Genomic DNA, 57,671 nt, shown 5'->3' on the forward strand with positions numbered 1-57,671 from the left:
CCTGTCTGAAAAGTTACGCCTCGCGGCGCTGAACGTAAGTAATCGCCAGCGCAACCGCCAGCACCAGGCCTTTAATAATGTCCATCGCGTAGTAAGGTACGGACAGCATCACCAGGCCATTTTGTAAGACACCCAGGATCACTGCACCCAGCAGCGTACCCAGGGCGTTAGGTTTTCCGGCCCCTGCCAGTGACAGACCGATCCAGGCCGCTGCCACGGCATCCATCAGATAGCCGCCGCCGGCGTTAACCTGCGACGAACCAATTCGTGACGCCAGCAGAATACCGCCCAGCCCCGCCAGCAGGGCGGAGATCACGTAAGCGATGACGCGATAGCGCGTGGTGCGGATACCCGACAGCCTTGCGGCCTCCGGGTTGCCGCCAATGGCATACATGCGGCGACCGTGTTTCGTCAGCGACAGCAGCAGCTGGGCCACCACCGTTACCGCGATCATCACAATGACAATAATGGGCACCTGGCCGAGCAGTGAGAACACCGCCGGGATGGTCCCTTCCGCCATATCACCGCTGGGCAGGACCATATTTTCAGTAATCGAACCGCCAAAGCTGTAGGTCATCGCCACGCCCTGCACCACAAACAGGCTGGCCAGAGTCGCCAGCATGTCAGGAATTTTCAGTACCACGATCATAAAGGCGTTAAACAGACCAACCAGGGTACACAGCAGCAGCGTCAGGGCGATAGCCTGCGTCGGGCCGAAGCCGTACCAGACGAACAGCGAAATCACCAGCGAGTTCGCCAGCGAGGCGGTCGAGCCGACGGACAGATCAAATCCGCCGATGGTCAGCGAGACCGATACGCCAATGGCGATAACCGTCACAATGGCGATCGATCGCAGAATATTGATAATATTGGTCGGTTCAAGGAAGCTATCCGACGCCAGGCCAAAACCGGCGATCAGCGCCACTACCGTCAGCAACATTCCCCACTTATAGAGAAAATCAAACAGCTGGTGTCGGACGGACGGTGCCGCCTTCAGGGAAATTTCTTTGCTGCTCACGCAGGCGTTCCTCCGGTGGAATAAAGTAAAAGTGTCTCTTCGTCGACGTCATTTGCGGCCATTTCCGCCACAATGCGCCCGTCCCACAGGACGCAGATACGGTCACACAGGCCGACCAGTTCAGAAAATTCGCCGGAGGCGTAAATCACCCCTTTTCCCTGGCGGGCCAGTCCGTCGATCAGTTCGAACAGATCGGTTTTGGCCTTGATATCCACGCCTTTGGTCGGTTCATCAAAAATCAGGACATCGGCGTTGTTGCGCAGCCACTTACCAATCGCCACCTTCTGCTGATTGCCGCCCGACAGGCGGCGCAGCGTCTGGCGGGGACCGGTGGTACGGATGCCCAGCCTGCCGATCACCTCTTCGGCCCAGCGCCATGCCTGACGATGGCCAAACAGGCTCCAGCGTGAAAAGCTGTTGTCTGCCGTCACGCTGAGGTTCATCACCACGGACTCGTCAATAAAGATGCCCTCTTTACGGCGCTCCTCCGGGATCAGCGCCATGCGGTTATCGACCGCCGCATGGGGCGAGGACGGTTTCCACGGTTTACCGTGCAGTTCGCCCTGCTGTACCCGGCTTTTACTGGCACCAAACAGCGCTTTGCACAGTTCGGTTTTTCCCGCACCGGCCAGCCCGGCAATCCCCAGGATCTCGCCTTTGCGCAGCGTCAGGGTGATATCTTTCAGCAGATGCTCGTCATGCAGTCCGGCGATATGCAGCAGCGTGTCATCACTGAACGTCGGGCGTGACGGCGGGTAGATATCATCAAGCTGATGGCCGAGCATCTTCTCAACAATCTGCTCACCGCTCAGCCCCTGCATCGGCCCGCTTTCAATCAGCGCCCCGTCGCGCAGCACCGTCAGCCGGTCACAATTTGCTTTCAGCTCATTAATACGGTGCGAGATAAACACCACGCCGATGCCCTGGCTTTGCAGCTGGCGCACCACGGCGAACAGTTTTTCACTTTCGTGCTGGTCCAGCGGTGCGGTGGGTTCATCAAGGATCAGAAAACGGCAGTGGTGCGACAGCGCGCGCGCCAGCAGGATCTGCTGCTTTTCCGCCAGCGTACACTGGCCGACTTGACGCCTGACGTCTATCTGCACATCCAGCTGCGCCAGCAGGGCTCTTGCCTGACGGCGCATCTCGCCCCAGCGGAAGAGCTGTCCGCCTTCAGCCAGGCGATCCAGCATGATGTTCTCTGCCACCGTCAGGCCAGCAACCAGCGCCACATCGACTTCCTGCTGTACCAGGTGAATACCGAGCTGTTTGGCATCACGCGGCGAACGGATACTGACCGGCTGACCGTCAAGCAGGATGTCACCGCTGTAATGATCGTAAGCGCCCGACAGAACCGCCATCAGCGTGGATTTCCCGGCACCGTTAGCCCCGGTCAGCGCATGAACAGAATGTCCTTCCAGCGTGAGGTTAACGGATTTAAGCGCCGCAAAACCGCCAAAAGCGATGGAGATCTGGCGCATTTCAAGGCGATGTATCGCGGTCATGGGCGTGTTTTCTCTGGCTCAGTCAATAAACAGGTACACCGCATTTTTTAATGGATTATCACGGCAGGCAACGAACGAAAGAGTATAAGCTAACACAAAATAATATTAGCCATCCAGATGTCCAGATACTACAGGGGGAAGCGCTGACCTCGCGCTGATAACCAGTGGAAAAGCGTGGAATAATTGCCAGATACAACGTGGTTATGCTGCCTGCCGCGAAGCATCAGTGGCGGACAGGCATAAAAAAACCGGCGCACAGAGCGCCGGTTTTTACATCCGGAGGCGGACCCGCTTTACGGGTCCGCCCGTCAGGTCAACAACCCCTGAGGATTACTTAGCCGCTTTAAAGTTCTCTGCAGCCACATCCCAGTTAACCACGTCCCAGAACGCCTTGATGTAGTCAGGGCGTTTGTTCTGATACTTCAGGTAGTAGGCGTGTTCCCACACATCCAGACCGATGATCGGGGTGCCGGATGCGCCAGAAATCGCTTCGCCCATCAGCGGGCTGTCCTGGTTTGCCGTGGAGACAACCGCCAGCTTGTCGCCTTTCTTAACCAGCCACGCCCAGCCAGAACCGAAACGGGTAGTTGCCGCTTTTTCGAATTCTGCTTTGAACGCGTCAACGCTGCCGAAATCTTTCTCGATGGCTGCTTTCAGGTCGCCGCCCAGAGAGGTGCCGGTTTTCAGACCTTTCCAGAAGAAGCTGTGGTTAGCGTGGCCGCCCGCGTTGTTACGCACAGGACCTTTCTTGTCAGCGGGCAGCTGATCCAGTTTAGCGATCAGCTCTTCAACAGGCAGGTTGGCAAACTCAGTGCCTTCCAGCGCAGCGTTCGCGTTGTTCACATAAGCCTGGTGGTGCTTGCTGTGGTGAATTTCCATGGTCTGCTTGTCAAAATGCGGTTCCAGTGCGTCATACGCATAAGGCAGGGATGGCAGTGAATAACTCATGTTCATCGTCTCCATTCAGATTATGGGCGGCGCTCGCTGTTCAGCACCGCGTAAGCAGTGGGATCATTATAGTTAAATAAATGATCGGGAAAAGGGATATCAATGCCCCGACGTTCGTAAGGGTATCTTTGCAGGCAGGCGCGACCGCGTGGTTATAGCTAATCGCAACGCGGTTACAACCAAATGATCTAAGGGATTATTTCGCAAAACTTCTCGCCGGGGCCGATCGTCTTTACCGATCGGCCCTGCGGGTCTGCCGTGCCCGGCCCGCGATGTCAGCGCCCCAGCGCCGCCAGTGATTTGTCCAGCGCGCCCACCAGCCAGTCGATATCGCTCTCCTGGAACGCCAGCGGCGGGCGCAGCTTCAGCACGTTGCCGTACGGACCGGCCACGGAGGTCAGTACGTGGTTTTCACGCAGCATTTCGGTGACATCCAGCGCCAGCGCCTTGTCCGGGGTTTTGCTGGCCTTGTCTTTTACCAGCTCAAAGCCGATGAACAGACCGGCACCGCGCACATCGCCCACGCACTCATATTTCTCTTTCAGCGTGGAGAGCTCCGCCAGCAACTTCGCCCCCACCACGCGGCTGTGCTCCTGCAACCCCTCTTCCTTAATCACATTCAGCACCGCCTGTGCGGCGGCCATCGCCACCGGATTGCCGCCAAAGGTGTTGAAGTAAGGAATGTCATCGCTGAACGCCGCCAGTACGTGGCTTTTTGCCAGCAGGCCGGAAACCGGAATGCCGTTGCCCATCGGTTTGCCGGTGGTTACCACATCCGGCACCAGGTCATGACGAGCAAAGCCCCAGAATGCCTCGCCGGTGCGGGCAAAACCGGGCTGCACTTCATCGGCAATAAAGATGCCGCCGTTGTTGTGCACCACGTCGATCGCCTGTTTAAGAAACCCTTTTGGCCCCGGCAGCACGCCGTCGGAGGAGAAGATCGAGTCCGCCAGGAAACCGGCAAATTTAATGCCGTGCGCGGCCATGTCATCAATCTGCTTCTGAATTTCAGCGGCAAACCAGGCGCCGAGATCCGGGGCCTCCACGCGGTAGCGATCCGGCGGCAGTACCAGGCGGGTGGTCGCGGCGAGCGGCTGTCCGCTGCCCAGCGCCGGCGAAACGCCGGACGTCAGATCGCTGGTGCCGTGGTACGACTCCTGAGTCACGATAATCCCGGTGCCGCCGCTGTAAGCGCGCGCCACACGGATTGCGAGGTCATTGGCTTCGGAACCGGTACACATATACATGGCGCGGTCGATCTCCGCCGGGGCGGTCGCTAACAGCTGTTCGGAGTAGTCGAGGATGGCTTCATGCAGGTAGCGGGTGTGGGTGTTCAGCTGCTGCATCTGCTGATACACCGCATCAATCACCGCCGGATGACAGTGGCCAATGCTGGCGACGTTATTGTACACATCGAGATACTTATCCCCGGCGGCATCCCACAGGTACTGACCTTTACCGCGCACCAGATGAACCGGCTTGCGGTAGAACAGGCGGTAAGACTCACCCAGCACCTGGCTGCGCTTGTCGGTCAGTTTACGCACATCCGCACTCAGACCGTCGGCATGCTCTGCGCGGAAACTGTTGGTATCCATGATGGTTGAACGTGTGGCCATGATCACTCCCGTTGCAAAATTGAGGTTTGCCTGGCGGCAGGCAGTCAGCGCTTTCTGATTATCATCATGGCAACTTTTGCGGTAAATGCAACTAAATACACAAGTACAATAAAATACACATGCAGAGAGGTCGATTGTCGGTTAGGCTATGCCACAGAGAGAATGTCAGGGAATCAGAATCATGCTGCAGGAAACACGCTTACACCGCATTCGTGCGCTACTCAGCACGCTGGGCCAGGTCAGTACCGAACGGATAATCAAAGAGTTGGGCATTTCACGCGAAACCGCGCGCCGCGACATTATCGAGCTGGAAGCTCAGGGCCTGGCGCGCCGCGTGCACGGCGGCCTGGTGGCGCTGGACGCCACCCCGGAGCCGCCGCTGACGGTGCGCAGTTCCGTGATGGCCAGAGAGAAACGGGCGATTGCCCGTGCGGCCGCTCAGCTGCTGCAACCCGGTCAGACGGTGTTTCTCGATGCGGGCAGCACCACCACCATGCTGGCAGAGGAGCTGCGCTCGATGTCGGGCCTGACGATCATCACCAACAGCCTCAACGCCGCGTTAAAGCTGTGTGCCGCAGAAGAACACGACGCGCTGAATAATCAGGTGATCCTGCTGGGCGGCAGCATGCTGGCCGGAGCAAAGGAGACGCGCGGCGAACTGACCGTTGGCGAGATCTACCGCTACCGTGCCGACGTCGCGCTGTTATCCCCGGTGGCGCTGGACGCAAAGCAGGGTGCCAGCAGCTTTCACACGCACGAAGCGGCGATCGCCCGCGCCATGACCGAACAGGCCGGACGGCTGATTTTACTCGCCGACCACACCAAGCTCGGCCTCACCAGCCGCATGAGCTATGCCAGCATCCGTCAGATCGCCACGCTGGTGACGGACAGCGGCGCGCAGCCGCTTCCGGCCTTTAATGCGCTGAAAGCGCTGCTGCCCCAGGTGCTGCTGGCTTAAAACAGCCGTTCAGGATGCGTATACACCGTCGCCCGGCCCGGTTTGCTGAAGCCCACCAGCGTCACATTGCTGCGCTGTGCGACGTCCACCGCCAGCTGCGTGGCGGCAGAGACGGCAAACAGGATTTCTACGCCGCACATCGCCGACTTCTGCACCATCTCATAGCTGGCCCGGCTGGAAACCAGCACCGCCCCGCCTGCCGCTGACCAGCTGGCCTGGCTGCGCTGCCCCAGCAGTTTATCCAGCGCCACATGGCGCCCCACATCCTCGCATCCGGCAGTCAGCTGGCCATCCGGCGTCATCCACGCGGCAACGTGGGTACAGCCTGTCAGCTGGCCGACGGGCTGAAAATCTTTTAGCTGGCGCAGCGCGCTGTCCAGCCGGGACAGCTCAAAACGCCGGGTAAAAGGCAGCGGCTGGATCGGCTTGCCAATTTCGCTGAGCTGCTCCACGCCACACACGCCGCAGCCGGTTCGCCCGGCCATCGCCCGGCGCTGCGCTTTCAGCGCCATAAAACGACGGCTGGACAGTTCGACCTGCACTTCAATGCCGTGGCAGCCCGGCACAATATCAATGCCGTAGATATCCGCCGGGGTGGCAATAATGCCTTCTGACAGTGAGAAACCGATGGCGAAAGCATCCAGATCTTTCGGCGTCGCCATCATCACCACGTGCGAGATGCCGTTATACACCAGCGCTACCGCCACTTCTTCCGCCAGCCAGTCGGCCTGTGCCTGCCCCAGGGCATCACGTTGCCACACCTGCACCTGCCCGGCCCCTATCACTTTTTGCTGGTTTATTTCGTTTTTGTGCTGTTCGTCGTTCACTGATTGCTTCCCACCCATCAACCACATAGTTGTTGTGGTATTATTGTAACCCTGCGCTTAAAAATTACCGCGCCAGTTGTGAGCATCTCATATTAGAGCCGTAAAAGTAGTTGAATCAGGTCAAAACAGGAATGACGCTATGAATGTCAGCAGAAGACGATTTTTCAAGATATGTGCGGGGGGCATGGCGGGCACCACCGCTGCCGCCCTGGGCTTTATGCCCGCCACCGCACTCGCTGAAACCCGCCAGTATAAGCTGCTGCGCGCCCGCGAAACGCGGAATACCTGTACCTACTGTTCCGTAGGCTGCGGGCTGTTGATGTACAGCATGGGCGACGGGGCGAAAAATGCCAGAGAGAACATTTTTCACATTGAAGGGGACCCGGACCATCCGGTAAGCCGCGGCGCACTCTGTCCGAAAGGGGCAGGCCTGCTTGACTTCATTCATAGTGAAAACCGCCTGAAAACGCCGTCTTATCGTGCCGCCGGTTCCGATAAGTGGCAGCCTATCAGCTGGGATGACGCCCTGACCCGCATCGCCAGGCTGATGAAGGCCGACCGTGATGCCAACTTCATTGCCAGAAACAAAGACGGGGTGACCGTTAACCGCTGGCTGAGCACCGGGATGCTGTGTGCCTCGGCTGCCAGCAATGAAACCGGCTATCTCACCCAGAAAATGACCCGTTCGCTCGGCATGCTTGCCGTCGACAACCAGGCGCGCGTCTGACACGGACCTACGGTAGCAAGTCTTGCTCCAACGTTCGGTCGCGGTGCGATGACCAATCACTGGGTCGACATCCGCAATGCGAATCTGATTGTGGTTATGGGTGGCAACGCCGCTGAAGCGCATCCGGTAGGATTCCGCTGGGCGATGGAAGCCAAAATCCATAACAACGCCAGACTGATTGTCATCGATCCGCGCTTTACGCGTACGGCCTCGGTGGCTGACTTCTATACGCCGATCCGCTCCGGCACCGACATTACCTTCCTGTCGGGCGTTATCCGCTATCTGCTGGAAAACGATAAAATCCAGCACCAGTACGTCTCGGCCTACACTAACGCCAGCCTGATCGTGCGTGAGGATTTCGGCTTCGACGACGGTCTTTTCAGCGGCTACGACCCGGAAACGCGCAGCTATGATAAAACCAGCTGGCACTATGAACTGGATGAGCAGGGCTTTGCGCAGCGTGACAACACGCTCGCTCACCCGCGCTGCGTCTATAACCTGCTGCTGAAACACGTTAGCCGTTACACCCCGGAAGTGGTCGAAAATATCTGTGGTACGCCGCAGGCCGACTTCCTGAAGGTGTGCGCCATGCTGGCGGAAACCAGCGCGCCGAACCTGACCACCTCCTTCCTGTACGCGCTGGGCTGGACGCAGCACTCGGTCGGGGCGCAGAACATCCGCACCATGGCGATGATCCAGCTGCTGCTGGGCAATATGGGGATGGCAGGCGGCGGGATTAACGCCCTGCGCGGCCACTCCAATATTCAGGGCCTGACCGATATTGGCCTGCTGTCGCAAAGCCTGCCGGGCTATATGACGCTGCCGTCAGACAAGCAGACCGACCTGCAAACCTACCTGACGGCTAACACGCCAAAACCGCTGCTGCCGGAGCAGGTGAACTACTGGGGTAACTATCCTAAGTTCTTCATCAGCATGATGAAGGCATTTTACGGCGACAAAGCCCAGGCGGAAAACAGCTGGGGCTTCGACTGGTTGCCGAAGTGGGATAAAGGCTACGACGTGCTGCAGTACTTCGACATGATGCATCGCGGTGAAGTGAACGGCTATCTCTGTCAGGGCTTTAACCCGCTGGCCTCGTTCCCGAACAAGCAGAAAGTGGGCGAGTCGCTGGCGAAGCTGAAGTTCCTGGTCACCATCGATCCGCTCGATACTGAAACGGCGAACTTCTGGCAGGATCACGGTGAATATAACCGCACCGATCCGTCGCAGATCCAGACTGAGGTATTCCGTCTGCCTTCCACCTGTTTTGCCGAAGAGAACGGTTCTATCGTTAACTCGGCGCGCTGGCTGCAGTGGCACTGGAAAGGCGCGGATGGTCCGGGGGACGCACGTAACGACGGCGAAATCCTTGCCGGTATTTATCTGCGACTGCGCCAGATGTATGCCGATGAGGGCGGCGCGCTGCCGGAAGCCGTGCTGAACATGAGCTGGAACTATCTGACGCCGGACTCTCCGGCATCGGAAGAGGTGGCGATGGAGAGCAACGGCCGGGCGCTGGCCGATCTGGTCGATGATAAAGGTACGGTGCTGGCGAAAAAAGGCCAGCAGCTCAGCAGTTTTGCGCAGCTGCGCGCCGACGGCAGTACTGCCAGCGGCTGCTGGATCTTCGCCGGCAGCTGGACGCCAGAAGGTAACCAGATGGCACGGCGCGACAACAGCGATCCGCACGGCTTAGGCAATACGCCGGGCTGGAGCTGGGCATGGCCGCTCAACCGCCGCATTCTGTATAACCGCGCCTCCGCCGATCCGATGGGCAATCCGTGGGACCCGAAACGCCAGCTGATCAAGTGGGATGGCGCGAAATGGGCCGGGGATGATATTCCCGACTACAGCGCCGCGCCTCCGGGCAGCGATGTCGGGCCGTTTATCATGCAGCAGGAAGGCATGGGCCGCCTGTTCGCGCTGGATAAAATGGCGGAAGGACCGTTCCCGGAACACTACGAGCCGTTTGAAACCCCTATAGGCACTAACCCGCTGCATCCGGGCGTAATCTCTAACCCGGCGGCACGCATCTTCCCCGACGACCTGAACGCGATGGGCGAAGCCGCCCAGTTCCCGTATGTCGGCACCACCTATCGTCTGACGGAGCATTTCCACTACTGGACCAAGCACTCGCTGCTGAACGCCATTGCACAACCGCAGCAGTTCGTTGAAATCGGTGAGCGGCTGGCCGGTTCGCTCGGTATTAAACAGGGCGATACCGTCAAAGTCAGCTCTAAGCGTGGCTACATCAAAGCGGTGGCCGTGGTGACAAAACGCCTGCGTACGCTGGCCGTTGACGGTAAGCAGGTCGATACCATCGGCATTCCGATTCACTGGGGCTTTATGGGCGTGGCCAGGAAAGGCTTCCTCGCAAACAGCCTGACGCCGTTCGTTGGCGATGCCAATACGCAAACGCCGGAGTTCAAGGCGTTCCTGGTTAACGTGGAGAAGGTGTAAACGATGGCTTATCAAACTCAGGACATCATCCGCCGCTCGGCGACCAACGGCGCGACACCCGCCCCGCGCGCGCGCGACCACCAGCAGGAGGTGGCGAAGCTGATCGACGTCACCACCTGTATTGGCTGCAAAGCCTGCCAGGTGGCCTGCTCGGAGTGGAACGACATCCGTGACGAGGTGGGGCATAACGTTGGGGTGTACGATAACCCGGCAGATCTGACGGCCAAATCATGGACGGTGATGCGTTTTTCCGAAGTGGAGGAAAACGGCAGGCTGGAGTGGCTGATCCGCAAGGATGGGTGTATGCACTGTGCCGATCCGGGCTGCCTGAAGGCCTGCCCGTCGGAGGGAGCGATCATCCAGTACGCTAACGGCATCGTCGACTTCCAGTCCGATCAGTGCATTGGCTGCGGCTACTGCATTGCCGGCTGTCCGTTCGACGTGCCGCGCCTCAATCCGCAGGACAACAAGGTGTACAAATGTACCCTGTGCGTGGATCGGGTTACGGTTGGCCAGGAACCGGCCTGCGTGAAAACCTGCCCGACCGGTGCCATTCACTTCGGCAGTAAAGAAGCGATGAAAGAGGTGGCGGCGGGGCGCGTCAGCGAACTGAACAGCCGGGGTTATGCCCACGCCGGTTTGTATGATCCGGAGGGCGTGGGCGGGACCCACGTGATGTACGTACTGCACCACGCCGACCGGCCAACGCTGTATCACGGTCTGCCGGACTCCCCGGCTATCAGCCCGGCAGTGACCTTCTGGAAAGGGATATGGAAACCCCTGGCCGCTATTGGCTTCGCCGCGACCTTTGCCGCCTCGGTGTTCCACTATGTCGGCGTCGGGCCGAACCGGGTGGAAGAAGAGGATGAAGAAGACACGGAGGAACGCCCATGAAGTCACGTCAACGTATTCAGCGCTACAGCGCGCCTGAACGCATCAATCACTGGCTGGTGGCCATCTGCTTTATTCTCGCCGCCGTCAGCGGGCTGGGCTTTTTCTTCCCATCCTTTAACTGGCTGATGCAGATTCTCGGTACGCCGCAGCTGGCGCGCATCCTGCATCCGTTCGTCGGGGTGGTGATGTTTGCCTGTTTCCTGCTGATGTTTTTCCGCTACTGGCGGCACAACCTGATCGACCGCGAGGACATTATCTGGGCAAAAAATATCCATAAAATTGCCCTGAACGAGGAAGTGGGCGATACCGGGCGCTATAATTTCGGTCAGAAGTGCGTATTCTGGGCAGCGATAATCAGTTTAATTTTGCTGCTGGCCAGCGGGATAGCGATCTGGCGGCCCTACCTGGCAGCCTGGTTTAGCATCCCGTTAATACGCGTCGCGCTGCTGGTGCATTCGGTCTCTGCCGTGGTGCTGATCGTGGTGATTATGGTGCATGTTTACGCCGCGCTGTGGGTGAAAGGCACCCTTACCGCGATGGTTGAGGGCTGGGTCACCACCTCCTGGGCCAGAAAACATCACCCGCGCTGGTATCGCACCCTGCGCGAGCAGCAAACTGGCTCAAAACAACAGGAAAAAGGTCCCTGATGACGATTCGCATTATCCCACAGGAGCAGCTGGAGAAAAGTCCCCCTGCGGCGGAGATGATCCCGCCGTTACTTTTCCCTCAGCTGAAGCAGTTATACAGCCGTCGTGCTGCCCGTTTGCGGCAGCTGGCGGAGAAAAACCCGCTGGGTGATTATTTGCGCTTTGCTGCGGTGATTGCCACCGCTCAGGAGATCGTGCTGTACGACCATCCGCTGGAGATGGATCTGCGCGCCCGACTGGAGGAGAGCGCCCGCCTCGGCAAGCCGCCGCTGGATATCAACATGCTGGCGCGCGATGCGCACTGGCAGCGCCTGCTGCATTCCCTGATCGCCGAGCTGAAACCGGAGATGTCCGGCCAGGCGCTGTCGGTGCTGGAGAACCTGGAAAAGGCCTCCTCCGCCGAGCTGGAGGCGATGGCCAGCGCCCTGTTTGCCAGCGAATTCGCCCGGGTCAGCAGCGATAAATCCCCGTTTATCTGGGCCGCTCTGTCGCTCTACTGGGCACAGATGGCGGCGCTGATCCCCGGCAAAGCACGGGCAGAGGCGGGCGAACAGCGCCAGTTTTGCCCGGTGTGCGCCAGCGTACCGGTTTCCAGCGTGATCCATATGGGCGGTAAAAGCGGTCTGCGCTACCTGCACTGCAATCTGTGCGAGAGCGAATGGCACGTGGTGCGCGCCAAATGCAGTAACTGCGAGCAGACGCAGGATCTGCACTACTGGTCACTGGATAATGAGAATGCGGCGATTAAGGCGGAAAGCTGCGGTGACTGCGGCACCTATCTGAAGATGCTGTATCAGGAAAAAGATCCGGCCGTCGAGCCGGTGGCTGACGATCTGGCGTCGTTAATCCTTGATGCCCGCATGGAGCAGGAAGGCTTTGCGCGCAGCAGTCTGAATCCATTTTTATTCCCAGGGGAGTAGCCTATGAAGCTGATCGGCAATTACACCAGCCCGTACGTTCGTAAGATTTCAGTGATGCTGCTGGAAAAAGGGGTGACCTTCGAGTTCATCAACGAATCGCCGTGGCACGAAGGCAGCCAGGTGAAGGACTACACCCCGCTGGGCAAGGTTCCGGCGCTGGTCAGTGATGACGATGAAGTCTGGTACAACTCGTCGATTATCGCAGCTTACCTTGAGCAACTGCATATCGATCCGGCCTTTCTGCCCGTCGAACCCCGCGCCCAGCTGGAAGTCCGTCAGCTGGAAACCCTGGCCGATGGCATCTGCGACGCCGCGCTGCTGATTGTCCGCGAACAGCAGAAAGATCCGGACCAGCAGTCTGCCAGCGAAATGCTGCGCCAGCGCGATAAAATTCAGCGTGGGCTGGATGCGCTGGAGGCGGCGGCCGTGCAGAAAAAATGGCTGAACGGTGAACAGATCACGCTGGCGGATATCGCCACCGCCTGCACCCTGGGATACCTGAATTTTCGTCGCGTCGCGCCCGGCTGGAACGTCAATCGCCCGGCGCTGGTAAAACTCGCGACCACGCTATTCCAGCGAGACAGTTTTGCCCGTACGGAGCCCCCCGCTAACTGAGCCAACCGATGAAGACACTGTTCAGCCAACTTCCTTCCATTGACAACCTGCTGCGTCAGCCCGCGTTTCAGGCGCTGGGCCACTCATGGGGCCACAGCCAGCTGGTGGATGTGCTGCGCCAGCTGCAGCAACAGGCGCGCCAGCATATCCGGCAGTATCAGCAACTCCCCGCCTGGAGCAGCGACTGGGCGCAGTACGCCGCACAGCGATTGCAGAAAAGCCATACCAGCGGCCTGCAACCGGTCCTCAATCTCAGCGGGACGGTTCTGCATACCAATCTCGGGCGCGCCACGCTTTCGGAAGCGGCCGTCAGCGCCGTGACCCGCGTGATGCGTGCGCCAGTCACCCTTGAATATGCTCTGGATGAGGCTCAGCGCGGCCACCGGGACCAGGCCGTCGCCCGCCTGCTGTGCCGCCTGACCGGGGCAGAAGACGCCTGCATCGTGAACAACAATGCGGCGGCAGTCCTGCTGATGCTGGCGGCGCTGGCCGCGGGCAAAGAAGTGGTGGTGTCGCGCGGCGAGCTGGTGGAGATTGGCGGCGCATTCCGCATTCCCGACGTGATGGTGCAGGCAGGCTGTACGCTGCGTGAAGTCGGTACCACTAACCGTACCCATCTGAAAGATTATCGTCAGGCGGTGACGGAACAGACCGCGCTACTGATGAAGGTGCATACCAGTAATTATCAGGTGCAGGGATTTACTCAGGCCGTCAGCGAAGCCGAACTGGTGGAGCTGGGCGAGGCGCTGAACCTGCCTGCGATCAGCGACCTCGGCAGCGGTTCTCTGACTGACCTCAGCCAGTACGGTCTGCCGCCGGAACCGATGCCACAGCGGCTGATAGCCGCCGGAGTCAGCCTGGTGAGCTTCTCCGGGGACAAGCTGCTGGGTGGCCCCCAGGCCGGCATTATCGTCGGTAAAAAAGCGCTGATTGAGCGCCTGCAGCAGCATCCGCTGAAGCGTGCTCTGCGGGTGGATAAAATGACGCTGGCAGCACTGGAAGCGACGTTACAGCTCTACCTGCATCCGGAAAAACTGGCAAGCGAACTGCCGACGCTGCGTCTGCTGACCCGCACTCAGTCCGACATTGCCCACCAGGCACAGCGGCTGTTGCCCCCGTTGCAGGCGGCGCTGGCGGGGCAGTTCCGGGTGGATACGGCTGAATGCCAGTCACAAATCGGCAGCGGCTCGCTGCCTGTTGAGCGGCTGCCCTCCATCGCACTCACGCTCACGCCGCTGGACGGCAGCGGCAGTACGCTAATGACACTGGCCGCCAGGCTGCGATCGGGTGACGTGCCGATTATCGGACGTGTTCACGATGGCAGCCTGTGGTTTGACCTGCGAACGCTGGAAGATGAAGCACTCTTTATCAGGATGATATCCGTATGATTATTGCCACTGCCGGCCATGTCGATCACGGCAAAACGTCGCTGTTACAGGCCATGACTGGCGTCAATGCTGACCGCCTGCCGGAAGAAAAAGCGCGCAGTATGACCATCGATCTCGGCTATGCCTGGCTGCCGCAGGACGACGGACAGGTCATCGGCTTTATTGATGTCCCCGGCCATGAAAAATTTCTCAACAACATGCTGAGCGGCATCGGCGGCATCGATCACGCGCTGCTGGTGGTCGCCGCCGATGACGGCATCATGCCGCAAACCCGTGAACATCTGGCGATCCTGCAGCTGAGCGGGCAGCCCTCGCTGACCGTCGCGGTGACCAAATGCGACAGCGTGGATCGGGCAAGGCTGGCAGAAGTGGAGCAGCAGGTGCACCTGCTGACGCAACAGCTTGGCTGGCAGCATATAAGCCTGTTCGCCACCAGCACGCTCAGCGGGGCAGGCATCGCGGCGCTGAGCGATCACCTGCGTCAGCTGCCGACACGGCAGCAGGAAAAAGGCCGCAGTTTTCGTCTGGCGATCGATCGGGTGTTCAACGTTAAAGGTTGCGGAGTGGTGGTGACCGGCACCGCGCTGTCCGGCCAGGTCAGCGTCGGAGACACCCTGTGGCTGACCGGGATGAACAAAGCGGTGCGGGTGCGCGGGCTTCATGCCCAGAACCAACCGACAGAACAGGCCCATGCCGGGCAGCGTATCGCCCTGAATCTGAGCGGTGGGGTAGAAAAAGAGAACGTCACGCGCGGTGACTGGCTGCTGACAGAAGCCCCGGCAGAGCCCTGTACGCGGGTGATTGTCAGCCTGACGCTGCATCATCCGCTGCGCCAGGGGCAACCGCTGCATCTGCATCACGCCGCCCGTCATATCACCGGGCGCCTGTCACTGTTGCAGGATAACCTTGCCGAGCTGCTGCTCGATAAACCGCTGTGGCTGACCGATAACGACCGGCTGATCCTGCGTGATATCAGCGCGCGCCAGACGCTGGCCGGGGCACGGGTGCTGCTGCTGACGCCACCGAAACGCGGCAAGCGCCAGCCCGAATTTATTGCCTGGCTCAGGCAGCTGGAAAACGCCGACAGCGAGGCAGAGAGAGTCAGCCTGCTGCTGGAACAGCGCCCTTATTCATTGTCCGAGCTGTGCTGGCTGTTGCAGCTGACCAGCGGCAGCGTCTCTGATGTCCTGAGCGAGGTGATGCCCGCCGCGGCCGGGGGTTACCTCCTGCCACAAAAACGGCAGCAGGAGTGGCAGCAGAACCTGCTGACCGCGCTGGACAATTATCATCGCGATCACGACGATCGCCCCGGTATTGGCCGCGATCATCTGCGGCGGATCGCCCTGCCCAACCAGCCGCAGACGCTGGTGTTTGATCTCATCAACGCCCTGCTGGATAAGGAAAAACTGCTTAACAACCACGGCTGGCTCCACCTGCCTGATTTCAGCATGAGTTTTGATGACCGGGAGGCCGCGCTGTGGCAGCAGGCAGAGCCGCTGTTCGCCAGCGAAGCGTGGTGGGTGCGCGATCTGGCCGCAGAGCTCGGCGCTGCGGAGCCGCTGATGCGCCATACGCTGCACAAAGCCGCACAGAACGGCGTCATCACGGCGATTGTCAAAGACCGCTATTACAGCCAGGCGCAGATTACCCGCTTTGCCGATATCATCCGCCAGCGTGCGGCTTTACATCTCAGCACCGGTGCCGCAGATTTTCGTGACCAGCTGGGCATTGGCCGTAAGCTGGCGGTACAGATCCTCGAATATTTTGACCGCTGTGGCTTTACCCGCCGCAAAGGCAACGAACACTTATTGCGCGACAGCCAGATGTTTCGTTAATATACTGTTTAAATGAACAGTAAAGGATGAGTCAATGCAACGCTGTGGCTGGGTATCAGAAGATCCGTTATACATCGCCTATCATGATAACGAATGGGGCGTGCCGCTGACGGAAACGCAGGACCTGTTCGAGATGATTTGCCTGGAAGGCCAGGTCGCCGGGTTATCATGGCTCACCGTGCTGAAAAAACGCGAAAATTATCGCCGTCTGTTTCATCATTTTGACGTGCAGGCGGTCGCCGCCATGGATGAAGACGATATCGAACGCCTGATGCAGGACCGCGGAATTATCCGCCATCGCGGCAAAATCGCGGCCATTATTGCCAACGCTCGTGCGCTGCTGGCGATGGAGGCGGCGGGCGAACCTTTTAAGACGTTTATCTGGGATTTTGTTGACCATCAGCCTCAGGTCACCCGTTTCACCGACTATCGCAGCGCCCCCACTACCAGCCCCCTTTCCGATGCCCTGTCAAAAGCCCTGAAAAAGCGTGGCTTTAAATTTGTCGGCTCCACCACCTGTTACTCTTTCATGCAGGCCTGTGGACTGATCAGCGAGCACATGACCTGCTGTTTTTGCCATCCTGACAATAAGAAGTAGCGTTCATTTACAAAATTGGGAATAAGACTACGTATTTCCCTCACATTTCAGCGGCATAATGGCCCCGTTTACGGGCAACGTTGTCCAGATGCTGCAATGAGAGAGAACCCCCATGAAGAATAAAAGCGTAGTGACCCTTGCCCTGGTGCTGAGCGGTACTCTTGCCCTGGCGGGCTGTACCACTAACCCTTACACCGGCGAGAGAGAAGCGGGTAAAGCGGGCATTGGTGCCGGTCTCGGTGCCGCACTGGGCGCTGGCGTAGGCGTACTTTCTTCCTCAAAACACGATCGCGGTAAAGGAGCCCTGATTGGGGCGGCCGCCGGTGCCGCACTGGGCGGTGGTGCCGGTTATTACATGGACGTGCAGGAAGCGAAACTGCGCGAAAAAATGAAAGGCACTGGCGTTAGCGTCACGCGTAATGGCGACAATATCGTGCTGAACATGCCGAATAATGTCACCTTCGACAGCAGCAGCAGCACCCTGAAACCCGCAGGTGCCAATACCCTTACCGGGGTGGCCATGGTACTGAAAGAGTATCCGAAAACAGCCGTTAACATCCTGGGTTACACCGACAGCAGCGGTTCGCGTCAGCTGAACATGACCCTCTCCCAGCAGCGTGCTGACGCCGTGGGCAGCTCATTGATCACCCAGGGTGTGGCGGCAGACCGCGTACGCACCCGCGGTATGGGGCCGGATAACCCTGTCGCCTCGAACAGTACCGCAGAAGGCAAAGCGCAAAACCGCCGCGTTGAGGTCACACTCAGCCCGCTGTAAGTACCCGCACTGCCCCGGCGTACTTCGCCGGGGCGATTATTCCTGGTTCTGCGAATAATTGCGCCTCGCTGATAGAGAGCCTGGGTAATTTATGCTAACCTGCGCAGAAATTGATCACCCCCTGCAAACATGTCACTGAAAACTATCGCCAGCGCCCTTGGCCTCTCTGTTACCACCGTCAGCCGCGCCCTCAATGGCTATGATGATGTCGCTGAGGAGACTCGCCTGCGTATTGAACAGGAAGCCAGACGGCGCGGATATCGCCCCAATACCGTTGCACGACGGCTGAAAACCGGGCGCGCTAATGCGGTCGGCCTGTTATTCCCGGTAGCCCCTCTGCCATTTAACGATATCAGCTTTGTTGAAATGATGGGGTCAACTGCACAGTCGCTGGCACGGTCCGACGTCGATCTGCTGATCATCGCTGATGACACGCACGACGACCACCGAGGCATGCAGCGTATGCTGCGCAGTCACTGCGTGGACGCGCTGATCGTCGCCCATACCGCCTGCCATGATAGCCGCCTGATCAAACTGCAACAGCTGGGTTTTCCCTTCCTGGCGCTGGGCCGCAGCCAGCTGGATAAACCCTATGCCTGGTTCGATTTTGATAACTACACCGGGCCACAGCTTGCAGTGGCACATTACGCCGATCGCGGACTGACACGCCTCGCCTGGCTGGGGAGCCATCACGATCAGACCTTTGTCAGCCAGCGTCGCCAGGGGTTTCTTGACGCGGTGGGACAGCGCGGTCTGCCGCACGACGCCTGCTGGCAGACAGAACCCACGCGCCGGGAAGGCTACCGTCTGACACAGCAGCTGCTGGCGCAGCCACTGCGGCCTCAGGCAGTGATTGCGGACTGCAATATGCTGGGTGACGGGGCAGCCATTGCCCTGCGTGAAGCCGGTTTGCTCAGCGGGCCGCAGCGCATTGAGCTGATGGTGTATGACGGCCTGCCCGCCGATTCGGTGATTGCCGACCCGGTGGCCAGCATTGCCCAGGCCACCCGCCTGGACGTCGGACAGCAGGTGGCCGATATGGTGCTGCGGCTGATTGAAGGGGATGATGTCTCTACGCTTCAGGTTCTTTGGCAACCCGAGCTGAAACTTCCCTGATTGCTGCCGTCACGCGACAGTTGTGGTAGTCTCGCGCCATTATCTTCATCAGGGAACATCATGAACCGTAGGGCAGCTAAAGCCACTATCAGCGACGTCGCTAAGGCCGCGAACACCGGAAAAACCAGCGTTTCACGCTATCTCAATGGCGAACTGGAGGTGCTTTCCGCCGACCTCAAAACGCGCATTGAATCCGCCATCGCCACGCTCAATTATCGCCCCAGCCAGATGGCGCGCGGTCTCAAACGCGGGCGCACCAAACTGATTGGTCTGATCATTGCTGATATTACCAATCCCTATTCGGTCAATGTGTTGAGCGGTATTGAAGCGGCGTGCCGCACCCACGGTTTTACCCTGCTGATGTGTAACACCAATAACGAAATCGATCTTGAAAAACACTATCTCAATCTGCTCAACAGCTATCAGGTTGAGGGCGTGGTAGTTAACGCCGTGGGGATGCGTGAAGCGGCGCTGAATCAGCTGCAACAGTCACTGCTGCCGATGACGCTGATCGACCGAAAAATCCCGGATTTTGACTGTGATGTGGTCGGCCTGGATAACCACGCAGCGGCAATACTGGCCACCGAACATCTGCTGGACCAGGGTTACCGGGCGCTGCTGTTTATCAGCGAACCGCTGGGGCTGGTCAATACCCGGCTGGAGCGCGTACACAGTTTCCGGCAGCGCATGGCCCGGCAGCCTGACCTGACCGCTGAACAGGCAGAAGTTGCCCTGGGTGACAACGCACGGCTGGATGCGGTTCTCAGCGAATTTTACCAGCGCCACCGTACAGCCCCCTGTGCCGTGATGGTGGTCAACGGCGCGCTGACACTCCAGGTGGCGCGCGCGCTGCGCCGTCTGAACCTTAACTGGGGCGAGCAGATTGGCCTGCTGGGTTTTGATGAACTGGAATGGGCAGAGCTGGCCGGGGTGGGTATCACCACCCTGAAGCAGCCTACCTGGCAGATCGGCTATGCCGCGCTGGAGCAGGTCCTGAAACGCATTGCAGGTGATGAACAGCCTAAACATGACCAGCTGTTCAGCGGTGAACTGATCGTGCGCGGATCGACGAAAAAACTACGGCAATAATATAATTAGTGGAAGACGTAATATTATATAAAACCTACAGACCCAACGTTCAAGTTGGGTTTTTTATCATACGACCTGCATCGCAATAATCGACCTGTTCTATTGAAAAATTAATCTTTCACTGATAATTTCACTTCTGTTTTTTCAACATTTACAGGGAGTAAATGATGGCAATACCAGTTTATCTTTTTCTTTATGATGAGGAAGGGGAATTAATAAAAGGTGATGTCGACATCACAAACAGAGAGGGTAGCATTGAGGTTTTGGAGTTAATGCACTCGATTGAACTTCCCGTTAAAAATTTTAGCGGAAAAATAATGGGGAAAAGATTGCACAGTAGTTATAGCTTCGAGAAGGAGGTCGATTCATCCTCTCCATATTTGTACCAATCCTTAACAAATGGAAGAAAAATTAGAAAAGCGGAATTTAAATTTTACAAGATTAATAACACAGGACTAGAAGAGCATTACTTCACCACTTCTCTTGAAGGTGTAATTGTATCTGGAATAACACCTCTCATGATGGATATAAAGGACACCTCATGGGAGAAACACAACCACCATGAGTACATTGACTTGCGATATAATAAAATAACCTGGGATTTCATTAAAGGAAATATCATTCACTCGGACTCATGGTTAGAAAGGACATAAGCTATTTATGACTTGGGAATATAATGTCAGAGATCACACATTTACGCATAATGGTAGCAACAGATTACCAGCAAATTATGCTGGTGCGGGTGGATACAAAGATGATCCCACAAAGGAATGCATTATAAATAAAGGGCCATTACCCCATGGAAACTATACTATCGGAGCGCCCTATAATTCACCACACACGGGAAAATATACGCTGAGTCTTACCCCTAAAAGTAGTAGTGATATGTGTGGCCGCGATGCTTTCAAAATTCATGGCATGAATAGTAAACATCCTGATGACTCTTCTAATGGGTGCATTATCGCTCCTCTCTCGGTTCGCAAAGCCATTTACAATAGTGGCGACACGGAGTTAATTGTAAGATGAAAAAGATTATGACATTTTTTTTAGTCATAGTATCACTCTCTTGTCATTCAGAAAAAATATCGCCTTTAACTGGAATAGCAAAAAAATACGAACTCTTTGATGAAACCTCTGGTTCAGAACTACTTACGAAAGAAAATGTGATTCCTGCCATCTTAATCAATGGAAAAAAAGTTGAATTTGAAAAAGACAAACTAAGTGACATTCAGAAGGCCTTAGGAGGAGATATAAAAAATAGTGGCATTACGGGATGGATATGCTTTAACTCCCCCATTACCAACAGTACCTATTGGTTTTTATCAGATAATGAAATGCAACGCGGCTATCTCTCCGGCATAGCTATTTCTTCGTTAGATAAATCATCAGCATGTAAGATTACTGATAAAAAAATATTTATTTCATTGAATAACATCCACCCCAAAACACCGTGGAATAAAGTAGCTAAAACATGGGGTGTCAAAAATAAACCTAAATATGGCGTACTCATTTTTTTTAGTGAGAAAGAAATGGAAGATGATTTTACTCAGTTGAATGGTGTGAATTATTACATCACTAACGGATTGGTTGATGGCATCATTTATACTCAAGTCACCAGTAACTGAACCCAAAGGCGGGTTCTCCCCGCCTTTTACGCCCTCAGTGTTCAACAGGATACTCAGCATGGCCTGCTGGGCTTTGATGAACTGAAATGTGCAGAGTTTATTTTGTATAAAATTAATAACACCGGTCAAGAGCAGCCCTACTTCGTTACAAGATTAGAGAATGTGAAAATAGTAGGGATAATACCATTAATGGCAGACGTCAAAGATTTTAGGAATGAACAATACAATCATTTTGAATATATCGAGATGGTGTATCAAAAAATCAGTTGGCTTTACATTGATGGAAATATAAAACATACCGATAGTTGGAATGAAAGAAAAACGGCTTAGGGAAGATAACAATGACATGGATATATCATCAACGTACAGGTGAAATGTTTCGGGATTCCGAGTTAAAAGCCTCTGGATACTCAGGGAGAATGACCAATAAAAATAATCCTTCACGTCAGCATGTGAAAGGTTTGGGACCCATTCCTCAGGGGAGATACCGTATTACAGAAAATACTCAAACCAAAGGCCCACTTACTCTGGTTTTGCAGCCAGATGAGTCCAACAATATGTTTGGTCGTGATCTTTTTCGCATTCACGGTGAGCGCACATATGGACCAGGCGGATCGGCATCTGAAGGCTGTATTATCTTACCTCCCTCACTCAGAAGGGAAATATGGAGACACAGAGATGAAGGTTTACTGGTGGTGCCATGAAAAAATTAATTCCACTATTAATTTTTATTTTTTCTTCAGTTTCAATAAGTAGTGAGCTAACACCGGAAAAAATAAAACTTAATGTTTCCCGACATGGTTATCAATATCTTACTCATAACATCTCCGCTTCCTATTGGCACGTGGTGGTTATTAAAAACATAGCAGATGGAAACGCTGACTGGCTTGCAATACTTCCCTGGCTAGCAGAAGTGAGTAATAGCGACCGCATTAACTCACTTATGTTAGCCACTCAACTTGCTTTAGTAAAAAAACCTCTGGAAACGTTAAAAATAACAAGTAAATCAAATATAAAAACCGCTAAAAACTCAAACTCTTTTGATACCAGCAGCATTTGCACAGGTTTATTTCCCTGGGTTACGAAAAAATCTTATCTTAATTATTATAGTTCAGCACACAAATCACTACTGGCTGCGGGTGAAACCGCCAAAAAATGCCTCAAAGAACTTGATGATACTTATGATGAGATAATTGCCGATGCAGCACGAGGTGTTTTGACATGGGGAATTAATGTGATTCCTGGTTACTGACTCAAGGCGGGTTCTCCCCGCCTTTTACGCCCTCAGTGAGTCAGCGCTTTAGGCGGCTGCAACCGGAGGGAGATCTTACTGCCGTCAGAGATTTCCATTTCAACAAAACTGCCGCGCGTGGCATGCATGATGGTTAAATTAAAGCGCATCAGCACCGCCATCTTCTCCTCCGCGCTTAACGGGCTACTCAGCATAGCTTGTTCAATCTGCTGATGCAGAGATTCCATCTGACGGGTCAACTCTTGATAATTGTCGCTGTTCTTGTCGATCGTTTTCATCCGATTACCTTCCCTGACAGGCTACTCAACCTTCGCATCATAGTCTTACAGCGATTGTTTTTTAGTCTTTAATGGCCTTTGGTTTTGCCCCACTTTTAAGACCTTTCCCCGCCACAAATTGTGCACATCGTGAGCGCGATCATAAATTCCACTTCTGTTGCTATCTTTTGGAACCGGTTCCATTTAACGTTTTTGACAGAACATGCCATGCAGGAAGGATGAATGAAAAGAGAAATCATCGTCGTCACCGCCGCCTACGGGCAACAGCAGGTTGCCTCTCTGGGGGGACAGCAGGCGCTGTTACCGATTATTGCCGCCGCCGGGGCAGACGGCGTGGAAATCAGGCGCGAACTGTTAACGGCCCATGAGCTGACCGCGCTGCCCGAGCTGGCTGCCGCCATCAATACGGCCAGGCTGGTTGCGTTCTATTCGGTGCCGGAAGCCTTATTTATGGAAGATGGCTCACTGAACCCCAGGCTGGACCAGCACTTTGCCGAGGCGGAGCAGCTTAACGCCCAGCTGATAAAATATGCCCTGGGCCACTATCAGCCAACCTTCGAATGTCAGCAGTTGCGCAGCAAACTTGCCGGGAAAAAAGTACACCTGGTGGTGGAGAACGACCAGACCGCGTGCGGAAAGCTGACTAATCTTGACCGCTTCTTCCACGCCTGCGGTGAGAGCCGAACCTGCAACGGCATGACCTTTGATATGGGTAACTGGCTGTGGGTGGGCGATCAACCGCCTGAGGCCGCCAGACGTTTAAGCCGCTATGTCAGCTATATCCATGTTAAAGCCGCCGTGCCTGAGAGTGACGGCTGGCGCGCTGTGGCGCTGGATGAGGCCGATAATCTGTGGCGTGAAACGCTGGCCCTGCTGCCTGCTGACGTGCCGCGCGCCATTGAATTTCCGCTGGAAGGGCCGGACCTGGTGGCGGTCACCCGCCACTATGTTGACCTGCTGCGTGAGGAGTAAATCATGAGTACTGATGCTAACAACCCGCTGGATGTTGTCACGATAGGTGAAGCTATGGCGATGTTCGTTGCCGGAGAGTGCGGCGATCTCGCCTGCGCCAGCCAGTTCACCAAACGCATTGCCGGGGCCGAGCTGAATGTCGCTATCGGGCTCGCCCGCCTGGGGCTGAACGTTGGCTGGGTCAGCCGCATTGGTGATGACTCCTTCGGGCGCTTCACCTGCCAGCAGCTGGATCAGGAGGGTGTCGATCGCCGTCAGGTGACGACCGACTCCCGCTTTCCGACGGGCTTTCAGCTGAAATCCAGAGTTGATGACGGCTCCGACCCGCAGGTGGAATACTTCCGTAAAGGGTCAGCCGCCAGCCATCTTTCCACCGCTGACTTTAACCCCGACTATTTTGCTGCGGCGCGCCATCTGCACCTGAGCGGCGTGGCAGCGGCCCTTTCCGACAGCTCGCTGTCGCTGCTACAGCACGCGGCGCGTGAAATGAAATCGGCAGGGAAAACCGTCTCTTTCGATCCCAACCTGCGCCCGGTGCTGTGGTCGGGTGAAGCGGAGATGGTGAAGCAGCTGAATGGTCTGGCGCAGTATGCCGACTGGGTGCTGCCGGGTATTAAAGAGGGCCAGATCCTCACCGGCCACACGCAGCCGGAAGCCATCGCCGATTTTTATCTGGCGATGGGCGTCAAAGCGGTGGTGATTAAAACCGGCAGTGACGGGGCCTGGTACAAAACCGCCGACGGCGACAGCGGCCAGGTGGCAGCCGTCAGAACGGATAACGTGATTGATACGGTCGGTGCCGGTGACGGTTTTGCCGTCGGCATCATCAGTGCCTTACTGGAAGGAAAATCATTACCGGCGGCGATATTGCGCGGTAACAAAATTGGTTCACTGGCCATTCAGGCGATCGGTGACAGCGAAGGGTTACCGACGCGCGCTGCGCTGGGTGACTTCTGACGCCGTCACGACCCGGAAAAAAACAAACCGCATCAACCCTACAACAGAATGCGGCCACCGAGGATCAGACTTATGAAAAATCAGACAATCGCGCCTAAACGCTGGTGGTACATCATGCCCATCGTGTTTATCACCTACAGCCTGGCGTACCTTGATCGTGCAAACTTCAGCTTCGCCTCTGCCGCCGGCATCAACGAAGACCTCGGCATCACCAAAGGCGTGTCATCACTGCTGGGTGCGCTGTTCTTTCTCGGCTATTTCTTCTTCCAGATCCCAGGGGCGATCTACGCCGAACGGCGCAGCGTAAAAAAACTGGTGTTCTGGTGCCTGATTTTATGGGGTATCTGCGCCACCCTGACCGGCATGGTCAGTAACATTCCGATGCTGGCGGCAATCCGCTTTACGCTGGGCGTGGTGGAAGCGGCGGTGATGCCAGCCATGCTGATCTACATCAGCAACTGGTTTACCAAATCGGAACGCTCGCGCGCCAATACTTTCCTGATCCTCGGCAACCCGGTGACCGTACTGTGGATGTCGGTGGTGTCCGGCTATCTGATCAACGCCTTTGGCTGGCGTGAAATGTTCATCATTGAAGGCTTCCCGGCCGTGATCTGGGCGGTGGCGTGGTGGTTCCTGGTGCAGGATAAACCGGCGCAGGCCAAATGGCTGAGCGATGCGGAAAAAGCCGCGCTCCAGGCGCAGCTACAGAAAGAGCAGGAGAACCTGAAAGCCGTTCGTAACTATGCTGAAGCCTTTAAGTCACGTAACGTCATTATCCTGTGTGCGCAGTATTTTACCTGGAGCATCGGCGTGTACGGTTTTGTGCTGTGGCTGCCTTCCATTCTGCGAAACGGTACGCAGATGGGCATGGTCGAAGCGGGCTGGCTGTCGTCGGTTCCTTATCTGGCTGCCACTATTGCGATGATTGTCGTCTCCTGGGCCTCGGATAAGTTACAAAACCGCAAATTGTTTGTCTGGCCGTTACTGCTGATTGGTGCCATGGCCTTTTTAGGCTCATATTTGGTGGGGCCGGGTAATTTCTGGCTGTCCTATGCGCTGCTGGTAATAGCCGGAGCGGCGATGTATGCGCCTTATGGTCCGTTCTTTGCCATTATCCCGGAGATGCTGCCGCGTAATGTTGCCGGCGGGGCGATGGCGCTGATTAATGCGATGGGTGCGTTGGGCTCCTTCCTCGGTTCCTGGGTGGTCGGCTACCTCAACGGTGCCACCGGCAGCCCGTCGGCTTCGTATATTTTTATGGGCAGTGCTTTACTGGTTTCCGTGTGGCTGACGCTGATCGTCAAGCCCGCGCAGAATAAACAGTCGCCGCTGCCTGATGGCGCGCTCTCCTCCAAATAACGGGCACCGCCTCTCTGACAGAGGCGGTTTTCAGTTTGAAGAGCGTGCAGGCTTATTGATGAATTGATGTGATTTAGGGAGAACATATGAAACCTTCTGTGGTGCTGTATAAGTCGTTACCTGAAGATTTGCGTGCGCGTCTGGATGAACATTTTCGCGTGACCGAGGTGAAAGACCTGAGCCCGGAAACGCTTGCCGCACACGCTGCGACGTTTCGCGAGGCCGAAGGAATTCTCGGTTCCGGTGGCAAAGTGGATGCGGCATTTTTACAGCAGATGCCGAAGCTGCGCGTTGCCTCAACCGTTTCCGTCGGCTACGACAATTTTGACGTAGCCGCACTGAACGATCGCGGTGTTCTGCTGATGCACACGCCCACGGTGCTGACGGAAACCGTAGCCGACACCATGATGGCGCTGGTACTCAGTACCGCACGTCGGGTGGTGGAAATGGCGGAGCGCGTTAAAGCTGGCGAGTGGCAAAAAAGTATTGCCCCTGACTGGTACGGTGTTGATGTCCACCACAAGAAGCTGGGCATCCTCGGTATGGGCCGCATCGGTCTGGCGCTGGCGCAGCGTGCGCACCTCGGTTTTGGCATGCCGATACTCTATAACGCGCGCAAACACCATGAAGAAGCCGAACAGCGCTTTGATGCACAGTACTGCGACCTCGACACGCTGCTGGCGGAGTCCGATTTCCTTTGCATCAGCCTGCCGCTGACGGAACAAACGCACCACCTGATCGGTCGTGAGCAGCTGGCGAAAATGAAGAAGAGTGCGGTGCTGATTAACGCCGGACGCGGCCCGGTGGTCGACGAGCAGGCGCTGATTACGGCGCTGAAAGAGGGCACGATCCACGCCGCAGGACTGGATGTCTTTGAAAAGGAACCGCTGCCGGTGAGTTCAGAGCTGCTTCAGCTGCGCAACGTAGTGGCGCTGCCGCATATCGGCTCCGCGACACATGAGACGCGTTACGGGATGGCGAAGGATGCCGTAGAGAACCTGATTGCCGCGCTGACCGGCAAGGTGGAAAAGAACTGCGTTAACCCGCGTTAACCGCTGACTGAACCGGGTTGACCTGAAAAACGGTCAACCCCTGTAAGTCACACCTGAACATCATCGCAGGGGCCGATCGTCTTTTTCGATCGGCCCGTTATCCGTTATTCCTTCGCGATGGGCGTTTCGTCGATGGCGACGGTGTCATCCCCCTGGATCTGTTTCACGCGCTGTTCCACTTTCTGCACCGCGCTGGCATCTTTCAGTAACGTGTAGGTCAGCGTGAATTCAGTGCTCTGGCCCGCCTGCAGCTGTTTAACACGCCCCTGCTCTTTCTCAATCGTCACCGGATAGGCGTAGTTGGTGCCTGGTTCAATCCCGGTCACGTAACCCTGCTTCAGGGTGTCGGTATTTTTCCACATAGTCAGCAGCGGAAGCTGGCGGGTATCAAATTCAATCGATGCGCCTTTGTCGCCCTTGCTGTTGATGACCGCTGCGACAGTTTTGCCATTGCTGTCGGCTTTTGGCGTCAGATTAAACACCATCTCATCAAAATCTTTGGTCGGTGCGCCGTAGACATTCCAGCCATCCAGCCCTTTTTTGGCGTAGTCATTAAACGGCGAAACGGATTTCAGCGGAGCAATAAAGCGTGCGTCTTTTTCCAGGATCGGCGTACCGAAGTTGCTGTGATAGATAATCTGGTAGTCGTGCGGATAATCGGCCTGGTTGGTCAGCACATCATGCACGGTGAAGGCATCGGACCCCGGCACGTAACGCAGCTCGGTCCAGGTTTCAAGGTTGGCTTTTTTGAAGGTGGTCTCTTTCAGCAGGCCACGAATGCGGATTTCATGCGGGGCCTTGTCATCGACGATCACTTCAACCTTAGAGGCCGGCGTGTTGCCCGCTTTACCGTGCAGCGTGTAGATCATGCCATCTTTAGTCACCGGGTGACCGGTCCACTCAAAGCCGCAGCGCACCATCATTTCGTTGAAGCCTTCAAGCCAGCCCAGTCCGTTACGGCTTTCCAGATTGATATTAGCCGGGTTAACCACTTCCTTCACCGGGGAATCCCAGCCCAGGCGGACGCCATGCCCCGTCACTTTGAGCAGATCCATGCCGCGCGTCGGGCTGAGGCTGATGGTCAGGCCGTTTTTGCTGGTAATGGTCAGCACTTTGGAACCCTCCTGCTTGCCGCCGTGCAGGACTTTTTGCTCAATGCTGAAGCTTTCACCCGCCAGCTTCAGCTGCTGGCTGCTCACCTGCCAGTTTCCCTTTTCCGTACTGGTTTCAGCATCCGTCAGCAACCAGGTCTGAGCTGCTGCCTGACCGCTGATTACCGCCATCACTACCCCTGCCAGAAGTGTTTTTTTCATGGTTCTTGTCCTGTAGCTGAATTGATTAAGCGTTATGGCAGCACAGACTACAAACCAGAGTGGAATAAAAACGTGATAGCCATCACCGACTGATCTATTAGCATTTTTTACTGGTTTAAACGTGCAGTAGATCACTAAAAAATGCGCTTCACGCTATATTTACATAAAAAAATGTGAGGTATTGGGGGTAAATGTCCGGGGGAATTAAAACGATTCAGCCTGAAAAAAATGCATGCAACAGACCCCATCCACACATCAACGCAGCAGTGACCCGCATGGGGTAAATGCGATCCCGGCGGCGGAGGATTGCATTCAACCTTGTGCTGGCGTTAAGGTGGTCACCCGTTGGAAATAACAAGTGATTAACAGGGTATGAGCTTTTCGGCATTTGGTGAAAAATTTACGCGCCATACAGGTATTTCGCGCCTGATGGAGGATATGGGTGAAGGTTTACGCACTCCCGGCACGGTGATGCTCGGCGGGGGGAATCCCGCACAGATCCCGGCGATGAACGACTATTTCCAGCAGCTATTTCAGCAAATGCATGATGAAGGCAAGCTGGCTGAAGCCCTGTGCAACTATGATGGTCCCCGCGGTAAAACGACGCTGCTGGATTCGCTTTCCACCCTGCTGCGTGAACAGCTGGGCTGGGATATTGCGCCGGAAAATATTGCCCTGACCAACGGCAGCCAGAGTGCCTTTTTCTACCTGTTTAATCTGTACGCCGGTTATCGCGCTGACGGCAGCAAAAAACGCGTGCTGTTCCCGCTGGCGCCTGAATATCTCGGCTACGCCGATGCCGGTCTGGATGAAGATCTGTTCGTTTCAACACGGCCAAATATCGAAATGCTGCCGGAAGGCCAGTTTAAATACCATGTGGACTTCGAACATCTGCATATCGGCGCAGATACCGGCCTGATCTGCGTATCGCGCCCGACCAACCCGACCGGCAATGTGATCACCGATGACGAACTGCTCAAGCTGGATGCGCTGGCGCAGCAGCATGATATTCCGCTGCTCATCGATAACGCCTACGGCGTACCGTTCCCCGGCATTATCTTCAGCGAGGCGCGTCCGCTGTGGAACCCGAATATTATTCTGTGCATGAGCCTGTCGAAACTCGGCCTGCCGGGCGCACGCTGCGGCATCATCATTGCCGATGAAAAAGTCATCTCCGCCGTCAGTAATATGAATGGCATTATCAGCCTGGCTCCCGGCAGCGTTGGCCCGGCCATCGCCAACGAGATGATCCAGCGGGGCGATCTGCTGCGCCTGTCGGAAGAGGTGATTAAGCCGTTCTATCAGCAGCGCGTTACCCAGACGATTGCGGTCATTCGCCGCTATTTATCGCCCGATCGCTGCCTGATCCACAAACCTGAAGGGGCTATTTTCCTCTGGCTGTGGTTTAAAGATCTGCCTGTAACCACCGAAGTGTTATACCAGCGCCTGAAAAAACGCGGCGTGCTGATGGTGCCGGGGCATCTCTTCTTTCCGGGACTGGAGCAGGAGTGGCCGCACACGCATCAGTGCATGCGCATGAATTACGTGCCGGACAGCGACAAGATTGAACAGGGGATCAGAATTCTGGCGGAGGAAGTGGAGCGGGCACACCGGGAAGCGGTGGCATAAAACCAGGGCCGCCAATGGCGGCCCGTTCACAGCGCGGTATTATTTCACGATTTCAATACGGCGCGGTTTGTTTGCTTCAGGCACGATGCGCTCAAGGTCGATATACAGCAGGCCGTTTTCCAGTTTGGCGTCGCGGACGTGGACGTGTTCAGCCAGCTGGAATTTGCGCTCAAAGTTGCGCTCTGCGATCCCCTGATAGAGGTAGGTGCGCTCTGACTGCTCGTCCGGGTGCGACCCGCGTACGCTGAGCAGATTATCGTGCGAGGTGATTTCCAGCTCACTCTCGGCAAAACCCGCTACGGCGATTGTGATACGGTAGCTGTTTTCGGCCACCAGCTCGACGTTATACGGCGGGTAACCACCATTATTGGAGCCCTGGTTCTGGCTGGATTCCAGCAGATTGATCAGTCGGTCAAACCCAATAGATGAGCGGTAAAGTGGGGCAAGGTCGAAGTTACGCATAGTTCAGCTCCTGATAGTCAGCGAGTTACAGTTATTGATGCCGGCCCTCCATGATGGACGGGTCGTCAGCTCAGGAAACACTGCCCTGTCGGCACAGGTTTCACTGAGCGTAATAGTAAAATGGTGATAGATACGATGCTTTCAAGGGGTGAAATTACGATTTTTTCACCCGATCGCATTGAATGTCATAAACTCAGGGATGAGTTCGCCGGGTCAACGTATCAGCTACCGCAGAGTGGCGAGTGTTCGCCTACACACCGGCAATGAGTCTCAGCCAGGCTTGCCATGACGGAAGGGATTATCGAGATGAAAGCATTGAAGAAGTGCCATGTTACCGGATTTATTGTCTGTCTTTCTCTGGTCAGTACCAGCGGATGCTCAAGCCTGATGATGCACAGCGGCCCCAGTAAAGGCTATTACCCCGGCACGCGCGCCAGCGCAAATGTCATAACGGATAAAGACAGTGGCTGGGTAATGAGACCGCTGGCGGCCATTGATCTGCCCTTCTCTGCGGTCATGGATACGCTGTTGATTCCGCTGGACTATTTCCGCGCGGATGATATTGACTCGCCGCGTGAACGGGTGCGCCGCAGCGAGCAGAAAAACAATACCGACGAGATTATGCAGGAAACCATCGCGCCCTACGCCGTTAACGCACCGGCACCGTAAATATCTGACGGTACTCGCCGCAGTCACGTAAATACGCTATCGAAAGCCCGTCGGGCGAGAACACCACCGCGTCTGCGGCGGGGGCAACCTCGCTGCGGGCAGTGAGCCGCCGCAGCGCTCCGCTGGTGACGTCGCAAACGGTGATGCTGTTGTCGCAGACAAACGCCAGTCGTTGACCGTCGGGATGCCAGCTGAAGGCCGACTGAACGCCATGCTGGCTGCGCGTGATCTGCACCGGTTCTCCTCCCTGCGGGGACAGGGTCCACAGCTGTACCACTCCGGCATCATCCTTCATCAGAAAAGCAATGGCGCTGCCATCCGGTGAGCTGCGTAACCAGTGGCGTGGCGTGCTTGCCAGACCGGGGAACCTGCGGTTTGCGGTAAACGTCAGACGCCGCTGCTGCACCCCTTTCGGCGGTGCCGGCAGGCGGTGCTCGCGACCTTCCAGCGGTTCATCGCCGGCTATCGCGAAGGCGGCATTGCTTTCCGGCAGATCGACGATAAACACCTCCGCGACTTTTTCACCGCTGGCCGCCAGGGTATCGCCAATAAAGGCCAGCGCCCACCGCTGACGGCTGCCGTCAGCGCGCAGATAGCCCTGATGCCCCACCCAGCCCTCTTCATATGCACGGTTGATCTCATCACTGCCCGGCTGCGGGCTGGCCGTGGTACGGCTCACCAGCACGCAGTAGTGGCTGCCGTCATATTCACGCGGATGTTGTTTTGGCGGGCACACTGCATGCAGCGGCACCGCTACCCCGACGTTGCGCAGGTCCTGAGCGACATCCCATTCGTGCATCACGTGGTCATTATAGGTAAAGCTCAGGCGAGAGCCGTCCGGGCTGAACACATGCACGTGCGATCCGCCGCGCAGCGCCCCGGCGGTAAAAGGCGGGGTGATATCACAGGCATCCAGATTTTCCGCCACGCCGTGCTGAACGATCACGCCGCGACGGTGGTGGAAATCATATTTCCACTGGCTGTCCGGGTGCTCCGGGCCGTGAATGCAGACATAGCGCGGCGGCAGGTCGGGGCTGACGGTCACCACGCCGACGTGTGCCCCATCCCGCGCCTGATACAGCACTTCCGTCACCCCACTGTGGGCGTTCACCCGCTCAATCGTCAGGCCGGTAAAAGAGGCGCCATTCGGGCGCACGTCATACGCCAGCCACTGGCAGTCGGCGGTCCAGACGTTAATGTTGGTTAACTGGTGATGACGCGGGGCAAAAGTCAGCTGTTTTTCTTTCATGAGCGGGAACCCTTAACACGGTTTTGCTAAGGGTAATGCATTCGGCGGATTTAGGGTATCCGCCGTCTGTCAGGCAGGGCCATAATTACAGGGCAAATTTCTCGATAGCCACGGCCACACCATCTTCATCGTTCGCAGTAGTGATGAACTGTGCAATCGCTTTCACCGCATCGATACCGTTGCCCATCGCCACGCCGGTTCCGGCGAACTCCAGCATGGCCAGATCGTTCTCCTGGTCACCCAACGCCATGACCTCTTCACGTTGCAGACCCAGGCGGTCGGCCAGCACTTTCACTGCGGCCCCTTTGTTCACCTGCTTATTGAGGATCTCCAGGAAGTAAGGGGAGCTTTTCAGAATGGTATTACGCGCCCGCGCTTCCGCAGGAATACGGGCAATGGCCGCATCGAGCAGCGCCGGCTCGTCGATCATCATAACTTTCGGGAAAGTCATAGAGGCGTCCATCTCCTCCACCGGGCGATAACGTAGCGGAATACCGGTCATGCTGGCTTCATGGATAGTAAAACGGCTGATATCTTTGTTCGCGGTGTAGAGGTGGGTCTGAGTCAGCGCCTGGAAATGCACCCCAAGGTCGCGCGCCATCTGCTCATAGTAGAGATAGTCGTCGAAGCTGACAGCCACTTCCGCCACACATTCCCCGGTATCGGCTTTCTGCACCAGCGCACCATTGTTGCTGATGCAGTACTGACCTTCCTGCTGCAGGCCCAGCTCCGCCAGATAGCGCTGTACGCCAACAAACGGACGACCGGTCGCCAGCACCACCGTCACACCTTTGTCGCGTGCTGCCTGGATCGCCTGCTTCACTCGTGGGGTCACTTCGTGCTGCGGGTTGAGCAGCGTGCCGTCCATATCAATCGCAATAAGTTTAATCGCCATACCATCCTCGTTAGCTCACAGTTTGTGACCATGCTAGCGCGATTCAGCTGCCGATGACCAGCCTGATGGCAAAATGAACCGCGCGTTAATAATGGGTAAAGCGGCTGCTATCCAGCGTCATCAACGGCACCCGTTTCGACGTAAAAATACGCACCTGGCGATCGCAGGCCAAAAAAAAGCAGACCCGAAGGTCTGCTGTTCGCTGCGGGGCGAGCGGAAAAGAAAGTCGCCCCTTACAGGTTGAGCGGCCATTAAGCGGCCGCACCGGCGATCAGATATCGATGTTCGCCGCGCGCAGGGCGTTCTCTTCGATAAAGGCGCGGCGAGGTTCTACCGCATCACCCATCAGCGTCGTGAACAGCTGGTCAGCGGCCACGGCGTCTTTGATGGTGACACGCAGCATACGACGGCTCTCCGGGTCCATGGTGGTTTCCCACAGCTGGTCCGGGTTCATCTCGCCCAGACCTTTGTAACGCTGAACGGTCAGACCACGGCGTGACTCTTTCACCAGCCATTCCATCGCCTGCTCAAAGCTGGCAATCGGCTGACGGCGTTCGCCGCGCTCAATAAACGCGTCTTCTTCAATCAGCCCGCGCAGCTTCTCGCCCAGGGCGCACAGCTTACGGTATTCACCGCCGAGCATAAATTCGCTGTCCAGCGGATAGTCGGTGTCCACGCCGTGAGTCTTGATACGCAGCACCGGCTCAAAGATGTGCAGCTCAAGGTTTTCACGTACCAGACCACTGTAGGTGCTGCCGTGCTGATCGTTGTCGTTCAGGTACTTCACCAGCACATCCATCCAGCTCTGCACCGGCGCTTCGGCGGTCAGATCGCTCAGCGTTGGGTTATAAACCAGCGCATTCAGCAGCGCCACCGGATAACGGCGCTCCATACGTTTGATCATCTTACGCGTGCTGTTGAACTCAAACACGAGATCTTCCAGCGGCTTGCCGCCCAGTGCCGGAGCGCTGGCATTAGCATGCAGCGTCGCGCCGTCCAGCGCGATAGCGATCTGGTACTGGTCCATCGCGTCATCATCTTTGATGTATTGTTCCTGCTTGCCCTTCTTCACCTTATACAGCGGTGGCTGTGCAATATACACATGGCCACGCTCGATGATTTCTGGCATCTGACGGTAGAAGAACGTCAGCAGCAGCGTACGGATGTGTGAACCATCCACATCGGCATCGGTCATGATGATAATGCTGTGATAGCGCAGTTTGTCCGGGTTGTACTCGTCACGGCCAATGCCACAGCCGAGTGCGGTAATCAGCGTTGCCACTTCCTGCGAAGCGAGCATCTTGTCGAAGCGCGCTTTTTCCACGTTGAGGATTTTACCTTTCAGCGGCAGGATGGCCTGGTTTTTACGGTTACGCCCCTGTTTGGCAGAGCCGCCCGCAGAGTCCCCTTCCACCAGGTAGATTTCAGACAGAGCCGGGTCGCGTTCCTGACAGTCAGCCAGTTTGCCCGGCAGGCCTGCCAGGTCCAGCGCGCCTTTACGACGGGTCATTTCACGCGCACGACGCGCCGCTTCACGGGCACGGGCTGCATCGATGATTTTACCCACAACGATTTTGGCATCGCCCGGATTTTCCAGCAGGTATTCTGCCAGCAGTTCGTTCATCTGCTGCTCAACCGCCGTTTTCACCTCAGAGGAGACCAGTTTATCTTTAGTCTGTGAGGAGAATTTCGGATCCGGCACTTTAACCGAAACCACAGCAATCAGGCCTTCACGCGCATCGTCACCGGTGGCGCTGACTTTGGCTTTTTTGCTGTAGCCTTCTTTATCCATGTAAGCATTCAGGGTACGGGTCATCGCGGTACGGAAACCGACGAGGTGGGTACCGCCATCACGCTGCGGGATGTTGTTGGTAAAGCAGTAGATGTTTTCCTGGAAACCGTCATTCCACTGCAGCGCCACTTCCACACCAATGCCGTCTTTCTCAGTAGAGAAGTAGAATACATTCGGGTGGATCGGGGTTTTGTTCTTGTTCAGATACTCAACAAACGCCTTGATACCGCCTTCATAGTGGTAGTGGTCGCTTTTACCGTCGCGCTTATCTTCCAGCTTGATAGAGACGCCAGAGTTCAGGAACGACAGCTCACGCAGGCGTTTTGCCAGGATCTCATATTCAAAATCAGTGACATTGGTAAAAGTCTGGTGGCTTGGCCAGAAGCGTACGCGCGTTCCGGTCAGGTCGGTTTCACCGCTGACGCTCAACGGGGCCTGCGGCACGCCGTGAACGTAGGTCTGCTGGTGTACCTTGCCTTCGCGGCGAATGGTCAGTTCCAGTTTTTCCGACAGGGCGTTAACCACGGAAACACCAACGCCGTGCAGGCCGCCAGAGACTTTATAGGAGTTATCATCGAACTTACCGCCTGCGTGCAGCACGGTCATGATCACTTCAGCGGCTGAGATACCTTCTTCTTCATGGATGCCGGTAGGAATACCACGGCCATCATCCACCACAGAAACAGAGTTATCCGCATGAATAGTAACAAGAATATCGGAACAGTGACCGGCGAGCGCTTCGTCAATGGCGTTATCCACGACCTCAAATACCATGTGATGCAGACCGGTGCCGTCATCCGTATCGCCGATATACATACCCGGGCGTTTGCGTACAGCATCAAGCCCTTTCAGAACTTTGATACTGGAGGAGTCATAAGAATTCGACATCAACTTTTCTCGCTCGTTTAATCTTCAGGTTGAACCGCTATTTTACCCTGTTCTACGTTGAACATCTTGCCCTTTTCGTCAGTCATGTCGAAGACATGCTCCGGTGCAATGGCACTGACAAAAACCTGGGCCTGAGTGGCTTTTAAGCGCGCTGCCAGCAGGTGGCGACGCGTTTCGTCCAGCTCAGAGGCAAAATCATCTATCAGATACAGGCAACGTCGCCCGTTCTGTCGGGTGAGAAACTCACCCTGCGCCAGCCTAAGGGCGCACATCAGCAGCTTTAACTGGCCGCGTGACAGCAAATCTTCCACCGGCGTCCCCTCTGCGCGAATACGAAAGTCCGCTTTATGGGGGCCGCTGGCGGTGTAAGTCAGTGCGCGATCGCGTTCAAAATTGCGTTCGAGCAGTTCGGCATAGTCGCTCTCTTTATCCCAGCCGCGCTGATAAGAGAAGCTGAGTTGAAACTCTGGCAGAAACTGCGCGCAGGTGGCGTTAATGTCTGCGGCAATCGCTTCGCTGTAGGCCGCACGCCACAGGCTGATTTGCTCTGCCAGCGGAGCCAGCTCCTGGTCCCAGGCGCGGATCTGCTGATAGCGCGACACCTGGCGCAGCGCCGCATTACGCTGTTTTAACAGGCGCTTGAGGTTGCTCCACGCGTTGAAAAATCCCGGCTCGTTGTGAAAGCAGCCCCAGTCGATATAGGCACGACGGTACTTCGGGCCACCGTTCAGCAGGGTAAACCCTTCCGGGGTAATCAGTTGCATCGGCAGCATCTGCGCCAGCTCGGCCACTTTATGCCCGTCGCTGCCGTCGATGCGCACCTTGCTGTCACCGGCGCGGTTTTTCGTCAAACCGACGGAAACTTCACGCTCGTTGCCGGCAATACGCCCGTGCAGCACAAACGCATCCTGCTCGTGGCGGATCACGCGGCCCGCCTGCAAACTGCGGAACGCCCGGCCGTGCCCCAGGGTGTAAATCGCTTCCAGCACGCTGGTTTTACCGCTGCCGTTGGGCCCCACCAGGAAATTAAATCCGGGTGCCAGCGCCAGGTCCGCGTTTTCAATATTACGGAAGTCTTTAATTAAAAGGCGGGTTAAAGCCATAGCAGACGGAATTCCAATACAGGCGATGGAGCAGCACCCTGTCCTTTCTTAACGACAGGCCAGGGCGTCAACGGTGCAGGCAAGTTAGCCCGATAATTATAATCGCATTGGCATCACAACATAGGCTGCGGACTGGCTTGCTGCATCTTCGATCTGCACGCTGGATACCGAATCGGTCAGCAGCAGACGCACGTTTTCACACTTCAGCGCATTCAGCACATCGAGCACATAGCTGACGTTAAAACCGATTTCGAGATCGGTGCCACCATAGGTGACATCCAGCATCTCTTCCGCTTCTTCCTGCTCCGGGTTGTTCGCCGTGATTTTCAGCTGATTTTCGCTGATATAGAGGCGAACGCCGCGGAACTTCTCGTTAGAAAGGATTGCCGCACGGGAAAATGCCTGCTTCAGCAGGTCGCAGCCTGCATCCAGCGTTTTATCCGGATTCTTCGGCAATACGCGGCGATAATCAGGGAAACGTCCGTCAACCAGCTTCGATGTGAAGATAAAATCACCGACGTGAGCACGAATGTTATTACTGCCGATCTGCACCTGCAACAGCGTCTCGCCGCCGTCCAGCAGGCGTACCAGCTCAATCACGCCTTTACGCGGCACGATCACCGAATGGCTCGGCAGCGGCTGCCCCACCGGCATGGAACAGACCGCCAGGCGGTGCCCGTCCGTCGCCACGGTACGCAGCTCTTCGCCTTCGGTTTCAAACAGCATGCCGTTGAGGTAGTAACGCACGTCCTGATGAGCCATTGAGAACTGCGTGGCTTCAATCAGGCGTTTCAGCGTAGCCTGCGGCAGCGTGAATTCGACTTCGCTCTGCCAGTCATCCAGGTTCGGGAAGTCGCTGGCGGGCAGGGTGGAAAGCGAAAAGCGGCTGCGGCCGGAGCGCACCAGCATTCTTTCACCTTCCAGAATCACCGTGATCTCAGCGCCTTCAGGCAGACCACGGCAGATATCAAAGAATTTGCGCGCGGGCACCGTCGTGGCGCCTGGCTCATGGTCCTGCGTCAGCGCAACGCGGGCGACCATCTCCATTTCCAGATCGGTCCCCGTTAACAGCAGCGTGCCTTCAGTAACCTGCAATAACAGGTTGCCGAGAATGGGCAGCGTCGGACGACCACCTAACGGGCTGCTGACCTGCTGTAATGGCTTGAGTAAATGCTCACGTTCTACAATAAATTTCATAGTCAGGAAGATAATGTTCTGATTAGATTTGAGAAATCTTCTTTAATGTCATGACTCTCTTCACGCAGCTGCTCGATTTTACGGCAGGCATGTAGCACGGTAGTGTGGTCACGACCCCCGAAAGCATCACCGATTTCCGGCAGACTGTGGTTGGTCAGTTCCTTGGCCATCGCCATCGCCATCTGGCGCGGACGGGCAACCGAGCGGGAACGTCGCTTCGACAGCAGATCGGCGACTTTGATTTTATAATATTCAGCGACCGTCTTCTGAATATTATCAATGGTGACCAGCTTCTCCTGCAGTGCCAGCAGATCGCGCAGTGCTTCGCGCACAAAATCGATGGTGATGGCACGACCGGTAAAGTTGGCATTGGCGATCACGCGGTTCAATGCGCCTTCCAGTTCACGCACGTTAGAACGCAGACGCTTGGCAATAAAGAACGCCACTTCACCCGGCAGGCGGATGTCATTTTCATCGGCTTTCTTCATCAGGATCGCGACGCGGGTTTCCAGTTCCGGCGGCTCGATCGCCACCGTCAGGCCCCAGCCGAAGCGCGATTTCAGACGATCTTCCACCCCGTTGATCTCTTTCGGATAGCGATCCGAGGTCAAAATGATCTGCTGATTACCTTCCAGCAGCGCATTAAAGGTGTGGAAAAACTCTTCCTGAGAACGCTCTTTATTGGCAAAGAACTGAATGTCATCGATCAGCAGCGCATCGACCGAGCGGTAGTAGCGCTTAAACTCTTCGATAGCGTTGTTCTGCAGTGCCTTAACCATGTCCTGGACAAAACGCTCTGAGTGCATATACACCACTTTCGCGTTTGGCTTGCGCGCCATGATCCCGTTACCCACCGCATGCAGCAGGTGCGTTTTCCCCAGGCCAGTGCCGCCATACAGGAACAGTGGGTTATACGCTCCGCCTGGGTTATCTGCCACCTGACGCGCCGCCGCGCGTGCCAGCTGGTTCGATTTACCCTCAACGAAGTTGTCAAAGTTATGTTTGGTGTTCACATTCGAGCGGTAGGACAGCTCCGCCGGAGCGGGCATGTTGTCCCAGCTTGGGCGCATGGGCGCAGGCCGGGTAATGATGCCTGGCGCGCTGGCATGTGCGCTGGCCATCACCGGCTGGCTGATGGTCTGCGCGACCGGCTTGCTGCCCACTTCAAAACGCAATAACGGTACATTTGCCCCGCAAAAATCATTAAGCAGGGCATTGATATTATTCAGGTATTTATCCCGAACCCAATCGAGTACAAAACGGTTTGGTGCATACAAGGCCAGCGTATTGTCATTGAGTTCAGCCTGTAAGGGGCGTATCCACATGCTGAATTCTGTGGCAGGTAGCTCATCCTGCAGGCGGGCAAGACACTGTTGCCAAAGCGTTAGTGACACGGCGGACTCCACTCGAAAAAAATTCGATAAGATATAAAAGGCGCTGAAGCGATAATTTCATCATTGTTGACGCATGCCGATGAGCCACATGCGAACCGCTATCCACGGTTACTCCGCCCGTCCCCGGCATCATCGTATGCTTTCGGAGGAGGATCCGACCCGGAGGATCGTTAGCGGAAGGGCGGATCATAGCGTAAAGCGCAGCAGAGATCTTCACTTTCTACACAGTTTTGATCCAATTTATCCACAGGCATGTACAGCGGGGATAAGTTTACGCCACCCGGAGCAAAAGGCATTCAGGATCGTCTGCATTCGTTGAAATTTAATGGCGCCGTCACGTTATTGCCGCAAATACAATGTAACGGGATCGCAAGAAGATCCTGGACGATCCTTGCGCTTTTTAACGGACACCGTATAATTTGTGCCCCGGCGTGTGGCGCCATAGCCCTTTTGGCTGAACCAGTGAGTCACTACGGGCAATCAAGGCGCGCTTTTCACGCGAAGTAAATTGACTCTGGACTGTACAATTATTACAATCCCGCCTCTTTATTAAAGACACACTGAGGCGTCGGTCGTTTTTTCGGGCCAGTTAACGCGTCACCAAGTGAAATTTTTCAAGTTTAGGTAGAAATCGCCATGAAACGCACTTTTCAACCGTCCGTACTGAAGCGCAACCGTTCACATGGTTTCCGTGCTCGTATGGCAAATAAAAATGGTCGTCAGGTTCTGGCACGTCGTCGTGCTAAAGGCCGTTCTCGTCTGACCGTTTCTAAGTAACAAAAGCTAACCGCTGAGTGGTTAAGCTCGCATTTCCCAGGGAGTTACGTTTGTTAACTCCCACTCATTTCACTTTCGTCTTCCAGCAGCCACAACGGGCTGGCACGCCGCAAATTACTATTCTCGGCCGCCTGAACGCGCTGGGGCATCCCCGCATCGGTCTTACCGTCGCTAAAAAACATGTTAAACGTGCCCACGAACGTAACCGGATCAAGCGATTGACCCGCGAAAGCTTTCGTCTGCGTCAGCATGAATTGCCCGCGATGGATTTTGTGATCGTAGCGAAAAAGGGTGTTGCCGATCTGGATAATAAGGCACTGACGGAAGCGTTGGAGAAATTATGGCGTCGCCATTGTCGCCTGGCTCGCGGGTCCTGATCGCGCTGATTCGCGTCTATCAACGCGTAATCAGTCCGCTGTTAGGACCCCACTGCCGTTTCCATCCCACCTGTTCGCAATACGGTATTGAGGCATTGCGCAGGTTTGGGGTGGTAAAAGGGAGTTGGTTGACGATGAAACGCATATTAAAATGCCACCCCTTAAACCCGGGTGGCGACGATCCGGTGCCGCCACATAACCATTGATCCCAGAGAACATTAACGATGGATTCGCAACGCAATCTTTTCCTCATCGCTTTTCTGTTCGTGTCCTTTATGATCTGGCAAGCCTGGCAGACGGACCACGCTCCGCAGCCATTGCAGACCCAGACCACACAGAACACGAACAGCGCTGCCGGTGATGCCGCAAACCAGGGTGTCCCTGCCAGCGGACAGGGCAAAACGATCACCGTTAAGACTGATGTCCTGTCTTTGAACATCAATACTCGCGGTGGCGATATTGATCAGGCGCTATTGCTGACTTACCCGGACTCACTGGGTTCTGACAAGCCTTTCCAGCTGTTGGAAACCACGCCAGGCTTCCTGTATCAGGCACAAAGTGGCCTGACCGGTCGTAATGGCCCGGACAACCCGGCGAACGGCGCACGTCCTCTGTATACCGCAGGCCAGGATCACTTCGAGCTGGCAGATGGCCAGAGCGAACTGCGTATCCCGCTGACCTTTACGGCTGAGAACGGCGCGACCTACACCAAGACCTTCGTGCTGAAGCGCGGTGAATACGCCATTAACGTCGACTATCAGATCAACAACGCCTCTCAGCAGCCGCTGGAAGTGTCTATGTTTGGTCAGCTGAAGCAGTCGATTGAACTGCCTAAGCATCGCGATACCGGCAGCAGCAACTTTGCGCTGCACACTTTCCGTGGCGCGGCTTACTCCAGCAGTGAGACCAACTACGAGAAGTATAAATTCGACAAAATCAGCGAAAACGAAAACCTGAGCACCACTACCACCAACGGTTGGGTGGCGATGATGCAGCAGTATTTCGCGACCGCATGGGTGCCACAGACGGCGGGCAGCAACACGCTGTACACCAGCAATCTGGGTAACGGTATTGCTGCGGTTGGCTTCAAGTCGGCTCCGGTCACCATTGCACCCGGCTCGCAGCAGCAGCTGGCAGCCACCCTGTGGGTTGGCCCGGAAATTCAGGACAAGATGGCGGCCGTTGCCCCACATCTGGACCTGACCGTGGATTACGGCTGGCTGTGGTTTATCTCTCAGCCGCTGTTCAAACTGCTGAAGTTCCTGCACACCTTTATCGGTAACTGGGGCTTCTCGATTATCGTTATCACCTTTATCGTTCGTGGCATCATGTACCCGCTGACTAAAGCGCAGTACACCTCCATGGCGAAAATGCGCATGCTGCAGCCGAAGATTCAGGCGATGCGTGAGCGTTTAGGTGACGATAAGCAGAAGATGAGTCAGGAGATGATGGCGCTGTATAAGGCGGAGAAAGTGAACCCGCTGGGCGGCTGTCTGCCACTGGTTATCCAGATGCCAATCTTCCTGGCCCTGTACTACATGCTGATGGGCTCCGTGGAACTGCGTCACGCGCCGTTCGCACTGTGGATCCATGACCTGGCAGCACAGGACCCGTACTACATCCTGCCGATCCTGATGGGTATCACGATGTTCTTCATTCAGAAGATGTCGCCAACCACCGTGACCGACCCGATGCAGCAGAAGATCATGACCTTTATGCCGGTCATCTTCACCGTGTTCTTCCTGTGGTTCCCTTCTGGTCTGGTGCTGTACTACATCGTCAGTAACCTGGTGACCATCCTCCAGCAGCAGCTGATTTATCGCGGCCTGGAAAAGCGTGGTCTGCACAGCCGCGACAAGAAAAAAGCGTAACTCGTTTGATGTTGCGGGCTGACCGAAACAGAAGGTCAGCCCCTACCATGTAGGGGTCGCCCCGTGCTAACAGTACGTACAACGCTTACACTAAGGCGGTCATCATGACCGCCTTTTTTTTTCCAAAAAAGAGAATTCAACATGAGCCATAGCGATACTATCGTCGCGCAGGCGACGCCTCCTGGCCGCGGCGGTGTCGGCATTCTGCGTATTTCCGGCAGCAAAGCTGCCGACGTCGCGCAGCTGCTGCTGGGTAAACTTCCCAAACCCCGTTACGCCGACTATCTGCCGTTCCGTGATGCTGACGGCAGCACGCTCGATCAGGGTATCGCACTGTGGTTCCCTGGTCCGAACTCGTTTACCGGTGAAGACGTGCTGGAATTGCAGGGTCACGGCGGCCCGGTGATCCTCGACCTGCTGCTAAAACGTATTGTCGCGCTGCCCGGTCTGCGCATTGCCAATCCGGGGGAGTTTTCTGAGCGCGCCTTCCTCAATGACAAACTGGATCTGGCACAGGCGGAGGCGATTGCCGACCTGATTGATGCCAGCTCCGAGCAGGCAGCACGCTCAGCGGTGAACTCGCTGCAGGGGGTTTTCTCCGCCCGCGTGAATCATCTGGTGGAAGCACTTACTCACCTGCGAATCTACGTAGAAGCGGCTATCGACTTCCCGGATGAAGAGATCGACTTCCTGTCCGATGGCAAAATCGAGGCTCAGCTGCACCAGGTGATTGCCGATCTTGACGGCGTACGCGCCGAAGCGCGTCAGGGCAGTCTACTGCGCGAAGGGATGAAGGTGGTGATCGCCGGGCGTCCTAATGCCGGTAAATCCAGCCTGCTGAACGCGCTGGCCGGGCGTGAGGCCGCGATTGTCACCGATATCGCCGGCACCACGCGCGACGTCCTGCGTGAACATATTCATATTGACGGGATGCCGCTGCACATTATTGATACCGCCGGGCTGCGTGAAGCGGGCGATGAAGTTGAGCGTATCGGTATCGAACGTGCATGGAATGAGATTGAACAGGCGGACAGAGTGCTGTTTATGGTGGACGGGACCACCACCGGCGCCACCGAACCTGCGGCGATCTGGCCGGACTTTATTGCCCGCCTGCCGCAAACCCTGCCGATCACCGTGGTACGTAATAAAGCGGATAAAACTGGCGAGACGCTCGGTCTGACCGAAGTAAATGGTCACTCACTTATTCGCCTGTCGGCACGCACCGGAGACGGCATTGATGTGCTGCGCGATCATCTGAAACAGAGCATGGGCTTCTCCGGCAATATGGAAGGTGGCTTTCTGGCGCGTCGCCGCCACCTGCAGGCGCTGGAGTTGGCAGCCACTCACTTACAGCAGGGTAAAGATCAGCTGCTGGGCGCATGGGCGGGTGAACTACTGGCGGAAGAACTGCGTCTGGCGCAGCAGTCACTGAGTGAAATTACCGGAGAATTCAGCTCGGACGATCTGTTAGGGCGTATTTTCTCCAGTTTCTGCATTGGGAAATAATTCCCTTCCTGAAAAGCTCAATTGAACCAGCAATCCGCCAGTAAACAGTGACAATAGTCCGAAAATGCCCCTGGGAATGGAATCCCAGGTGAAATTTGATAAGAATATTCTTACAATAGTAGTGATGATTATCCGACCATTTTCACGGAGCGACAGATGGCAAGTCATTTTGCACGTTGGGCCCTTGCCCAGACCCGAACCCGGATACACCGACTTCCCCTGCAGATCGTCGAGCACGCCAACAGATTTTCCGAAAAGCGCCGTACCCGTTATCTGGCTGCCCGCACCCTGCTCGCAGAACTGATGCTGCGCGTATACGGGATGCCAACGCTGCCCGAAGTGATCACCACCGCCAGCGGACGCCCCTGCTTTGCTGACCCTGACCTCCCTGATTTCAGCTTTGCCTATGCCGGTAGCATGGTCGGCGTGGTGTTAGCCGAAGAAGGAGGCCGCGCCGGGCTGGATATGGAGATCATTCGTGCGCACAGTCGCCAGACGCTGGAACATCATTTCGAGTGTCTGTCTTCAGCAGAGAAAGCATGGATTAACGCACAAAATGATGCTGTCGAAGCCTCAACCCAGATCTGGACGCTGCGCCAGAGTATTCTCAAGCTAACGGGGGAAGGGGCTGACGGAATGAACTCGCTACAGCTGCACCCGGCATCAGGCCGTCTGCGCTCGGTGAGCTGGCCAGATATTCAGGCACTGTGCGACGTTGAGCCTTTGCTGGTCTGGTCCTGTGCGCTGTCGCCGGGCACTGACAGACTGCGCTTGTGGGAATACAACGGTGATGATGGATGGGAGTCACTCGGGGATTTTAATGTCCATGCCCACAATCTGGGGCCACGAACGTTACGTCTCACCAGCCTGCCAGCAGAAAAAACGCAGTATTACTCCTGAACGGATAATACGGGTGGCGTTACCACCACCCGGCAGCGGAATTAATGCGCGTCAACAAACGCAATTTTCAGTACGAACAACAGCGCAACCACCACGACACACGGGCTGATTTCACGCCAGCGTCCGGTACCCAGCTTCATCACGCAGTAAGAAATGAAGCCCAGCGCGATCCCTTCAGTAATTGAGAAACTGAACGGCATCATTGCCGCAGTGACAAACGCCGGAACTGCTTCGGTCAGATCATCCCACTTCACGCGAGACAGGCTGGACGTCATCAGCACGCCGACATAGATCAGCGCGCCTGCGGCTGCATACGCCGGAACCATGCCCGCCAGAGGCGACAGGAACATCACCAGCAGGAACAGGACACCCGTCACTACCGCCATCAGGCCAGTACGCCCGCCAACGGACACGCCAGACGAACTTTCGATGTAGGCGGTCACGGAAGAGGTGCCGATAAAGGAACCGGCAACGGAGCTGATGCTGTCAACGTAAAGCGCCTGCTTCATCCGCGGGAATTTGCCCTTCTCGTCGGTCAGACCGGCTTTATCCGTCACGCCGATTAACGTCCCGGAGGAGTCAAACAGGTTCACCAGCATAAAGGAGAAGATAATCCCGGCCATCCCGATATTCAGTGAATCCTTCAGGTTAACCTGCCCCAGTACGGAGGTCACCGCAGGAGGCGCCGAGAAGATGCCGGTGTATTTCACATCACCAATCGCCAGGCCAATCCCGGTCGTGACGACAATCGATACCAGCACCGCCGCATGAATATTGCGTGAGGCCAGGATAGCGATAATAAAGAAGCCTAACGCCCCCAGCAGCACACTGTGCGAGGTGAGGTTACCCACGGTCACCAGCGTCGCTTCATTGGCGACAATGATGCCTGCATTTTTCAGCCCCATCATGGCGATAAACAAGCCAATACCGGCGGTGATGCCCACGCGCAGGCTGAGCGGAATATTGGCAATCATCCAGTAACGCACGCGGAAAATGGTCAGCAGCAGCAGGCCTACCGCGCCCCAGAAGATAGCCCCCATCCCGATCTGCCAGGAAATCCCCATCGCGCCGACCACCACAAAGGCGAAGAAGGCGTTCAGGCCCATGGCCGGTGCCAGTGCCACCGGCAGGTTTGCCACCAGCCCCATCAGAATACTGCCAAAGGCAGCAATCAGGCAGGTGGTGACAAACACCGCCTGCGTATCCATACCCGCCACGCCCAGGATTTGCGGGTTAACAAAAACGATATAGACCATCGTCAGGAAGGTGGTGAAACCAGCAATCACCTCAGTACGGACGGTGGTACCATGCTCCTGCAATTTAAAAATCCGTTGTAACAGACCGGGATTCGTCATTATGTGTTTCCAGAACGGAGAAAAAGTTGTCGGCGGTTATCCTACCCCAAAATTCAGATTTTGGGATATTGATCACCCGGTTTTTTCGCAACCGATTGCGCTGTTTTTACCGACATATCACTACCGCTAACAGTCACTGACACGATTCTCTCTGAAAAACGGGGCCCTGAACTGTCAATGGTCGAAATCTCTCCCGGCTTCACGTTACTATCCACACTCAGCCCATGCAGACTTAAAGGAAGCAGGATGTCAGTAGCGTGCATTTTTTTCGATTGTGACGGAACACTGGTGGACAGTGAAATGCTCTGTACCCAGGCTTACGTCAATACGTTTGCGGAGTTTGGTGCCACATTGTCGTTGCAGGAGATGTTCGAGAAGTACAAAGGGGTCAAACTGTACGACATCATTTCTGATGTTTGCCAGCAGCACGGGATCGCTGTCCCGGTTGACGTGCTGGAACCCGCGTATCGCCGGGAAGTCGCACGTCTGTTTGAGCGGGAGCTCAAACCCATCGCCGGTGCAAAGGCATTACTGGAAAAAGTCAGCGTACCGATGTGCGTTGTCTCTAACGGTACCGTGCCCAAAATGCAGCATTCACTCGGTCTGACGGAGATGCTGCCCTTCTTCGGCGATCGTCTGTACAGCGGCTACGACATCGGGCACTGGAAGCCCGAACCTGAACTCCTGCATCACGCTGCAGTGCAGATGGGTGTCCCCGTTGAGCGCTGTATCCTTGTGGATGATTCTGAAGCGGGTGCCATGGCCGGTATCGCTGCCGGTATCCCGGTCTTCTATTACTGCGTGGATGCTCATAACCCGACCATCGACCATCCGCTGGTCACCGTATTTAACGATATGGCGCAACTGCCTGAGCTGTGGCGTGATAAAGGCTGGCAGTTAACACGGCGATAAAACGGAACGATTCATCGGGCCAGACATGCCTGACCCCTGCGATGGGATAAGCGGACCGATCCCGGGTTGGGCATGGCGCCCAACCCGCCTGTGTTTAGCCAATCGCGCCCAGCACGTCCTCATTGCCCTGCTTTTTCGGCAGCAGGAACAGCGTCGCAAGAATATCCAGCAGGTAAATCAGTGCCAGTATTGTAATCGCGGCAGCAAAAGACCACTGGCTGACCAGCAGGCCAATCACCAGCGGGCCAAAACCGCCCACACCACGACCGAGGTTAAACAGAACGTTCTGCGCAGTAGCCCGCACTTTTACCGGGTAGGTGTCTGAGATCAGGGCACCGTAGCCGCCAATCATCCCGTTAACAAACATTCCCATCAGTGCGCCGGTGAACAGCATGATGGTCGGATCGCGCAGCTGGGCATAGACCACTACCATCACCACGGCACCCACCTGGTAGATAAGGAATATTTTCCAGCGCGCAAAGCGATCCGCCAGCAGGCCAAACAGCCAGATGCCGAACGTCATCCCCACGACCGTGACCGCCGTCCACATTCCGGATTTGGTCAGCGAGAAACCGAAGTTGGAAGAGAGGTAGCTCGGCATCCAGATCATCAGGCCGTAATAGCCGAAATTCTGCACCGAACAGAGGATGAAGATGCCAATACTGGCTTTGGTGGTTGCCGCGTCGGCAAACAGCAGCTTAATGCGCGCACGAAACGACAGCCCCTGGTTGACGTCCACATGTTCGGTAAACGCTTCCGGTTCGCCCATCCCGCGGCGGATGGCGAACGACGCCAGCGCGGGCAGCAATCCGACAAGAAACATGCCGCGCCAGCCGATGATATTCAGCAGGAAAGGGGTGATAAACGCGGCCAGCAGTACGCCCAGCTGCCAGCCCATGCCGACCCACGCCGACGCACGGTTGCGCTTGTTGGCAGGCCATGCTTCCGCAATCAGCGCCATGCCAATGCCGAACTCACCGCCCAGCCCCATGCCGGCGAGCGTGCGGTAAGCCAGTAAATCCCAGTACCCCTGCGCCACGGCACACAGTCCGGTAAATACCGAGAACATCAGAATGGTGAAGGTCAGTACGCGAATACGCCCGAGACGGTCACTGATATGACCGAAAATAATACCGCCCAGTACGGCACCAATTAATGTCCAGGTGACCAGAGAACCGGCCTGCGAGGGGCTGAGTGCCAGAGACAGGCTGATGGCCGGCAGCATAAAGCCGAGGATCAACAGATCAAAGCCGTCCATCGCATAGCCGCTGACCGCAGCGACCATCGCTTTACCAGGCGTGACGCTACGCCTGTCCGGTGGGGAAGTTGACATGGTTTTCTGACCTTTTTCATTGGAATTTGGCCGCAAGTATAAGTAGGAGCGGGGGCGGTATCCAGACGAAAAAGTGATGGGAGGGCAGTAAGGCGTGCCGGGGGATGGCACGCCTGAGCAGAAACTACGCCGGGTTATTGCTGCCCGTATCGTCGCCGGTCAGCAGCTTATCCAGCTGATCGCCGCCCACATGGCGGAAATCCTGACCTTTCACGAAGTAGAAGATAATTTCGCAGATGTTCTGGCAGCGGTCACCAATACGTTCGATGGCGCGGGCGCAGAACAGGGCGGTCAGCACGCTTGGGATCGTGCGCGGGTCTTCCATCATATAGGTCATCAGCTGACGCACAATGCCCTCGTACTCCTGGTCAACCTTCTTGTCTTCACGGTAGATTTCAATCGCCGCATTCAGGTCCATACGTGCGAAGGCATCCAGCACGTCGTGCAGCATCTGAATGGTGTGATGGCCCATTGATTCCAGGCTCACCAGCAGCGGCTGATGCTGCTGGGTAAACTTCTCCAGTGCGGTACGGCAAATCTTCTCGGCCACATCACCAATGCGTTCCAGCTCGGAGATGGTCTTGATGATGGCCATCACCAGACGCAGGTCGCTGGCAGTCGGCTGACGTTTGGCGATGATGCGCACACAGGCTTCATCAATCTCCACTTCCATCATGTTGACCTTGTGATCCCCTTCGATCACCTTGTTCGCCAGCTCGCCGTCCTGGTTGTGCATCGCCATGATGGCGTCCGTTAACTGCTGCTCAACCATCCCGCCCATGGTCATCACCTGGGTACGGATGTGCTCCAGCTCGGCGTTGAACTGGCCGGAGATATGTTTATTCAGATTCAGGCTATCCATTTTATTCTCCAGTCAAATCAACCATAGCGGCCGGTGATGTAATCTTCAGTTTGCTTCTGATGCGGCTTGGTGAACAGCGTGTCGGTATCGCTGAACTCAATCAGTTCGCCCAGATACATAAATGCGGTGTGATCGGAGCAGCGTGCAGCCTGCTGCATGTTGTGGGTAACGATCACCACGGTGTAATCCTGCTTCAGTTCGGTAATCAGCTCTTCGATACGGCCGGTTGAAATCGGGTCAAGAGCCGAGCAGGGCTCATCCAGCAGCAGAACTTCAGGACGAATGGCGATACCGCGGGCAATGCAAAGACGCTGCTGCTGGCCCCCGGAAAGACTGTAGCCGCTCTGATGCAGCTTGTCTTTGGTTTCCGTCCACAGTGCCGCTTTCGTCAGTGCCCACTGCACGCGCTCATCCATGTCGGCACGCGACAGCTTTTCAAACAGACGCACGCCGAAGGCGATATTGTCATAAATCGACATCGGGAACGGCGTCGGCTTCTGAAACACCATGCCAACGCGGGCACGCAGCAGGGCGATATCCTGGCTGGCGGTCAGAATATTTTCACCATCCAGCAGAATTTCACCTTCAGCACGCTGCTCAGGGTAGAGCGAAAACATCTTGTTAAACGTCCGCAGCAGGGTGGACTTACCGCAGCCGGATGGGCCGATAAACGCCGTTACCTGGTTTTTGGCAATATCCAGATTGATGTTTTTCAGCGCATGGAATTTTCCGTAATAGAAATTCAAATCACGAACCTGAATCATCTTAGCGGAAGTATTAATCATTTTTATCTCACTCAGTCCGCGCCGCTACCGCCGCGCTGCTTAATTAATGTTTGCTCTTGGCGAAAATCACGCGTGCCAGAATGTTCAGTAACAGTACGCACAGCGTAATAATCAGCACGCCCGCCCAGGCCAGACTCTGCCACTCGGCAAACGGGCTCATGGCGAATTTAAAGATGGTCACCGGCAGGTTCGCCAGCGGCTGCATCATGTCAGTGCTCCAGAACTGGTTCGACAGCGAGGTGAACAGCAGAGGAGCCGTTTCCCCGGCAATGCGGGCGATGGCCAGCAGAACTCCGGTCAGAATGCCTGAAACAGAGGCTTTCAGGGTAATCGCTGAAATCATTTTCCATTTCGGCGTCCCCAGTGCGTAAGCGGCTTCGCGCAGGCTGTCCGGCACCAGTCTCAGCATGTTCTCAGTGGTACGAATGACAATCGGGATCTGCAACAGCGCCAGCGCGACCACCCCGGCCCAGCCGGAGAAGTGTTTCATCTGTGCCACCACGATGGTGTAAACAAACAGACCCACCACAATCGATGGTGCCGACAGCAGGATATCGTTGATAAAGCGGGTCACTTCGGCCAGCCAGGATTTACGCCCGTACTCGGCCAGATAGATGCCCGCCATAATCCCCAGCGGCGTGCCGACCACCGTCGACCAGAGGATCAACAGACCGCTGCCCGCCAGGGCATTTGCCAGACCACCACCCGCCGTATTCGGCGGCGGCGTATTCTCGGTAAACAGCGACAACGTCATACCATCAATGCCGCGCGTCACGGTCGAAAACAGGATCCACACCAGCCAGAACAGACCAAACGCCATCGTCAGTAACGACAGGGTCAGGGCAATGCGGTTTTTCATCCGGCGCCATGCCTGCATTTTACGGCGTGAGGCTAACAGCTCGTCACGCGTCTGCAATTCCATCGTGGTCATGAGCGTGCTCCTTCACTTTTCGCCAGGCGCAGGATCATCAGTTTTGAACAGGCCAGCACAATAAAGGTAATCACAAACAGGATGAGCCCCAGTTCCATCAGTGCCGCGGTATGCACGCCTGATTCGGCTTCAGCAAATTCGTTAGCCAGCGCAGAGGTAATACTGTTACCCGGCATAAACAGTGATGCACTGTCGAGCTGATAGGTATTACCGATAATGAAGGTGACGGCCATGGTTTCACCCAGCGCACGCCCCAGCCCCAGCATCACGCCGCCAATTACCCCGTTCTTGGTGAACGGCAGCACCACGCGCCACATCACCTCCCAGGTGGTGCAGCCAATGCCATAAGCGGACTCTTTCATCATCACCGGCGTCTGTTCGAACACATCGCGCATGACCGAGGCGATGTAAGGGATGATCATAATGGCGAGGATAATACCGGCGGCGAGAATGCCGATACCAAATGCCGGGCCGGAGAACAGCGTGCCGACAATCGGGACATTCGCCAGCACGTCACCGACCGGCTGCTGAAAGTAAGTGGCGAACAGCGGAGCGAAGATAAACAGCCCCCACATGCCGTACACAATGCTGGGGATAGCCGCCAGCAGTTCAATCGCCACGCCCAGCGGACGACGCAGCCAGTTAGGCGCCAGCTCCGTCAGGAACAGGGCAATGCCGAAACTCACCGGGACAGCGATGAGCAGGGCAATTATGGAGGTCACGACGGTGCCGTAAATCGGCACCAGCGCACCAAACTGTTCGTTAGGCGCATCCCACTCTTTATTCCACAGGAAGGAGAAACCAAATTTCTGGATACTCGGCCATGATGAAATGATCAGGGAAACGATGATGCCACCGAGGAGTAACAGCACAATCAACGCAGCCAGTTTGACCAGCGCGCCAAAGATGATGTCACCCTGTTTTCCGGGAGCCTTGAATGCCGGCTTGGTTGCAGCCATAGAATTCTCGAGTTTGATACTGCTGATACGTATCGGGCCAGGCTTGCCTGACCCATGGAGTTCATGGGCACCACAACAGCGTGGTGCCTTATTTTATTTTCTTAGAACAGGGCCTTACCTGAGCTGTCTTTCACGTTGGTTTTCCAGGCAGCGCGAATCTGCTCAACCACAGAGTCTGGCAGCGTAGCGTAATCCAGGTCAGTGGTGGTTTTGCTGCCGTTTTTATACGCCCAGTCGAAGAACTTCAGCACGGCGGCGCCTTTCTCGGCATTAGCCTGCTCTTTGTGCACCAGAATGAAGGTCGTGGAGGTGATTGGCCATGCATTGTCGCCTTTCTGGAACGTCAGGTCCTGAGCGAAAGATTTGCTCCAGTCTGCGCCTTTAGCAGCATCGCTGAAGCTTTTCTCGCTTGGTTCTACCGCTTTACCGTCAGCATCCATCAGTTTGGTGTACGCCAGGCTGTTCTGTTTAGCGTAGGCATATTCAACGTAACCGATTGAGCCAGGCAGACGCTGAACGAATGCGGCTACGCCGTCGTTACCCTTGCCGCCCAGACCGGTTGGCCAGTTAACGGTGCTGCCTGCACCAATTTTGCTTTTCCAGTCGCTGTTCACTTTGGACAGGTAGCTGGTGAAGACGAACGACGTACCGGAACCGTCAGCGCGGCGCACCACGTTGATGTTGGAATCAGGCAGTTTCACGCCAGGGTTCAGCTTAACGATCGCCGGGTCATTCCACTTTTTGATGGTGCCGAGGTAGATGTCACCGACGGTCTTGCCATCCAGCGTCAGCTGTCCAGATTTGATACCAGGAATATTAACCGCCAGTACCACCCCGCCAATAACTGTCGGAAACTGGAACAGGCCATTTTTTTCTAAATCTGCGTCTTTCATCGGCGCATCAGATGCACCGAAGTCTACGGTTTTAGCGATAATTTGCTTAACGCCGCCGGATGAACCGATACCCTGATAGTTAACCTGGCTGCCCGTTGCGGTGTTGTACTCTGCTGCCCACTTGTTATATACCGGTGCCGGGAATGTGCCACCAGCGCCAGTCAGATTGGTAGCGGCCATGGCGGAAACGGCGCTCAGAGACAGGGTTACTGCGACGAATTGAGCCAGGGTTTTGTGCATCAGTGTCATGTTCCCTCCACGGGATTAAAAAGTCAGGCCAGTTGCCGTATTTGTCTAATTAATGATTGCTGCTGGAGGCAAAATAGGACAGTTTGGTGACAGTAAAATGTACGAAATATGACACTTTTGTGACAGGGGTCATTAATCGAACTCTTCAGCTAAACAACTGTATTTTTCCCGGAAAGCGCTCAAACACTCCGCATATGACTCTTCACGGTCCCTCAGGACGTCCACTATTCCGGCGACTCTGGGCCCTGTCCCGTTATCGTCTGGTGACAGGAAACCACCGATGTTCCTGTCCGGCACTGTTCCTCAATTGTTAACGACTATCGCTATTTCTCATTTAATGCGATCACACTCAATGCCGCTGCGCTGCATTTTCAGGGTGTTACTTTTAACCCCCCAATTGGTCAGGAGAACCATCTATGAAAATTACTGCTGCAGTCGTCAACCACGTTAACGCCCCCTATCAGCTGGAAACACTGGAGCTGACGGCGCTTCGGCAAGATGAAGTGCGGGTCAGACTGGTCGCTTCCGGTATCTGCCACTCCGATGAAGCGATACGCGTGGGCGATGAAGAATATTTTTTCCCCGCCGTACTGGGGCATGAGGGCGCAGGGATTGTCGAGGAGGTTGGCAGCGCAGTAAATGGGGTGAAAGCAGGCGATCACGTCTTAATGTCTTATGCTTACTGCGGCCACTGCCACCCGTGTCGCCAGGGGCATCCGTCTCACTGTCAGGACTGGGGGATGATGAATGCCGGAGGATTTCGCGCCGATGGCAGTGCCATACATCTCAAGCCTGACGGCAGTAAAGTGTCCAACATGTTCTTCCAGTCCTCCTTCGCCACTTATGCCCACACCGCCTTTAATAACCTGATCGTCGTTGATAAAAGCGCTGACCTGCGTCTGGTGGCGCCGTTAGGCTGCGGCCTGCTGACGGGTTCGAGTACGGTCTTTAACGGACTGAAACCGCAGCCCGGTTCAACCATCGCGATTTTTGGCACCGGGGCGGTAGGGCTGGCCGCGATGATGGCAGCGAAAATCTCCGGCTGTCGGCAGATCGTTGCCGTGGATATTCATGATTCACGCCTGGCGCTGGCGCGCGAACTCGGAGCAACCGATGTGATTAATAGCGCCAGGGAGGACGTTGCCGGTACCATTGCCAGCCTGACGCAGGGCCATGGGGTCAACTATGCGATAGATACCACCGGCGTATCGGCAGTGATGAAAAGTGCCCTGGATGCGCTCGCCATTGGTGGCACCCTGGTCCCTGTGGCCCTGACGCGCCACGATCTGACCTTCAACCCGTTACGTCACCTGATAGCGTCCAGCAAGCGTATCGTGGGCGTGCTGATGGGGGATGCTATTCCGCAGGTTTCAGTTCCTCAGCTTATTGACTGGCATCAGCGCGGGCTGTTCCCGTTTGAAAAATTAGTGAAGTTTTACGACTTTGCTGACATCAATCAGGCGAGGGAAGATTCAGCCAAAGGCGTCACCATCAAGCCGGTGCTGATTATCGATAAGTCTTACAGCGTGTAAGCGTAGCTCCGCCTGAAATTCAGGCGGAGGCAAGCGAGGCTTCCCGCGGTTGAGCGTAGCGCTTTTTATCCATATTGTCAGATGTGCGGCAGTGACGCTTCGCTCCCACTGTAGCCGGTGCGCAGGCGCAGGAAGTCAATCAGCGCGCGGACTTTTGCCGGAACGTGGCGCGTATTGGGGTAAACGGCATATACCCCCTGTGAAGGGAAGGTAAACTGCGGCAATAAATGCTGTAATTTCCCGCTGACCAGCATCGGCCCCACCAGCCATTCCGGCAACAGCGCCACCCCACAGCCCTGGAGCGCAAAGCTCATCAATGATGAGGCGCTGTCTGTCGAGTATTTCACCTCGCGCATTATCTCAAAATCAACCTGCTGCCCCTGCGGGCCGACGACCTGCCAGTTAAAGGGGGACTGAAGGCGACTGTGGATAATCCACTCCGCCTTTGCCAGGTCCTCCAGGGTGTTAAGCGGGTTAGCGGCTAACCATTGCGGCGTGGCGACGGGGAGAATTGAAAAACGGTCGATCGGCGCAGCGTGATAGCTTGAGTCAGCCAGGCTGCCCAGTCGGATGGCGACATCAAAACGCTCTGAGACCAGGTCAGCGTGCGAGGAGGAAGAGACGTGACGGACGCGGAGTTGCGGATGTTGCTGACCAAATGCGGCCAGAGCGGGTATCACCACCTCCGAACCATACTCCGACGTGCTGGTGATGCAGAGTTCACCGCGAAAACCATGATGGTTAAGCTGCACGTCGTTCACTATCTGCTCGGCGTCTTTTAGCAGCTGAAGGCCGCGCTGGTAAAAAGCCGCTCCCGCCTGCGTCAGCGCCAGACGCCGCGTCGTGCGCAGCAACAGCGCCACGCCCAGCTCCGACTCCAGCCGCTGAATATTGAAACTGATCGCCGCTTTGGTTTGGCCTGATGACGCCGCAGCCGAGGTAAAGCTACCGGCATCGGCAACCGCAACGAACATCGCCACACGCTGTAGATTAAGCATAAATCACTCGCTGACTGTCAAAATAATTTTGACAGTGTATCACCCGGGATGCGGTTTATCCCGGACGCCCCCCGCCCTATATTACTCACTCTTAACGGGGAGTAATGGTATGAGTTATCGCAGTAAAGTGGCCGTGGTGTATCTTCTTGGCTTTTTCCTCGACTTAATCAACATGTTTATCTCGACCGTTGCCTACCCGGCAATTGGCCAGGCCATGCACGCCTCCGTGGCAAAACTGGCCTGGATCAGCAACGGTTATCTCTGCGGACTGACGCTGATCATTCCTCTCAGCGCATGGCTGACACAGCGTGTGGGCGCGCGGCGTGTCTTTTTGACCTCGCTGATATTATTCATCACCGGCACCACGGCATCAGGCCTGGCCGGTTCACTGGATCAGCTGATTTTCTGGCGCATTGTTCAGGGGATCGGTGGCGGCCTGCTGATACCGGTTGGCCAGGCATTAACATGGCAGCTGTACGCTAAGCACGAACGGGCCAGACTGTCATCGGCAGTGATGCTGGTGGCCCTCCTTGCGCCGGCGCTTTCTCCTGCTCTGGGGGGCGTGCTGATTCTGACGCTGAGCTGGCGCTGGGTCTTCTTCGTCAGTCTTCCTCTGGCAGTGGTGACGCTGGTTCTGGCTTTTGCCTGGCTGCAGGACGGGGTCCGGTCATCAAAAAAGGGAACGCTCGATATCACAGGCCTGTTAACCGGATGCGCGGGTCTGTTTCTGCTGCTGTCAGGCATGAGCGAATTTACCGGGAGTGGCGGGATGATACGAGGGAGTGCGTTTTTACTGTCGGGGATCGCGCTGCTGTTACTGTTCAGCGTACATAGTCGTCGGGTCACCTCTCCGCTGTTCAGCTTCGGCCTGCTTTCCGACCCGCTAATGCGCTTCTCTATGATGGTGTATCAGTGTGTGCCCGGACTGTTTATGGGCGTGAGCCTGGTCAGCATCCTGTATCTTCAGACCTCTCTGGGCCTGTCTCCTGCGGCCTCCGGTGCATTAATGATCCCGTGGTCCGTTGCGTCGTTCTTTGCCCTCCTTATCACTGGTAAGACCTTTAATTATCTGGGACCACGCCCGCTGATTATCGCCGGTAGCCTGTTGCAGGGTGCCGGGATCCTGATGCTAACCCTGGTTACACACAGCGAACCGTCTTTGCTGCTGATCTGCGCGTTTGCGCTGATGGGGCTGGGGGGCAGTCTGTGCAGCAGTACGGCGCAAAGCAGTGCTTTTCTCAATATCGCCCCTGAGGAGATGCCCGAAGCCAGCGCATTATGGAATATCAACCGCCAGCTCAGCTTCTGTTTTGGCGTGGCGCTGTTAAGCCTGTTGCTGAACCTGCTTCTCAGCCACCTGCCGCTAAGAGAGGCCTGTCTGTGGACATTCTGTGCTGCAGCGGCAGGCTCGG

54 protein-coding genes and 1 pseudogene (1 of these 55 cut by a window edge) are annotated in these 57,671 nt (G+C 56.0%); 33 read left to right on the forward strand and 22 right to left on the reverse strand.

Annotation, left to right across the window (positions count from 1 at the left end; translation table 11 throughout):
- Positions 1-13: 13 nt before the first annotated feature.
- The 4 genes from ABEH87_RS14005 to ABEH87_RS14020 all read right to left on the reverse strand — a co-directional run bounded on the left by ABEH87_RS14005 (position 14) and on the right by ABEH87_RS14020 (position 5,084).
- A complete protein-coding gene (locus tag ABEH87_RS14005; protein WP_346576993.1) occupies positions 14-1,018 on the reverse strand; it encodes an ABC transporter permease in 1,005 nt (334 codons plus the stop codon).
- Complete coding sequence (locus ABEH87_RS14010; protein WP_346576995.1) at positions 1,015-2,520, reverse strand: sugar ABC transporter ATP-binding protein; 1,506 nt, start codon at positions 2,518-2,520, stop codon at positions 1,015-1,017. Before ABEH87_RS14010 ends, ABEH87_RS14005 begins: the two co-directional genes overlap by 4 nt.
- Before the next feature lie 330 nt (positions 2,521-2,850).
- A complete protein-coding gene (sodA, locus tag ABEH87_RS14015; protein WP_346576997.1) occupies positions 2,851-3,468 on the reverse strand; it encodes a superoxide dismutase [Mn] in 618 nt (205 codons plus the stop codon).
- 275 nt (positions 3,469-3,743) lie between these two features.
- Entirely contained in the window at positions 3,744-5,084 is a 1,341-nt protein-coding gene (locus ABEH87_RS14020) for an aspartate aminotransferase family protein (RefSeq protein ID WP_346576999.1), read from the reverse strand.
- Between the two features lie 181 nt (positions 5,085-5,265).
- Here ABEH87_RS14020 and ABEH87_RS14025 point away from each other — a divergent pair, with 181 nt between their 5' ends.
- The gene (locus ABEH87_RS14025) at positions 5,266-6,042 is read left to right on the forward strand and encodes a DeoR/GlpR family DNA-binding transcription regulator (RefSeq protein WP_346577001.1); all 777 of its coding nucleotides are present in this window, start codon (positions 5,266-5,268) and stop codon (positions 6,040-6,042) included.
- On the opposite strand, the gene fdhD is transcribed toward ABEH87_RS14025, so the two are convergent.
- Positions 6,039-6,869, reverse strand: a complete 831-nt coding sequence (gene fdhD, locus ABEH87_RS14030) for a formate dehydrogenase accessory sulfurtransferase FdhD (RefSeq protein ID WP_346577003.1) — start codon at positions 6,867-6,869, stop codon at positions 6,039-6,041. The genes ABEH87_RS14025 and fdhD overlap by 4 nt on opposite strands.
- Positions 6,870-7,008: 139 nt before the next feature.
- Between fdhD and fdnG the strand changes: the two genes are divergently transcribed.
- From fdnG to ABEH87_RS14115, 17 genes and pseudogenes are all read left to right on the forward strand, one after another.
- Positions 7,009-10,056 (forward strand): formate dehydrogenase-N subunit alpha, encoded by a 3,048-nt coding sequence (gene fdnG, locus ABEH87_RS14035; protein ID WP_346577004.1) that lies wholly within the window; start codon positions 7,009-7,011, stop codon positions 10,054-10,056.
- Between the two features lie 3 nt (positions 10,057-10,059).
- The gene (fdxH, locus tag ABEH87_RS14040; protein WP_346577006.1) at positions 10,060-10,950 is read left to right on the forward strand and encodes a formate dehydrogenase subunit beta; all 891 of its coding nucleotides are present in this window, start codon (positions 10,060-10,062) and stop codon (positions 10,948-10,950) included.
- Entirely contained in the window at positions 10,947-11,597 is a 651-nt protein-coding gene (gene fdoI / locus ABEH87_RS14045) for a formate dehydrogenase cytochrome b556 subunit (protein ID WP_346577007.1), read from the forward strand. The genes fdxH and fdoI overlap by 4 nt, the downstream gene beginning before the upstream one ends.
- The gene (gene fdhE / locus ABEH87_RS14050) at positions 11,597-12,517 is read left to right on the forward strand and encodes a formate dehydrogenase accessory protein FdhE (protein ID WP_346577008.1); all 921 of its coding nucleotides are present in this window, start codon (positions 11,597-11,599) and stop codon (positions 12,515-12,517) included. Before fdoI ends, fdhE begins: the two co-directional genes overlap by 1 nt.
- A 3-nt stretch (positions 12,518-12,520) precedes the next feature.
- A complete protein-coding gene (locus ABEH87_RS14055) occupies positions 12,521-13,132 on the forward strand; it encodes a glutathione S-transferase (protein WP_346577009.1) in 612 nt (203 codons plus the stop codon).
- The gene (gene selA, locus ABEH87_RS14060; protein WP_346577152.1) at positions 13,129-14,520 is read left to right on the forward strand and encodes an L-seryl-tRNA(Sec) selenium transferase; all 1,392 of its coding nucleotides are present in this window, start codon (positions 13,129-13,131) and stop codon (positions 14,518-14,520) included. Before ABEH87_RS14055 ends, selA begins: the two co-directional genes overlap by 4 nt.
- Entirely contained in the window at positions 14,517-16,355 is a 1,839-nt protein-coding gene (selB, locus tag ABEH87_RS14065) for a selenocysteine-specific translation elongation factor (protein WP_346577010.1), read from the forward strand. The genes selA and selB overlap by 4 nt, the downstream gene beginning before the upstream one ends.
- Before the next feature lie 34 nt (positions 16,356-16,389).
- The gene (gene tag / locus ABEH87_RS14070; RefSeq protein WP_346577012.1) at positions 16,390-16,953 is read left to right on the forward strand and encodes a DNA-3-methyladenine glycosylase I; all 564 of its coding nucleotides are present in this window, start codon (positions 16,390-16,392) and stop codon (positions 16,951-16,953) included.
- 112 nt (positions 16,954-17,065) lie between these two features.
- Positions 17,066-17,728 carry an OmpA family lipoprotein gene (locus tag ABEH87_RS14075; protein WP_346577014.1) on the forward strand — a complete coding sequence of 221 codons (663 nt, stop codon included), beginning with the start codon at positions 17,066-17,068 and terminating at the stop codon, positions 17,726-17,728.
- 129 nt (positions 17,729-17,857) lie between these two features.
- The gene (locus ABEH87_RS14080; RefSeq protein ID WP_346577016.1) at positions 17,858-18,844 is read left to right on the forward strand and encodes a LacI family DNA-binding transcriptional regulator; all 987 of its coding nucleotides are present in this window, start codon (positions 17,858-17,860) and stop codon (positions 18,842-18,844) included.
- A 60-nt stretch (positions 18,845-18,904) separates the two neighbouring features.
- A complete protein-coding gene (locus tag ABEH87_RS14085; RefSeq protein WP_346577018.1) occupies positions 18,905-19,933 on the forward strand; it encodes a LacI family DNA-binding transcriptional regulator in 1,029 nt (342 codons plus the stop codon).
- Between the two features lie 167 nt (positions 19,934-20,100).
- Entirely contained in the window at positions 20,101-20,586 is a 486-nt protein-coding gene (gene tssD / locus ABEH87_RS14090; protein WP_346577153.1) for a type VI secretion system tube protein TssD, read from the forward strand.
- A 7-nt stretch (positions 20,587-20,593) separates the two neighbouring features.
- Positions 20,594-20,959 carry a tlde1 domain-containing protein gene (locus ABEH87_RS14095; protein WP_346577019.1) on the forward strand — a complete coding sequence of 122 codons (366 nt, stop codon included), beginning with the start codon at positions 20,594-20,596 and terminating at the stop codon, positions 20,957-20,959.
- Positions 20,956-21,558: a hypothetical protein gene (locus ABEH87_RS14100; RefSeq protein WP_346577021.1), complete on the forward strand. Its 603-nt coding sequence runs from the start codon at positions 20,956-20,958 to the stop codon at positions 21,556-21,558. The genes ABEH87_RS14095 and ABEH87_RS14100 overlap by 4 nt, the downstream gene beginning before the upstream one ends.
- A gap of 81 nt (positions 21,559-21,639) precedes the next feature.
- Positions 21,640-21,888, forward strand: a pseudogene (locus ABEH87_RS14105) (type VI secretion system tube protein Hcp); the annotation flags it as partial.
- Positions 21,889-21,899: 11 nt separating this feature from the next.
- On the forward strand, positions 21,900-22,262 hold the full coding sequence (locus ABEH87_RS14110; protein ID WP_346577023.1) for a tlde1 domain-containing protein: 363 nt from the start codon (positions 21,900-21,902) through the stop codon (positions 22,260-22,262).
- The gene (locus tag ABEH87_RS14115) at positions 22,259-22,810 is read left to right on the forward strand and encodes a hypothetical protein (protein WP_346577024.1); all 552 of its coding nucleotides are present in this window, start codon (positions 22,259-22,261) and stop codon (positions 22,808-22,810) included. Before ABEH87_RS14110 ends, ABEH87_RS14115 begins: the two co-directional genes overlap by 4 nt.
- A gap of 32 nt (positions 22,811-22,842) precedes the next feature.
- Here ABEH87_RS14115 and ABEH87_RS14120 read toward each other — a convergent pair whose 3' ends face one another.
- On the reverse strand, positions 22,843-23,088 hold the full coding sequence (locus tag ABEH87_RS14120; protein ID WP_346577026.1) for a hypothetical protein: 246 nt from the start codon (positions 23,086-23,088) through the stop codon (positions 22,843-22,845).
- A gap of 222 nt (positions 23,089-23,310) precedes the next feature.
- Here ABEH87_RS14120 and ABEH87_RS14125 point away from each other — a divergent pair, with 222 nt between their 5' ends.
- From ABEH87_RS14125 to ghrB, 4 genes are all read left to right on the forward strand, one after another.
- A complete protein-coding gene (locus ABEH87_RS14125) occupies positions 23,311-24,060 on the forward strand; it encodes a sugar phosphate isomerase/epimerase (protein ID WP_346577028.1) in 750 nt (249 codons plus the stop codon).
- A gap of 3 nt (positions 24,061-24,063) precedes the next feature.
- Positions 24,064-25,017, forward strand: coding sequence for a sugar kinase (locus tag ABEH87_RS14130; protein ID WP_346577030.1), 954 nt, complete (start codon positions 24,064-24,066; stop codon positions 25,015-25,017).
- A gap of 72 nt (positions 25,018-25,089) precedes the next feature.
- On the forward strand, positions 25,090-26,376 hold the full coding sequence (locus tag ABEH87_RS14135; protein ID WP_346577032.1) for an MFS transporter: 1,287 nt from the start codon (positions 25,090-25,092) through the stop codon (positions 26,374-26,376).
- A gap of 86 nt (positions 26,377-26,462) precedes the next feature.
- A complete protein-coding gene (gene ghrB / locus ABEH87_RS14140; protein ID WP_346577033.1) occupies positions 26,463-27,428 on the forward strand; it encodes a glyoxylate/hydroxypyruvate reductase GhrB in 966 nt (321 codons plus the stop codon).
- Positions 27,429-27,532: 104 nt separating this feature from the next.
- Here the strand turns inward: ghrB and ABEH87_RS14145 are convergent, their stop codons facing one another.
- The gene (locus tag ABEH87_RS14145) at positions 27,533-28,741 is read right to left on the reverse strand and encodes an aldose 1-epimerase family protein (protein WP_346577035.1); all 1,209 of its coding nucleotides are present in this window, start codon (positions 28,739-28,741) and stop codon (positions 27,533-27,535) included.
- A gap of 372 nt (positions 28,742-29,113) precedes the next feature.
- Between ABEH87_RS14145 and ABEH87_RS14150 the strand changes: the two genes are divergently transcribed.
- Entirely contained in the window at positions 29,114-30,370 is a 1,257-nt protein-coding gene (locus ABEH87_RS14150) for a valine--pyruvate transaminase (RefSeq protein ID WP_346577037.1), read from the forward strand.
- 39 nt (positions 30,371-30,409) lie between these two features.
- Here ABEH87_RS14150 and ibpA read toward each other — a convergent pair whose 3' ends face one another.
- A complete protein-coding gene (gene ibpA / locus ABEH87_RS14155; RefSeq protein ID WP_346577039.1) occupies positions 30,410-30,832 on the reverse strand; it encodes a small heat shock chaperone IbpA in 423 nt (140 codons plus the stop codon).
- 306 nt (positions 30,833-31,138) lie between these two features.
- Here ibpA and ABEH87_RS14160 point away from each other — a divergent pair, with 306 nt between their 5' ends.
- Positions 31,139-31,501, forward strand: a complete 363-nt coding sequence (locus ABEH87_RS14160) for a YceK/YidQ family lipoprotein (RefSeq protein WP_346577041.1) — start codon at positions 31,139-31,141, stop codon at positions 31,499-31,501.
- Here ABEH87_RS14160 and ABEH87_RS14165 read toward each other — a convergent pair.
- From ABEH87_RS14165 to dnaA, 6 genes are all read right to left on the reverse strand, one after another.
- Positions 31,482-32,750, reverse strand: a complete 1,269-nt coding sequence (locus ABEH87_RS14165; protein WP_346577043.1) for a DUF3748 domain-containing protein — start codon at positions 32,748-32,750, stop codon at positions 31,482-31,484. The genes ABEH87_RS14160 and ABEH87_RS14165 overlap by 20 nt on opposite strands.
- 85 nt (positions 32,751-32,835) lie before the next feature.
- Positions 32,836-33,645 carry a sugar-phosphatase gene (gene yidA, locus ABEH87_RS14170; RefSeq protein WP_346577044.1) on the reverse strand — a complete coding sequence of 270 codons (810 nt, stop codon included), beginning with the start codon at positions 33,643-33,645 and terminating at the stop codon, positions 32,836-32,838.
- A 271-nt stretch (positions 33,646-33,916) separates the two neighbouring features.
- Positions 33,917-36,325, reverse strand: a complete 2,409-nt coding sequence (gene gyrB, locus ABEH87_RS14175) for a DNA topoisomerase (ATP-hydrolyzing) subunit B (protein ID WP_346577046.1) — start codon at positions 36,323-36,325, stop codon at positions 33,917-33,919.
- Between the two features lie 17 nt (positions 36,326-36,342).
- Positions 36,343-37,428, reverse strand: a complete 1,086-nt coding sequence (gene recF, locus ABEH87_RS14180; protein ID WP_346577048.1) for a DNA replication/repair protein RecF — start codon at positions 37,426-37,428, stop codon at positions 36,343-36,345.
- A 96-nt stretch (positions 37,429-37,524) separates the two neighbouring features.
- A complete protein-coding gene (dnaN, locus tag ABEH87_RS14185; protein ID WP_346577049.1) occupies positions 37,525-38,625 on the reverse strand; it encodes a DNA polymerase III subunit beta in 1,101 nt (366 codons plus the stop codon).
- A gap of 2 nt (positions 38,626-38,627) precedes the next feature.
- Positions 38,628-40,019, reverse strand: a complete 1,392-nt coding sequence (gene dnaA / locus ABEH87_RS14190) for a chromosomal replication initiator protein DnaA (protein ID WP_346577051.1) — start codon at positions 40,017-40,019, stop codon at positions 38,628-38,630.
- 636 nt (positions 40,020-40,655) lie between these two features.
- On the opposite strand from dnaA, the gene rpmH reads away from it, so the two are divergent.
- The 6 genes from rpmH (at position 40,656) to ABEH87_RS14220 (ending at position 45,450) form a co-directional block, all read left to right on the forward strand.
- The gene (rpmH, locus tag ABEH87_RS14195) at positions 40,656-40,796 is read left to right on the forward strand and encodes a 50S ribosomal protein L34 (RefSeq protein WP_003023858.1); all 141 of its coding nucleotides are present in this window, start codon (positions 40,656-40,658) and stop codon (positions 40,794-40,796) included.
- A 17-nt stretch (positions 40,797-40,813) separates the two neighbouring features.
- Complete coding sequence (rnpA, locus tag ABEH87_RS14200; RefSeq protein WP_062744083.1) at positions 40,814-41,173, forward strand: ribonuclease P protein component; 360 nt, start codon at positions 40,814-40,816, stop codon at positions 41,171-41,173.
- The gene (gene yidD, locus ABEH87_RS14205) at positions 41,137-41,379 is read left to right on the forward strand and encodes a membrane protein insertion efficiency factor YidD (protein WP_191935249.1); all 243 of its coding nucleotides are present in this window, start codon (positions 41,137-41,139) and stop codon (positions 41,377-41,379) included. The genes rnpA and yidD overlap by 37 nt, the downstream gene beginning before the upstream one ends.
- 18 nt (positions 41,380-41,397) lie before the next feature.
- A complete protein-coding gene (gene yidC, locus ABEH87_RS14210) occupies positions 41,398-43,044 on the forward strand; it encodes a membrane protein insertase YidC (protein ID WP_346577054.1) in 1,647 nt (548 codons plus the stop codon).
- A gap of 141 nt (positions 43,045-43,185) precedes the next feature.
- On the forward strand, positions 43,186-44,550 hold the full coding sequence (gene mnmE / locus ABEH87_RS14215) for a tRNA uridine-5-carboxymethylaminomethyl(34) synthesis GTPase MnmE (RefSeq protein WP_346577056.1): 1,365 nt from the start codon (positions 43,186-43,188) through the stop codon (positions 44,548-44,550).
- A 156-nt stretch (positions 44,551-44,706) separates the two neighbouring features.
- Complete coding sequence (locus ABEH87_RS14220) at positions 44,707-45,450, forward strand: 4'-phosphopantetheinyl transferase superfamily protein (protein ID WP_346577058.1); 744 nt, start codon at positions 44,707-44,709, stop codon at positions 45,448-45,450.
- Positions 45,451-45,491: 41 nt separating this feature from the next.
- On the opposite strand, the gene ABEH87_RS14225 is transcribed toward ABEH87_RS14220, so the two are convergent.
- Positions 45,492-46,805, reverse strand: a complete 1,314-nt coding sequence (locus ABEH87_RS14225; protein ID WP_346577060.1) for an NCS2 family permease — start codon at positions 46,803-46,805, stop codon at positions 45,492-45,494.
- Between the two features lie 246 nt (positions 46,806-47,051).
- Between ABEH87_RS14225 and yieH the strand changes: the two genes are divergently transcribed.
- A complete protein-coding gene (yieH, locus tag ABEH87_RS14230) occupies positions 47,052-47,717 on the forward strand; it encodes a 6-phosphogluconate phosphatase (protein ID WP_346577062.1) in 666 nt (221 codons plus the stop codon).
- A 94-nt stretch (positions 47,718-47,811) separates the two neighbouring features.
- Here the strand turns inward: yieH and ABEH87_RS14235 are convergent, their stop codons facing one another.
- The 6 genes from ABEH87_RS14235 to pstS all read right to left on the reverse strand — a co-directional run bounded on the left by ABEH87_RS14235 (position 47,812) and on the right by pstS (position 53,729).
- Entirely contained in the window at positions 47,812-49,050 is a 1,239-nt protein-coding gene (locus tag ABEH87_RS14235) for an MFS transporter (protein WP_346577064.1), read from the reverse strand.
- A 124-nt stretch (positions 49,051-49,174) separates the two neighbouring features.
- Positions 49,175-49,912, reverse strand: coding sequence for a phosphate signaling complex protein PhoU (gene phoU / locus ABEH87_RS14240; protein ID WP_346577066.1), 738 nt, complete (start codon positions 49,910-49,912; stop codon positions 49,175-49,177).
- A 17-nt stretch (positions 49,913-49,929) separates the two neighbouring features.
- Complete coding sequence (gene pstB, locus ABEH87_RS14245; protein ID WP_118665143.1) at positions 49,930-50,703, reverse strand: phosphate ABC transporter ATP-binding protein PstB; 774 nt, start codon at positions 50,701-50,703, stop codon at positions 49,930-49,932.
- Between the two features lie 37 nt (positions 50,704-50,740).
- The gene (pstA, locus tag ABEH87_RS14250; RefSeq protein WP_346577068.1) at positions 50,741-51,628 is read right to left on the reverse strand and encodes a phosphate ABC transporter permease PstA; all 888 of its coding nucleotides are present in this window, start codon (positions 51,626-51,628) and stop codon (positions 50,741-50,743) included.
- Positions 51,625-52,587, reverse strand: a complete 963-nt coding sequence (pstC, locus tag ABEH87_RS14255) for a phosphate ABC transporter permease PstC (protein ID WP_346577069.1) — start codon at positions 52,585-52,587, stop codon at positions 51,625-51,627. The genes pstA and pstC overlap by 4 nt, the downstream gene beginning before the upstream one ends.
- 101 nt (positions 52,588-52,688) lie before the next feature.
- Entirely contained in the window at positions 52,689-53,729 is a 1,041-nt protein-coding gene (pstS, locus tag ABEH87_RS14260; RefSeq protein WP_346577070.1) for a phosphate ABC transporter substrate-binding protein PstS, read from the reverse strand.
- Positions 53,730-54,145: 416 nt separating this feature from the next.
- On the opposite strand from pstS, the gene ABEH87_RS14265 reads away from it, so the two are divergent.
- Positions 54,146-55,261, forward strand: a complete 1,116-nt coding sequence (locus ABEH87_RS14265; RefSeq protein WP_346577072.1) for an NAD(P)-dependent alcohol dehydrogenase — start codon at positions 54,146-54,148, stop codon at positions 55,259-55,261.
- A gap of 77 nt (positions 55,262-55,338) precedes the next feature.
- Here the strand turns inward: ABEH87_RS14265 and ABEH87_RS14270 are convergent, their stop codons facing one another.
- Entirely contained in the window at positions 55,339-56,259 is a 921-nt protein-coding gene (locus tag ABEH87_RS14270; RefSeq protein WP_346577074.1) for a LysR family transcriptional regulator, read from the reverse strand.
- A gap of 109 nt (positions 56,260-56,368) precedes the next feature.
- Here ABEH87_RS14270 and ABEH87_RS14275 point away from each other — a divergent pair, with 109 nt between their 5' ends.
- Positions 56,369-57,671, forward strand: the 5' portion of a protein-coding gene (locus ABEH87_RS14275) for an MFS transporter (RefSeq protein ID WP_346577076.1). Its footprint extends 80 nt past the window's final position; only the first 1,303 of its 1,383 coding nucleotides appear in the window; its start codon is at positions 56,369-56,371; the stop codon falls past the right edge of the window.

It is taken from the genome of Erwinia sp. Eh17-17 (assembly GCF_039675725.1).
In the GTDB taxonomy this organism is placed as follows: domain Bacteria; phylum Pseudomonadota; class Gammaproteobacteria; order Enterobacterales; family Enterobacteriaceae; genus Erwinia.

What these genes read in the sequence shown, in the direction of transcription:
- ABEH87_RS14010 (WP_346576995.1), bottom strand. Translation starts at nt 2,520, where the DNA reads ATGACCGCGATACATCGCCTTGAAATGCGCCAGATCTCCATCGCTTTT.
- sodA (WP_346576997.1), bottom strand. Translation starts at nt 3,468, where the DNA reads ATGAGTTATTCACTGCCATCCCTGCCTTATGCGTATGACGCACTGGAA.
- ABEH87_RS14020 (WP_346576999.1), bottom strand. Translation starts at nt 5,084, where the DNA reads ATGGCCACACGTTCAACCATCATGGATACCAACAGTTTCCGCGCAGAG.
- ABEH87_RS14025 (WP_346577001.1), top strand. Translation starts at nt 5,266, where the DNA reads ATGCTGCAGGAAACACGCTTACACCGCATTCGTGCGCTACTCAGCACG.
- fdxH (WP_346577006.1), top strand. Translation starts at nt 10,060, where the DNA reads ATGGCTTATCAAACTCAGGACATCATCCGCCGCTCGGCGACCAACGGC.
- fdoI (WP_346577007.1), top strand. Translation starts at nt 10,947, where the DNA reads ATGAAGTCACGTCAACGTATTCAGCGCTACAGCGCGCCTGAACGCATC.
- fdhE (WP_346577008.1), top strand. Translation starts at nt 11,597, where the DNA reads ATGACGATTCGCATTATCCCACAGGAGCAGCTGGAGAAAAGTCCCCCT.
- ABEH87_RS14055 (WP_346577009.1), top strand. Translation starts at nt 12,521, where the DNA reads ATGAAGCTGATCGGCAATTACACCAGCCCGTACGTTCGTAAGATTTCA.
- selB (WP_346577010.1), top strand. Translation starts at nt 14,517, where the DNA reads ATGATTATTGCCACTGCCGGCCATGTCGATCACGGCAAAACGTCGCTG.
- tag (WP_346577012.1), top strand. Translation starts at nt 16,390, where the DNA reads ATGCAACGCTGTGGCTGGGTATCAGAAGATCCGTTATACATCGCCTAT.
- ABEH87_RS14075 (WP_346577014.1), top strand. Translation starts at nt 17,066, where the DNA reads ATGAAGAATAAAAGCGTAGTGACCCTTGCCCTGGTGCTGAGCGGTACT.
- ABEH87_RS14080 (WP_346577016.1), top strand. Translation starts at nt 17,858, where the DNA reads ATGTCACTGAAAACTATCGCCAGCGCCCTTGGCCTCTCTGTTACCACC.
- ABEH87_RS14085 (WP_346577018.1), top strand. Translation starts at nt 18,905, where the DNA reads ATGAACCGTAGGGCAGCTAAAGCCACTATCAGCGACGTCGCTAAGGCC.
- tssD (WP_346577153.1), top strand. Translation starts at nt 20,101, where the DNA reads ATGGCAATACCAGTTTATCTTTTTCTTTATGATGAGGAAGGGGAATTA.
- ABEH87_RS14095 (WP_346577019.1), top strand. Translation starts at nt 20,594, where the DNA reads ATGACTTGGGAATATAATGTCAGAGATCACACATTTACGCATAATGGT.
- ABEH87_RS14100 (WP_346577021.1), top strand. Translation starts at nt 20,956, where the DNA reads ATGAAAAAGATTATGACATTTTTTTTAGTCATAGTATCACTCTCTTGT.
- ABEH87_RS14110 (WP_346577023.1), top strand. Translation starts at nt 21,900, where the DNA reads ATGACATGGATATATCATCAACGTACAGGTGAAATGTTTCGGGATTCC.
- ABEH87_RS14115 (WP_346577024.1), top strand. Translation starts at nt 22,259, where the DNA reads ATGAAAAAATTAATTCCACTATTAATTTTTATTTTTTCTTCAGTTTCA.
- ABEH87_RS14120 (WP_346577026.1), bottom strand. Translation starts at nt 23,088, where the DNA reads ATGAAAACGATCGACAAGAACAGCGACAATTATCAAGAGTTGACCCGT.
- ABEH87_RS14125 (WP_346577028.1), top strand. Translation starts at nt 23,311, where the DNA reads ATGAAAAGAGAAATCATCGTCGTCACCGCCGCCTACGGGCAACAGCAG.
- ABEH87_RS14130 (WP_346577030.1), top strand. Translation starts at nt 24,064, where the DNA reads ATGAGTACTGATGCTAACAACCCGCTGGATGTTGTCACGATAGGTGAA.
- ABEH87_RS14135 (WP_346577032.1), top strand. Translation starts at nt 25,090, where the DNA reads ATGAAAAATCAGACAATCGCGCCTAAACGCTGGTGGTACATCATGCCC.
- ghrB (WP_346577033.1), top strand. Translation starts at nt 26,463, where the DNA reads ATGAAACCTTCTGTGGTGCTGTATAAGTCGTTACCTGAAGATTTGCGT.
- ABEH87_RS14145 (WP_346577035.1), bottom strand. Translation starts at nt 28,741, where the DNA reads ATGAAAAAAACACTTCTGGCAGGGGTAGTGATGGCGGTAATCAGCGGT.
- ABEH87_RS14150 (WP_346577037.1), top strand. Translation starts at nt 29,114, where the DNA reads ATGAGCTTTTCGGCATTTGGTGAAAAATTTACGCGCCATACAGGTATT.
- ibpA (WP_346577039.1), bottom strand. Translation starts at nt 30,832, where the DNA reads ATGCGTAACTTCGACCTTGCCCCACTTTACCGCTCATCTATTGGGTTT.
- ABEH87_RS14160 (WP_346577041.1), top strand. Translation starts at nt 31,139, where the DNA reads ATGAAAGCATTGAAGAAGTGCCATGTTACCGGATTTATTGTCTGTCTT.
- ABEH87_RS14165 (WP_346577043.1), bottom strand. Translation starts at nt 32,750, where the DNA reads ATGAAAGAAAAACAGCTGACTTTTGCCCCGCGTCATCACCAGTTAACC.
- yidA (WP_346577044.1), bottom strand. Translation starts at nt 33,645, where the DNA reads ATGGCGATTAAACTTATTGCGATTGATATGGACGGCACGCTGCTCAAC.
- gyrB (WP_346577046.1), bottom strand. Translation starts at nt 36,325, where the DNA reads ATGTCGAATTCTTATGACTCCTCCAGTATCAAAGTTCTGAAAGGGCTT.
- recF (WP_346577048.1), bottom strand. Translation starts at nt 37,428, where the DNA reads ATGGCTTTAACCCGCCTTTTAATTAAAGACTTCCGTAATATTGAAAAC.
- dnaN (WP_346577049.1), bottom strand. Translation starts at nt 38,625, where the DNA reads ATGAAATTTATTGTAGAACGTGAGCATTTACTCAAGCCATTACAGCAG.
- rpmH (WP_003023858.1), top strand. Translation starts at nt 40,656, where the DNA reads ATGAAACGCACTTTTCAACCGTCCGTACTGAAGCGCAACCGTTCACAT.
- yidD (WP_191935249.1), top strand. Translation starts at nt 41,137, where the DNA reads ATGGCGTCGCCATTGTCGCCTGGCTCGCGGGTCCTGATCGCGCTGATT.
- yidC (WP_346577054.1), top strand. Translation starts at nt 41,398, where the DNA reads ATGGATTCGCAACGCAATCTTTTCCTCATCGCTTTTCTGTTCGTGTCC.
- mnmE (WP_346577056.1), top strand. Translation starts at nt 43,186, where the DNA reads ATGAGCCATAGCGATACTATCGTCGCGCAGGCGACGCCTCCTGGCCGC.
- ABEH87_RS14220 (WP_346577058.1), top strand. Translation starts at nt 44,707, where the DNA reads ATGGCAAGTCATTTTGCACGTTGGGCCCTTGCCCAGACCCGAACCCGG.
- ABEH87_RS14225 (WP_346577060.1), bottom strand. Translation starts at nt 46,805, where the DNA reads ATGACGAATCCCGGTCTGTTACAACGGATTTTTAAATTGCAGGAGCAT.
- yieH (WP_346577062.1), top strand. Translation starts at nt 47,052, where the DNA reads ATGTCAGTAGCGTGCATTTTTTTCGATTGTGACGGAACACTGGTGGAC.
- ABEH87_RS14235 (WP_346577064.1), bottom strand. Translation starts at nt 49,050, where the DNA reads ATGTCAACTTCCCCACCGGACAGGCGTAGCGTCACGCCTGGTAAAGCG.
- phoU (WP_346577066.1), bottom strand. Translation starts at nt 49,912, where the DNA reads ATGGATAGCCTGAATCTGAATAAACATATCTCCGGCCAGTTCAACGCC.
- pstA (WP_346577068.1), bottom strand. Translation starts at nt 51,628, where the DNA reads ATGACCACGATGGAATTGCAGACGCGTGACGAGCTGTTAGCCTCACGC.
- pstC (WP_346577069.1), bottom strand. Translation starts at nt 52,587, where the DNA reads ATGGCTGCAACCAAGCCGGCATTCAAGGCTCCCGGAAAACAGGGTGAC.
- pstS (WP_346577070.1), bottom strand. Translation starts at nt 53,729, where the DNA reads ATGACACTGATGCACAAAACCCTGGCTCAATTCGTCGCAGTAACCCTG.
- ABEH87_RS14265 (WP_346577072.1), top strand. Translation starts at nt 54,146, where the DNA reads ATGAAAATTACTGCTGCAGTCGTCAACCACGTTAACGCCCCCTATCAG.
- ABEH87_RS14270 (WP_346577074.1), bottom strand. Translation starts at nt 56,259, where the DNA reads ATGCTTAATCTACAGCGTGTGGCGATGTTCGTTGCGGTTGCCGATGCC.